The sequence below is a fragment of the Bacillus sp. FSL K6-3459 genome (genome assembly GCF_038003305.1).
Taxonomy (GTDB): domain Bacteria; phylum Bacillota; class Bacilli; order Bacillales; family Bacillaceae; genus Bacillus; species Bacillus pumilus_O.
The window spans coordinates 1,787,817-1,845,487 of sequence record NZ_JBBOOW010000001.1; the positions used below are offsets into that span (position 1 = coordinate 1,787,817).

General features: G+C 42.3%; 50 protein-coding genes (2 of these 50 cut by a window edge). 9 read left to right on the top strand and 41 right to left on the bottom strand.

Annotated features, from left to right (window positions below):
- The 5 genes from MHI35_RS08930 to MHI35_RS08950 all read right to left on the bottom strand — a co-directional run.
- On the bottom strand, positions 1-489 hold the 5' portion of the coding sequence (locus tag MHI35_RS08930) for an alpha/beta hydrolase (protein WP_335349381.1). It extends 438 nt beyond the left edge of the window; only the first 489 of its 927 coding nucleotides appear in the window; its start codon is at positions 487-489; the stop codon falls past the left edge of the window.
- Positions 490-519: 30 nt separating this feature from the next.
- The gene (locus MHI35_RS08935; protein ID WP_012010139.1) at positions 520-918 is read right to left on the bottom strand and encodes a MerR family transcriptional regulator; all 399 of its coding nucleotides are present in this window, start codon (positions 916-918) and stop codon (positions 520-522) included.
- 226 nt (positions 919-1,144) lie between these two features.
- On the bottom strand, positions 1,145-2,620 hold the full coding sequence (locus MHI35_RS08940) for a glycoside hydrolase family 1 protein (RefSeq protein ID WP_144522619.1): 1,476 nt from the start codon (positions 2,618-2,620) through the stop codon (positions 1,145-1,147).
- Positions 2,621-2,634: 14 nt separating this feature from the next.
- Positions 2,635-4,527 (bottom strand): beta-glucoside-specific PTS transporter subunit IIABC, encoded by a 1,893-nt coding sequence (locus MHI35_RS08945; protein WP_211063973.1) that lies wholly within the window; start codon positions 4,525-4,527, stop codon positions 2,635-2,637.
- A 119-nt stretch (positions 4,528-4,646) separates the two neighbouring features.
- Positions 4,647-5,489: a PRD domain-containing protein gene (locus tag MHI35_RS08950; RefSeq protein WP_012010142.1), complete on the bottom strand. Its 843-nt coding sequence runs from the start codon at positions 5,487-5,489 to the stop codon at positions 4,647-4,649.
- A 364-nt stretch (positions 5,490-5,853) separates the two neighbouring features.
- On the opposite strand from MHI35_RS08950, the gene MHI35_RS08955 reads away from it, so the two are divergent.
- Positions 5,854-6,162 carry a DUF4870 domain-containing protein gene (locus MHI35_RS08955; RefSeq protein ID WP_058015632.1) on the top strand — a complete coding sequence of 103 codons (309 nt, stop codon included), beginning with the start codon at positions 5,854-5,856 and terminating at the stop codon, positions 6,160-6,162.
- A gap of 53 nt (positions 6,163-6,215) precedes the next feature.
- On the opposite strand, the gene MHI35_RS08960 is transcribed toward MHI35_RS08955, so the two are convergent.
- The 17 genes from MHI35_RS08960 to MHI35_RS09040 all read right to left on the bottom strand — a co-directional run bounded on the left by MHI35_RS08960 (position 6,216) and on the right by MHI35_RS09040 (position 26,679).
- The gene (locus tag MHI35_RS08960; RefSeq protein WP_335349382.1) at positions 6,216-7,619 is read right to left on the bottom strand and encodes a sensor histidine kinase; all 1,404 of its coding nucleotides are present in this window, start codon (positions 7,617-7,619) and stop codon (positions 6,216-6,218) included.
- Between the two features lie 2 nt (positions 7,620-7,621).
- Entirely contained in the window at positions 7,622-8,329 is a 708-nt protein-coding gene (locus MHI35_RS08965) for a response regulator transcription factor (RefSeq protein WP_335349383.1), read from the bottom strand.
- Between the two features lie 130 nt (positions 8,330-8,459).
- Positions 8,460-9,728, bottom strand: coding sequence for a glucuronoxylanase (locus MHI35_RS08970; RefSeq protein WP_144471091.1), 1,269 nt, complete (start codon positions 9,726-9,728; stop codon positions 8,460-8,462).
- Positions 9,729-9,759: 31 nt separating this feature from the next.
- Positions 9,760-11,283, bottom strand: a complete 1,524-nt coding sequence (locus MHI35_RS08975; protein WP_211064025.1) for a glycoside hydrolase family 43 protein — start codon at positions 11,281-11,283, stop codon at positions 9,760-9,762.
- A 234-nt stretch (positions 11,284-11,517) separates the two neighbouring features.
- A complete protein-coding gene (locus MHI35_RS08980) occupies positions 11,518-12,978 on the bottom strand; it encodes a CoA-acylating methylmalonate-semialdehyde dehydrogenase (protein WP_144522614.1) in 1,461 nt (486 codons plus the stop codon).
- 336 nt (positions 12,979-13,314) lie between these two features.
- Positions 13,315-14,655 carry an alpha-glucosidase/alpha-galactosidase gene (locus tag MHI35_RS08985; RefSeq protein ID WP_211063970.1) on the bottom strand — a complete coding sequence of 447 codons (1,341 nt, stop codon included), beginning with the start codon at positions 14,653-14,655 and terminating at the stop codon, positions 13,315-13,317.
- A 33-nt stretch (positions 14,656-14,688) separates the two neighbouring features.
- Positions 14,689-15,519, bottom strand: a complete 831-nt coding sequence (locus tag MHI35_RS08990) for a carbohydrate ABC transporter permease (RefSeq protein ID WP_144522612.1) — start codon at positions 15,517-15,519, stop codon at positions 14,689-14,691.
- Positions 15,519-16,451 (bottom strand): carbohydrate ABC transporter permease, encoded by a 933-nt coding sequence (locus MHI35_RS08995; protein WP_335349384.1) that lies wholly within the window; start codon positions 16,449-16,451, stop codon positions 15,519-15,521. Before MHI35_RS08995 ends, MHI35_RS08990 begins: the two co-directional genes overlap by 1 nt.
- A 30-nt stretch (positions 16,452-16,481) precedes the next feature.
- On the bottom strand, positions 16,482-17,738 hold the full coding sequence (locus MHI35_RS09000; protein WP_335349385.1) for an ABC transporter substrate-binding protein: 1,257 nt from the start codon (positions 17,736-17,738) through the stop codon (positions 16,482-16,484).
- 218 nt (positions 17,739-17,956) lie between these two features.
- Positions 17,957-18,997, bottom strand: coding sequence for a LacI family DNA-binding transcriptional regulator (locus MHI35_RS09005; RefSeq protein ID WP_335349386.1), 1,041 nt, complete (start codon positions 18,995-18,997; stop codon positions 17,957-17,959).
- Between the two features lie 182 nt (positions 18,998-19,179).
- On the bottom strand, positions 19,180-19,872 hold the full coding sequence (gene alsE / locus MHI35_RS09010; protein ID WP_340991848.1) for a D-allulose 6-phosphate 3-epimerase: 693 nt from the start codon (positions 19,870-19,872) through the stop codon (positions 19,180-19,182).
- A 17-nt stretch (positions 19,873-19,889) separates the two neighbouring features.
- Entirely contained in the window at positions 19,890-21,152 is a 1,263-nt protein-coding gene (locus tag MHI35_RS09015) for a PTS ascorbate transporter subunit IIC (protein WP_335349388.1), read from the bottom strand.
- A gap of 26 nt (positions 21,153-21,178) precedes the next feature.
- Positions 21,179-21,445: a PTS sugar transporter subunit IIB gene (locus tag MHI35_RS09020; RefSeq protein ID WP_144522606.1), complete on the bottom strand. Its 267-nt coding sequence runs from the start codon at positions 21,443-21,445 to the stop codon at positions 21,179-21,181.
- Between the two features lie 15 nt (positions 21,446-21,460).
- A complete protein-coding gene (locus MHI35_RS09025) occupies positions 21,461-23,533 on the bottom strand; it encodes a BglG family transcription antiterminator (RefSeq protein ID WP_335349395.1) in 2,073 nt (690 codons plus the stop codon).
- Positions 23,534-24,071: 538 nt separating this feature from the next.
- The gene (locus MHI35_RS09030; RefSeq protein ID WP_144522604.1) at positions 24,072-24,353 is read right to left on the bottom strand and encodes a hypothetical protein; all 282 of its coding nucleotides are present in this window, start codon (positions 24,351-24,353) and stop codon (positions 24,072-24,074) included.
- 5 nt (positions 24,354-24,358) lie between these two features.
- On the bottom strand, positions 24,359-26,047 hold the full coding sequence (locus tag MHI35_RS09035; protein ID WP_249407429.1) for a ribonuclease YeeF family protein: 1,689 nt from the start codon (positions 26,045-26,047) through the stop codon (positions 24,359-24,361).
- A 212-nt stretch (positions 26,048-26,259) separates the two neighbouring features.
- Positions 26,260-26,679 carry a MarR family winged helix-turn-helix transcriptional regulator gene (locus MHI35_RS09040; RefSeq protein WP_249407436.1) on the bottom strand — a complete coding sequence of 140 codons (420 nt, stop codon included), beginning with the start codon at positions 26,677-26,679 and terminating at the stop codon, positions 26,260-26,262.
- 169 nt (positions 26,680-26,848) lie between these two features.
- On the opposite strand from MHI35_RS09040, the gene MHI35_RS09045 reads away from it, so the two are divergent.
- The gene (locus MHI35_RS09045) at positions 26,849-28,369 is read left to right on the top strand and encodes an MDR family MFS transporter (protein WP_211063962.1); all 1,521 of its coding nucleotides are present in this window, start codon (positions 26,849-26,851) and stop codon (positions 28,367-28,369) included.
- Positions 28,370-28,407: 38 nt separating this feature from the next.
- On the opposite strand, the gene MHI35_RS09050 is transcribed toward MHI35_RS09045, so the two are convergent.
- The 5 genes from MHI35_RS09050 to MHI35_RS09070 form a co-directional block, all read right to left on the bottom strand.
- On the bottom strand, positions 28,408-29,277 hold the full coding sequence (locus MHI35_RS09050; protein ID WP_144471058.1) for a class II fructose-bisphosphate aldolase: 870 nt from the start codon (positions 29,275-29,277) through the stop codon (positions 28,408-28,410).
- Positions 29,278-29,279: 2 nt separating this feature from the next.
- The gene (locus MHI35_RS09055) at positions 29,280-29,738 is read right to left on the bottom strand and encodes a PTS sugar transporter subunit IIA (RefSeq protein ID WP_012010167.1); all 459 of its coding nucleotides are present in this window, start codon (positions 29,736-29,738) and stop codon (positions 29,280-29,282) included.
- A 15-nt stretch (positions 29,739-29,753) separates the two neighbouring features.
- Positions 29,754-31,169, bottom strand: a complete 1,416-nt coding sequence (locus tag MHI35_RS09060; protein WP_144523385.1) for a PTS fructose transporter subunit IIC — start codon at positions 31,167-31,169, stop codon at positions 29,754-29,756.
- Between the two features lie 12 nt (positions 31,170-31,181).
- The gene (pfkB, locus tag MHI35_RS09065; protein ID WP_211063961.1) at positions 31,182-32,096 is read right to left on the bottom strand and encodes a 1-phosphofructokinase; all 915 of its coding nucleotides are present in this window, start codon (positions 32,094-32,096) and stop codon (positions 31,182-31,184) included.
- Between the two features lie 130 nt (positions 32,097-32,226).
- Positions 32,227-33,003, bottom strand: a complete 777-nt coding sequence (locus tag MHI35_RS09070) for a MurR/RpiR family transcriptional regulator (protein ID WP_012010170.1) — start codon at positions 33,001-33,003, stop codon at positions 32,227-32,229.
- Between the two features lie 159 nt (positions 33,004-33,162).
- Here MHI35_RS09070 and MHI35_RS09075 point away from each other — a divergent pair, with 159 nt between their 5' ends.
- On the top strand, positions 33,163-34,569 hold the full coding sequence (locus MHI35_RS09075; protein ID WP_211064023.1) for a phospholipase D-like domain-containing protein: 1,407 nt from the start codon (positions 33,163-33,165) through the stop codon (positions 34,567-34,569).
- A 10-nt stretch (positions 34,570-34,579) separates the two neighbouring features.
- Here MHI35_RS09075 and MHI35_RS09080 read toward each other — a convergent pair whose 3' ends face one another.
- From MHI35_RS09080 to MHI35_RS09090, 3 genes are read right to left on the bottom strand one after another with little or no spacing between them, the layout of a single operon-like run.
- On the bottom strand, positions 34,580-35,065 hold the full coding sequence (locus MHI35_RS09080; RefSeq protein ID WP_144523383.1) for a DMT family transporter: 486 nt from the start codon (positions 35,063-35,065) through the stop codon (positions 34,580-34,582).
- Between the two features lie 21 nt (positions 35,066-35,086).
- Positions 35,087-35,767 carry a Crp/Fnr family transcriptional regulator gene (locus MHI35_RS09085; RefSeq protein ID WP_144523382.1) on the bottom strand — a complete coding sequence of 227 codons (681 nt, stop codon included), beginning with the start codon at positions 35,765-35,767 and terminating at the stop codon, positions 35,087-35,089.
- 13 nt (positions 35,768-35,780) lie between these two features.
- On the bottom strand, positions 35,781-36,206 hold the full coding sequence (locus MHI35_RS09090; protein WP_012010174.1) for a DMT family transporter: 426 nt from the start codon (positions 36,204-36,206) through the stop codon (positions 35,781-35,783).
- A 211-nt stretch (positions 36,207-36,417) separates the two neighbouring features.
- On the opposite strand from MHI35_RS09090, the gene MHI35_RS09095 reads away from it, so the two are divergent.
- The 3 genes from MHI35_RS09095 (at position 36,418) to cysI (ending at position 41,632) form a co-directional block, all read left to right on the top strand.
- Positions 36,418-37,845, top strand: a complete 1,428-nt coding sequence (locus tag MHI35_RS09095) for an aldehyde dehydrogenase family protein (RefSeq protein WP_144523380.1) — start codon at positions 36,418-36,420, stop codon at positions 37,843-37,845.
- Between the two features lie 211 nt (positions 37,846-38,056).
- Positions 38,057-39,877, top strand: a complete 1,821-nt coding sequence (locus tag MHI35_RS09100) for an assimilatory sulfite reductase (NADPH) flavoprotein subunit (protein WP_211063960.1) — start codon at positions 38,057-38,059, stop codon at positions 39,875-39,877.
- Between the two features lie 36 nt (positions 39,878-39,913).
- Positions 39,914-41,632 carry an assimilatory sulfite reductase (NADPH) hemoprotein subunit gene (gene cysI / locus MHI35_RS09105; protein ID WP_211063959.1) on the top strand — a complete coding sequence of 573 codons (1,719 nt, stop codon included), beginning with the start codon at positions 39,914-39,916 and terminating at the stop codon, positions 41,630-41,632.
- 29 nt (positions 41,633-41,661) lie between these two features.
- Here cysI and MHI35_RS09110 read toward each other — a convergent pair whose 3' ends face one another.
- From MHI35_RS09110 to MHI35_RS09155, 10 genes are all read right to left on the bottom strand, one after another.
- Positions 41,662-43,596, bottom strand: coding sequence for an AMP-binding protein (locus MHI35_RS09110; protein ID WP_211063958.1), 1,935 nt, complete (start codon positions 43,594-43,596; stop codon positions 41,662-41,664).
- 14 nt (positions 43,597-43,610) lie between these two features.
- Entirely contained in the window at positions 43,611-45,134 is a 1,524-nt protein-coding gene (locus MHI35_RS09115) for an acyl-CoA carboxylase subunit beta (RefSeq protein ID WP_211063957.1), read from the bottom strand.
- 18 nt (positions 45,135-45,152) lie between these two features.
- Positions 45,153-45,935 (bottom strand): enoyl-CoA hydratase, encoded by a 783-nt coding sequence (locus MHI35_RS09120; RefSeq protein ID WP_211063956.1) that lies wholly within the window; start codon positions 45,933-45,935, stop codon positions 45,153-45,155.
- 14 nt (positions 45,936-45,949) lie between these two features.
- Positions 45,950-46,858 (bottom strand): hydroxymethylglutaryl-CoA lyase, encoded by a 909-nt coding sequence (locus MHI35_RS09125; protein WP_217016991.1) that lies wholly within the window; start codon positions 46,856-46,858, stop codon positions 45,950-45,952.
- Positions 46,859-46,871: 13 nt separating this feature from the next.
- Positions 46,872-47,087 (bottom strand): acetyl-CoA carboxylase biotin carboxyl carrier protein subunit, encoded by a 216-nt coding sequence (locus tag MHI35_RS09130; protein ID WP_144456487.1) that lies wholly within the window; start codon positions 47,085-47,087, stop codon positions 46,872-46,874.
- Positions 47,084-48,433: an acetyl-CoA carboxylase biotin carboxylase subunit gene (locus tag MHI35_RS09135; RefSeq protein WP_211063954.1), complete on the bottom strand. Its 1,350-nt coding sequence runs from the start codon at positions 48,431-48,433 to the stop codon at positions 47,084-47,086. Before MHI35_RS09135 ends, MHI35_RS09130 begins: the two co-directional genes overlap by 4 nt.
- Before the next feature lie 8 nt (positions 48,434-48,441).
- Positions 48,442-50,079, bottom strand: a complete 1,638-nt coding sequence (locus tag MHI35_RS09140; RefSeq protein WP_144523372.1) for an AMP-binding protein — start codon at positions 50,077-50,079, stop codon at positions 48,442-48,444.
- Positions 50,080-50,121: 42 nt separating this feature from the next.
- Positions 50,122-51,264 carry an acyl-CoA dehydrogenase family protein gene (locus MHI35_RS09145; protein ID WP_211063953.1) on the bottom strand — a complete coding sequence of 381 codons (1,143 nt, stop codon included), beginning with the start codon at positions 51,262-51,264 and terminating at the stop codon, positions 50,122-50,124.
- A gap of 142 nt (positions 51,265-51,406) precedes the next feature.
- Positions 51,407-52,945 (bottom strand): glycoside hydrolase family 10 protein, encoded by a 1,539-nt coding sequence (locus MHI35_RS09150; protein ID WP_211063952.1) that lies wholly within the window; start codon positions 52,943-52,945, stop codon positions 51,407-51,409.
- A gap of 24 nt (positions 52,946-52,969) precedes the next feature.
- On the bottom strand, positions 52,970-53,776 hold the full coding sequence (locus MHI35_RS09155) for a tyrosine-protein phosphatase (protein ID WP_211063951.1): 807 nt from the start codon (positions 53,774-53,776) through the stop codon (positions 52,970-52,972).
- Positions 53,777-53,897: 121 nt separating this feature from the next.
- On the opposite strand from MHI35_RS09155, the gene MHI35_RS09160 reads away from it, so the two are divergent.
- Positions 53,898-54,665, top strand: a complete 768-nt coding sequence (locus tag MHI35_RS09160; RefSeq protein ID WP_211063950.1) for a DeoR/GlpR family DNA-binding transcription regulator — start codon at positions 53,898-53,900, stop codon at positions 54,663-54,665.
- A gap of 17 nt (positions 54,666-54,682) precedes the next feature.
- On the opposite strand, the gene MHI35_RS09165 is transcribed toward MHI35_RS09160, so the two are convergent.
- Positions 54,683-55,261 carry a branched-chain amino acid aminotransferase gene (locus tag MHI35_RS09165; RefSeq protein WP_211063949.1) on the bottom strand — a complete coding sequence of 193 codons (579 nt, stop codon included), beginning with the start codon at positions 55,259-55,261 and terminating at the stop codon, positions 54,683-54,685.
- Positions 55,262-55,386: 125 nt separating this feature from the next.
- Here MHI35_RS09165 and MHI35_RS09170 point away from each other — a divergent pair, with 125 nt between their 5' ends.
- Together MHI35_RS09170 and glcD are read left to right on the top strand one after the other, a co-directional pair.
- Positions 55,387-56,520, top strand: coding sequence for a CdaR family transcriptional regulator (locus MHI35_RS09170; RefSeq protein WP_335349389.1), 1,134 nt, complete (start codon positions 55,387-55,389; stop codon positions 56,518-56,520).
- A 77-nt stretch (positions 56,521-56,597) separates the two neighbouring features.
- Positions 56,598-57,671, top strand: the 5' portion of a protein-coding gene (gene glcD / locus MHI35_RS09175; protein WP_211063947.1) for a glycolate oxidase subunit GlcD. It continues 336 nt past the right edge of the window; the window shows 1,074 of its 1,410 coding nt (coding positions 1-1,074); the start codon lies at positions 56,598-56,600; the stop codon falls past the right edge of the window.

Below are 57,671 nucleotides of genomic sequence, written 5' to 3' on the forward strand. Positions count from 1 at the left end.
ACCAGCTGAATCTCCCATGATCGTCAATTGATTGGCACTTCCGGCGGTTTTCAGAAGGTCTTTATATAGGTTGAGAATTTTCGGATACGTATCCTTGTAGCTATAATGAGGCACTTTTGGGTAGATAGGAGCGACCACTTTCGCACCGAGTGATTGCCCCATTTTATCCATGAACCACCAATGGACATTTAAAGGCTGATTTGTCCACGCGCCACCATGCAGATAGAGAATGACTTTTTGATTTTGTGATGCTTGTTCATTCAATGTGAACACTTGCATTCCTTCGAATGTCTGCTCTTGTACCTCACTGATTAACTTCACATCATCCCCAATGGCATAAGGCTGCGTATTTTCAATTCCTTTTTGCTCAAGAAATTTTTTTGTATGTTCGATACTAGAAAAACTCTCTTTATTACTTTGCGAAGCGAATAATGTTTCAAATTGAATACTTTCTTTAGAACGCTCACCATGATAAATTTCTACACTCATTTTTTTCTCTCCTAACACTCAATATGATGATTAATCATCCTGATTTGGTACACGAAATGATTCCAGGTAGACGTGTACTTTTGTTTCAGGGGTTTTTAATAAGTTAGATAAAAGGTCTTGAATGAGACGAAGGCTTTTAATTTTCTTTTCAATTTCTTCATGTTTAAGATGGACAATTTCCCTTAGGGTATCAAGGTCTATGTCTTGACTTAGCATGTTCATAATTTCAGCTATTTCCTTTAATGAATAACCCAGCGTTTTTGCATCTTTGATCAATTGAATCTTCACAACATAGTCTTCTGTATAGAATCTGTAACCGTTTGAACGTCGTCTTGGAGCAGGCAATATGTTGTGCTCTTCATAGTAACGAATTGCGGCAGGACTTACTCCTGTTTTTTTGGCAAGTTCTCCTCTAGTCATCAACTCCATCGTTACTCCTTTTTTATTTTTTTGTCTTACTATATGTACATTATAAAGGTTGAACTATACTTCAAGGTCAAGGTGAAACATTTTTTGGCCAGCTTTTGCTATCAGATTAGTGGGGCGAAAAGATCCATAGTGCTAGATATGACATGCTTTTCGTTAAACAAATAAAACACCATCGCGCCCGTCAAATAAAGGCGGGCGCAATGATGTTTTCATCATTCATTCTAGATTATGATAAATCTTCTCCATTTGTTGCAATCACATTTTTGTACCAGTAGAAGGAATCTTTTCGATAACGATCCAATGTACCATTCCCTCTATCGTCTTGATCTACATAGATCAAACCATAGCGTTTACTCATTTGAGATGTTCCGCAGCTAATTAAGTCAATGCAACCCCAAGGCGTATACCCCATTAAGTCGACACCTTCTTTGACTGCTTCTTTCATCTGTTCAATATGTTGTTTTAAATAATCAATTCGATAATCGTCGTGTATTTCTCCGTCTGATGTCAATGTATCTCTTGCCCCAAGTCCGTTTTCACAAACAAATAAAGGTTTTTGGTATCTGTCATACAGTTTAATTAATGAAATGCGCAGACCCATCGGATCAATTGGCCAATCCCATTGTGATAACTCCAAATGCTCATTTTTGATTGGACTATCAAATGTACCCGCTAGCTCGGCCGCATCTTCTCGCGCTTCTGCTACGTGGGACATATAATAGCTGATCGCCACAAAATCAACGATGCCCTCTTTCAAAATTTCTTCATCTTGCTCTTCAATATCGAGTTTTATATCGTTGTCAGCAAAATATTTCACCATGTATGTTGGATATTCACCTCTAGCTTGAACATCCGGATAGAACATATTCAATTGGTTCGATTTTACCGCTTGCAGCTGGTCCTCTGGCTTCGTTGTTTTTGCATAGGCTTCAATTTGGTTAATCATACAGCCAATTTGGACATTTGGAATGATTTCTTTTGCAGCCTTCACTGTGAGAGCACTAGCGATAAATTGGTGATGTGATGCTTGATACGCAGCCTGTAATTTATGGTCTACTAGGTCCTCTAAAATTCCAGCACCAGTGTAAAGGCTGTTGAGGTTCATATTCATTTCATTGAATGTAATCCAATACTTCACTTTATCTTTATATCTTTCTAAAATGGCGCGGGCATATTTTTCAAACAACGGGACAAGCTCTCTACTCATCCAGCCATTATATTTCTCTGTTAAAGTAATCGGCATTTCATAGTGAGACATCGTGACTAATGGTTCAATTCCATATTTCGCACATTCATCAAATACTTTATCGTAAAAAGCCAATCCTTCTTCGTTTGGCTTGTCTTCTAAACCAGTTGGAAAGATTCTTGCCCATGAAATAGACAAGCGAAACACTTTAAAGCCCATCTCTGCAAATAGTGCAATATCCTCTTCATATCGATGGTAAAAATCGATTCCGCGTCTTTTTGGGAAATCAAATTCATCAGGTTGTTCCTTGTATCTTTTTAATTCAGCTGAACTAACATCGAAAGTAAAGTTGTTCACTTTTCCTTTTTCATAAGGATCTTTATATGCAGCAAAGTCTGATGTCGACAGGCCCTTGCCACCTTCTAAGTATGCGCCCTCTATTTGATTGGCTGCAGTTGCGCCACCCCATAAGAAATTATCTGAAAATCCTTTTTTTAATTCTTTCATTTCAATCATCCCTTCTCTTTATATTAGTGAATAAGCATTAAGAGCTTATTTTGACCTGCGGTGACATGAGCGTCACCTGTATGAATCACATCAAGGTATTGCGTAGAATTTGTGACGATAATAGGTGTCACTACATCTAAATGGTTTGATTGAATTCCTTCTATATCAAACGATAATAAATGATCCCCGGTTTTGATCTCATCGCCCTCTTTTACGAGTACATCAAAGAATTGGCCGTTTAGGCTGACGGTATCAATCCCCACGTGAATCAATAATTCAATCCCATCATCTGAAACGAGTCCGATGGCATGTTTAGTAGGCGTAACAGTCACTACTTTTCCTGAGAACGGTGCTTGTACCACCCCCTTATCAGGCAAAATTGCGACTCCCTTTCCCATCATTTCACTTGAGAACACGGAATCATTCACTTCAGATAAAGGAATGACCTTTCCGCTCATAGGTGCTTGAACTTCGAATGGGCTTGTTTGCTTAGTTAATTGTTGATTCTCTGTACCCGCAGCGTGATTTGGATTTTCTGCTGCTTGCTCGTTAACGGCTGTAACAGACTCCTTAAATCCAAGGAAAATGGTGACGAGAAGTGACACGATGAAGCTCAATGCGATTCCAATCAGAGCTAGCTGGAAATTATTCGTCCCTTTCATCATGTAAGTGGGCAGTGAGGTGATGCCTGGAATCGAAAAGGCTGTCGTTTTAACTGAAAATAAACCGTAAAAACATCCACCAACTGCGCCGCCTATTAATGAAGCATAAAAAGGTTTTTTTAGTCTAAGCGTGACTCCATAAATGGCTGGCTCTGTGATACCGAAGAAACTAGGAAGCAATGTTGAAAGCGCTAAAGACCTTGTTTCTACCCGTTTGGTACGGATAATGACACCTAACACAGCGCCTGCTTGTGCCATATTCGCAATGAAATTCATCGGAAGCAGCATGATATCGTAACCCAGTTTTTCAAAGCTGGCTAACGTGCTTGGGAAAAATGCGTAATGCATCCCAGTTAACACAATGAGTGGCATCAATCCTCCCATTAATAAACCGGCAACCGGACCAGCGAAATTGAACAAAGAAGTGAAAAAGATTTCTAAATACTGCCCGGAAACGTTTCCAATAGGAGCGATAAAAGCCAGTGTAAGAGGAGCCGTGATCATCAGGCTCAATACTGGAGTAAATACGATGCTTAAGGATTTTGGGATCACTTTTGTTATCCACTTATCGACAAAACTTAGTAATAGCACACCTAAAATAATTGGTAATACAGAAGATGTGTAATTATTTAATGGAATACTTAACCCTAAAAAACTTAGCGGATCTGCTCCTTTTGCTGCACCTTCGATCATCGCTGGATATAGTAAAATTCCTGCTAATGCGAGCGCAAGAGATTCTCGCGTTTTAAACTTCTTCGCTGCCGAATAAGCAATGAGGAAAGGTAAAAAGTAAAACACAGCATTTGAAAAGATTTGAAGTACTTGATAAGTAGAGCTTGTCTCCGTCAACCAACCTAAGCTAACAAACAGTGCCATGATTCCTTTGATCAATCCACTACCAACAATCGCTGGTAAAATAGGTGTGAAAATCCCGCTGATTACATCAAATACGATTTCGATTGGATTCATCTTTGACGTGTTTTTAACAGGAGTAGAATCATTGCTACTATGACCGACTAGATGATCGATTTCCTCATAGACCTCTGCTACCTTTGCTCCAATAATGACTTGAAATTGTCCACTTTGGAATTGTGCACCTAAGACACCATCTAATGTTTTCAACTCATCCACTTTTACCTTGCTTTCATTATTGAGATTAAATCTTAGCCTTGTGATACAATGCCAACTTTGAGATATATTTTCGGTTCCACCGATTAATTTCACAATTTCTTGAGCCAATTCTTTGTTTTCCATGTCTTCACCCCTTCATTTTCACAAAAAAAACCTAAACAAAATCCACCATTAGAAAAGATCATTCTTCTTCATGGAGATTTGTTTAGGTTAATGCTTTTTCATAACACGCCTAAAAGAAATCATTTATTTTTTTGGTGTTCCTTTGTAATTCTTTCAATATGGATGACTAAAAAAACAAGCTCGTCTTCTGTCACATTCCAATTGAATTCTCGTTTTAACATTTCTTTGATAATCAATCCGCAGGCATAACTCTTCATATAACGATCCTGTATTAATTCTTTTAACGAGTCATCCATCTGCTGTGGTGGTTGATTGGTTTCCTGCCTGACAATAAAATATCTCAAATGTGTGATAAACCTCGAATAATTAATGGATGATTTATCTAATATCATCTCGAAAATATTTTGAATGATTTTGACGATTTCTTTCGTGAGGTGAGTCATCTTAATGGTGTCTCCCATAGACTGACCATCTATTTGAGCATTTACAAAATGCAGGGCAATGAGTGAAGCTTCAGTATCTTCAAAAGAAATGCCCATCATCTTTTGAATAATTGTCAGTGCTTTTTTCCCGATTTGATATTCTTGAAAATAGAGATGTGGAATCTCCCACACAATGGGATTTTCATACGCTATTTTTTCTTCGTGCCTTTGAATAGCAAAGGTAAGATGATCGGATAGCGAAAAGAGCACGCTGGAACCTAACTTCTTATTCAACATCTCTTCGCCCACGCGAATGATTTTTTCAGTTAATAAAAGGATATCAGTTGGGATAGCGGTAAGTTGAGATTCTAATGGAGACGTCTGATCAGAATAAAATGTCTTACTGATAGCGCTCTCATCAAGTGTATCACCTTTCTTCTTTTTAAAACCTATTCCTGTTCCAAACACAACAACTTCATTTTGAGCCTCTGTTAGAGCTAATACGATATTATTATTTAAAACTTTAACGACGGTGAACATCCTCATCCCACCTTACCTAAAATGCTAAAAAAAGCATAAAAAAACACCAAAATCTCAGCAAACAACGTACAAATGTACAAACTGTTTACCTGACTTGGTGGTGCCTGATCATATCAGTAACACTCCTGCATCGGTTACGTCTTTATTTTAAACAGAGGAATGATCAAAGTCAACTATTTTTTCTGGAGAAATAGATTGAAATACCTATAATGATTTTATCTTGCATGGATCATTCTACATTTAAGGTTGTTGTAAGGTTCGGATTAATACAAGTTAAGGTTGAGGTTGTACAATGGGTTTGTAAGGAAGTGAGGGATGAGTCAAATGGTCCTCTCTTCTAAATCCATCATAGAGGTGAAAAGTTTTGAGAGAAAATAAAATCTTGTCTTCATTATGTTACTTCAGTATCTTTTTTGCACCGTTTCTGTTTCCGATTATCGTTTACTTCTTAGGAAAGGATGAAGTGAAATATCATGCGAAGAAGTCACTATGGACGCATGTTATTCCTTATTTGATTTTCGGTATTGGAATTGCCGGATCAGGTTTACTTGGCATGAACGATATCAGTCATGCTGGTCCGTTCTTAATTGCTACGTATGCTGTGACATTCCTTGTGGCGATCTACTTCTTCATTTGGAACATTGTGAAAGGTATTAAAGTGTTTTCAGAATAATAGATGGAAAAAACGGTTCTGTCATTGAGCAGAACCGTTTTTTGTATGTCTCTTTATGCGGGTAACTGGATATCAATCGTTGTCCCTTCTCCAATGATACTTTGTATCGTCATATCTCCGCCGTGTTTTTGGATGATATCTTTTGCAATCGCCATTCCAAGACCAGAGCCAGCATGTGTCCCTCCTGTATTCGTCCCTCTATAGTAGCGGTCAAACACTTTTTCTAGCTCTGCTTCTTCAATTCCTTTGCCGTTGTCTTGAATTGTGATGTGGGTATGGTCTTTTTGTTCAAGCTGTACAATGATTTTCACATCTGCATCATTGTGGACAAGGGCATTTAATATGAGATTGGTGACCGCTCTTCGTATGAGGATCGTATCAATATTCAGTATCAGCTTGTCTACATTCGTTTGCAGCTCAATGGTCTGATTAGCATATCTCGAATCATTGAGGATATCAATTAACGTTTCACGCAGCAACGGCACAATGTTCACTAGCTCTTTATGCAGCAACACGTCGTTATTTTTCAATCTTGTTGTTAAATTTAGATCCTCCATCACATCTTTAATGTACAGTGATTTATTCTCAATGATGTCAGCGTAATGTCTGATATCTTGTTCTGAAAGAGGATAATTTGGATCTTTTATGATTTCTGCATAGCCTTGAATAGAGGATAATGGTGTTTTAATATCATGAGAAATATGGCTGATCCACTCTTCTCGCATTTGCTCTAATTTGTCTTTTTCCTTTTGACTTGAAGCGAGCTGCTCTGATAAGTGATTGACATTATAGAATACATCTTTATAGATTCCCTTCGTTGGCAGCTTCGTCGTATAATCTCCGTTTGCAAGTCGCTGGATGCCATAAATGGCACGGCCGAGCGGTTTGATGAGCTGCCGGCTGAATAAGTATCCAATGAATAAGGCAATAATGGCATCAATCGATAATAAAATCATCGTCCCGATATTGAATTGCGATATTAAGTCTTTCGTATCAAAAGAAAATAAATATTTTCCGATGGAAGGGTCCTTAAATCCGATAAAGTAGCTGTATTCTTTGCCCTTTCCGTTTTTCCCCCCAGCATAAATAGTCGACATCAATTGCTTATCTTTATATTTATGTAAGTTCACGATTTCTATAGGTGTGTATTTACTCTTTAAACCTTTAGGTGCTTGTGCATGATAGACGTCTTGTCCATTTTCGTCTAATATTTGAATCCATGCATTTTGTTGTTTTAAGGCTTGTTGTCCTTCTTTACTCACAGTAATATCTTGATTAAACAAGGTGATGTATTGTTCAAATGTTCTTGTGAAGGTTTCCGGCGTATTTTCTTCGTTTTGCTGGCTGCTTGCTTGTAGTACAAGCCAAATCATGAATCCAAATAAGTTAATAAAGACTGTGATAATGGTCACGATAATGACAGAGACCATATATCTGCCTGTTAATCGCCATTTCATCTTTACGCATCCTTTACAACAAATTTATAGCCAAGTCCTTTGACCGTCACGAGAAATTCTGGTGTAGATGGGGAATGTTCTATTTTTTCCCGAAGTCTTCTTATATGTACCATCACTGTATTATCAGAACCGAAGAAATCCTCTCCCCAAACCGTTTGATAAAGCGTTTCTTTACTGATCACGCGATTCGGATGCTGCAAAAAATAGGTCATCAACATAAGTTCTTTCGGAGTGAGCTCAATCGTCGCTCCATTTTTCATCAGTTCAGCTTGCTGCTCGTTTAATTCAAAAGGTCCTTTTTTAATGATCGGGTCAGCTTGAGAAGGCTGTAAGTATGATGACCGTCTTAGCTGAGCTTTTACCCGGTAGGCGACTTCTTTTGGGCTGAACGGTTTTGTAATGTAATCATCGCCGCCAATGGCAAGTCCTACAATTTTGTCTGATTCCTCTCCCTTTGCTGATAAAAAGATAATCGGAACAGTCGAGACGTCTCTGATTTGTTTGCAAATATCGTAGCCTTCACCGTCTGGCAGCATAATATCCAGTATGACGAGATCGGGTTGTTCTTGATGGAATTGCGAGAGTCCATCACGGGCAGTTGAAGCTGTTATCACCCGGTCAATGCCTTCTCTTGTTAAAACGGTATGGATTAATTCCAAGATTTCTTTTTCGTCATCTATAATCAAGACTTTGCTTTGAAGTTTTGGCATTATGATCACTCTCCTGAAGTCATTGTTATTATTATACCCAAAGTGTAGACGTCGTGAAAAATCAACTTTCTATTTACACAGAAAAAAAGCCAATTTTCTTTTTTAATGAGAAAATTGGCTTTAAGCGTTTTTAGCGTTTGACCACAAACGTTGTCACACTTTGAGCAGGGAGATGTGCCCAAAATTGATTTCCTGATATGTTTAAGTCAGTTCCGGGCTGAAGGTTACTGTTACTGCTTGTGACCCACCTTGACGCTTTCGAAGCAGTTCCATTTTGCATAACAAAGTGTTGATTGACTCCTGCATTGTTTTTGTTAATCGCGACAATGACGACCTGGTTGTTTCCTTTATAGGCTGACACGAAAACATTCGGTTCAGGGCTTTTCGTTGCATCAACTCTAACGAACCCTGGACGCACAAACTTGGAGAAATGCGCCATGTTGTATCCACGCTTGCTAATCATTCCATCTTCTTTCATAGGACCGTATGATCTCCTGATGTACCACCACACATACGCCTGAAAGTCCCCTTCCACCATTGAATGGTGAATATGCTCTGATACCCCTAATGCCTCAGGCCAGCGGTCCGCAGAATTGTTATCGCTATTCGGGTAGTAGACCTCTGTCATCCACAGCTCTTTTCCACCTCCTTTTTGTTTGAAAAGAGGATACGGAAGCTGGCTGATTTGGGTTCCGTACAGATGGGCACCGAGAATGTCCATATTTCTAAGCGCCTGCGAATCGTTTAAGATAGGATCTGAAATATTCTTAAGGTATTGAAAAGATTCTGGTGCAATCACACGTGCATTAATGGAGCCGGCATTTTCTCTCATGAATCGCAGGATTTCCTGAGGTGTCCACCATGTCCATTCATGTGCATAATCAGGCTCGTTTTGTACAGAAATGGCATAGAGATTGACGCCATTATTTTTCATGTATGTCACAAAATCATTCAAATGCTGAGCGTATGCGGCGTATTGATTGTATCTTAGCCGCTTTGCAGACGCACCATTACGGTTGAAAGTCTCCACCATATGGCTTGGAGGATTCCAAGGCGAAGCGATCACCAAAGCGCCGTGCTCTATCGCTCGTTTAGCGGTGGCGACTTCTCTGTGCCAATTATTTCTGTTCTCGTCTACATAAATCCGTAAAATGGAGAATCCTAACTGATTCTGCCCATTACCAAATGCGGTTTCTCTTTGAGGTCCGGTCAAATCACCAATCCAAGCTGGGTGGTTCATTCCGCCAAAGCCGCGGATCACTTGTCTTTCCGCGTTGACATTAATATTCGCATCACTTGCCGCTGACACCTCAGTTACCCCAGGCCCTATGAACATGACAGACAACATAGTGAAGCAGACCAATAAAGTGCAAATTGGTTTTTTGATTATGGACATCAAATTTTCCCACTCTCCCATCAAGTAGTTTTGTTTATCTTTGAGTAAACTGCCAGGAATCAAATTGGAATAGGTTGGCACCATTTCCTTTGAAGACAAAAAATACGTTGTGTACTCCCGTTGCCCCGTTTACTGCTGTTTCTATTTCTCGCCAGTTTCCGCCTGAGGAAGGGACATTGAGTGTTCCTACAATTCTGCCGTCTGGACTGCCAAGACGTACTTCAATTTGTCCGCCTGAGGCTGCTGCTACATTGGCTTTAAAGGTTCTGGCACCCCTCGAGCCGAAATCGACATTACTGACAGCCACCCAATCGCCATTTTGAATGTTTGTGACATGCTGGTTATTGACTGGCCCACCAGGTGCTGAGGAAGCCTCTGTTAAAATGCGTCCATTCCAAGCGAATGTTTCAGCTTCTACCCGTTGATATGGATTGAGGTTAGAAAGCTGTTTAACGCCTTCAAAATTGGCTGCGACCTCTCGAAGGGAGCCGTCAGCATTATGGACAAGCTTATTAATGTGGGGAGATCTGTAGCCTTTCCCTGCTCCGTATAAGGCAGAGCTCACCGTTTGCGTGTGATACACGACATACCATTCGTTTTTAAAATTGAACACCGCATGATGGTTGTTACCGCCGCCACCGAAAAAAGAACCCGGATTTTTCAAGAAGTGTCCTTTATACGTAAAGGGACCCATAGGACTTGAGCTCGTCATATAACCGATCTCGCCTGGCGGTTTATCTCCTGGGTGAGAGCCGCCAAAATTGATGCAATAAGAATAGTAATAGGTACCGTTATACTTATGCATCCCTGAATCTTCAAACATAAAAGGAGCATCAATGGTTGATGCACTGCCGACCACACTTGTCATGTCAGGCCCTAGTTTTAGAACTCTTGCTGTTTTAGGATTGGCCCATTGTCCCTGCGTTGGATTTGAACCGCCTGGAACGCCTCCGCCGGCATATAGATAACCAGTCCCGTCATCATCTACAAATACGGCTGGATCAAACAGCCATACAACACCAGACATCCCTGGTGTATTTGGCGTGACGAGCGCTTTTCCGATAGGATCTTTCCAAGGACCAATCGGGCTGTCCGCTGTCAGGACGCCAATCCCTCCACCGCTATTAGCAAAATAAAGGAAAAATTTATCCTTCCCATTGATCTTCTTCACCGCAGCCGCTGGAGCCCAAGAAGCGCCTGCCCATTTGGCAATCCCTTTCCCGCCATTAGCCCCATTGGCACCTGCTACTGGAATCGCTCCGTGATCTGTCCAGTTCACCATATCTGCCGAAGAGATGACAAAGACCCTATTCAAATTCGCAAAAGAATTGTCCTTAATCGTTCCATTGCTGTGATATTCATAGTCATCACTCGACATATAAATGTACACTCTGCCGTTATAGGTGAGCGCAAACGGATCTGCCCCCAGGTGATGGTCTATGAGCGGATTTGCATTTCCTACTCGTTTTGCAATGGGGGTACTTGCTGCACTCGCATCATATACGGGTATACAGCTTAGTACCAAAGCTAGAATTAAAAAACCTAAACCGCACTTCATCCTCTTTCTCATCGCATCATTTTCCTCCTGTTTTCATCTTCCTAATATTGGGGTTTACGCCCAATTTCAAATTATGTTGATAGACGCTGATGAAGAATGAATACAAAGGATGATTTCTTGAGGGGAATCGTTGCTAAAACAACCATGTAAACCCTTACTTTTTGACTAGGAGACAACAAAAAAATGCAGTTCTCCTTTTGGAACTGCATTTTCCTAGCTTATTTATGATGCTCATCACATATAACGAGCGGTAACCATTTTCTTTCTAGTGTAAAACTCCACTCCGTCTGTTCCATTGGCATGCAAATCCCCGTAGAAAGAATCCTTCCAGCCGGAAAACGGGAAAAATGCCATTGGTGCGGGAACACCGATATTGACGCCGAGCATCCCTGCTTCGATATTTTCGCGAAATTCTCTGATGCTTGATGCACTGTCTGTGTAAAGGCAGGCACCGTTCGCAAATTTAGATTGATTGGACAGGTCGATCGCTTCCGTCAGTGAAGAGACACGAACAATTGATAAGACTGGGGCGAAAATCTCGTCCTGCCAAATTTTCATTTGATTTGTCACATGGTCAAAGATCGTTGGTCCAACGAAATACCCTTTTCCATTTGTTTCGTGATCTTTCCTGCCATCTCGAATGAGACTTGCGCCTTCTTCAATCCCTGACTGAATGTATTGAAGCGTTCGCTCCTTATGTTCTTCTCGAATGACTGGACCAAGAAAGACCTCTTCATTTATTCCGTTTCCAATGACGAGCTCGTTCGATTCATCCACTAATTTTTGAATGAGCTCATCTGCCACGTCTTCTTCCACTGCGACAACGGCCGCGGCCATGCAGCGTTCTCCTGCTGATCCAAAGGCAGCACCAATGATTTGTTTCGTTGCCGCATCTAAATCTGCATCTTTGAGGACAATGGAGTGATTTTTTGCTCCTGCAAGTGCTTGGACACGTTTGCCATACTCTGTGCCCTTTTTATAGACGTATTCTGCAACTGGTTGAGAGCCGACAAATGAAATGGCTTTGACCTTTTGGTGTTCAAGCAGACCGTTGACGACATCGTGAGCCCCATTGACAATGTTGAGAACCCCTTTTGGAAGACCTGCTTCTTCAAATAATTCGGCTAATCGTGCGGCAAGAATCGGCGTGCGCTCTGAAGGTTTTAAAACAAACGTATTTCCGCAGGCAATGGCAAGTGGGAACATCCAGCAAGGAACCATCATCGGAAAGTTAAATGGTGTAATTCCGCCGATGACGCCAATTGGATAGCGGTACATGCCAGATTCGAGTCCAGATGCGATATCTGGTAATTGTTTTCCCATCATTAAGGTTGGTGCACCAGCGGCAAATTCAACACATTCAATCCCGCGCTGTACTTCTCCTTTTGCTTCAGTGATGCTTTTTCCGTTTTCCATCGTTACGAGTTCAGCCAGCTCATCCCATTTTTCAACGAGTAACTGTTGGTATTTAAATAAAATGCGTGCACGGCGGGGAACGGGAGTTTTCGACCAAGTGGAAAATGCTTCTTGTGCTGCCTGTACCGCATGTTCGACATCTTTTTTTGTTGAAAGCGGCACTTCTGCGATGATCTCGCCAGTAGCTGGGTTATATACTGCCTCTGTTTGACTAGTTTCTGCCTCAATCCATTGTCCGCCAATATAATTTTTCAACATTTGTACATCTGTTTTGGTCATGTTCCCTCTCTCCTTTTTATGAAAAAATTGTTATGCTTATAGGATGTGTTTGGTTGTCATTGTCTCATCTAACGGGCGTCCATCTGTATACACTCTTTGTCAAATATTATTGTCGTTTTGGTTTACGTTGTGATAAAAGCTTGCTCTAACGTGTGAAAGGCTGACGCCCATCCATTGGTTTGTGAGAAATGATTCCAGAATGTGATTCATTCATGGTGTATTTTTGATTAACTTTTGATTAACTTTAGAAAAATCATAATATTAAAAACGCTTTCAGTCAATCCTCTTTTTGCAGCATAAAAAAACTGATGCGCGTGGCATCAGGTAGAGGTTGGTTTATTTCTGTAAGTTGGTTGATGCGGCATATTGATTGGGTTCTGCAAAATGCGGAAGCATCTCTCCATGTGCTTCAATGAGCTCATCGCATAATTTGATGATGTCATCAATCGATAGCTCAGCGCTTGTGTGTGGATCAAGTAATGCCGCTTGATAAATGTGCTCTTTTTTGCCGCTGATTGCTGCTTCGATGGTCATGAGCTGTGAGCTGATATTGGTCCGGTTCAGTCCAGCCAATTGTTCAGGGATCTCTCCAACATAGCAAGGCAAGATCCCGCTCCGATCTGCAACACACGGTACTTCGACACATGCTTTTTCAGGCAGGTTGGAAATGAGGCCTCCTGTGTTCAGCACATTCCCGCCAAATTTAAAGGGAACGTTCGTTTCAATCGCTTCAATGATACGAGAACCATATTCTTTTGAGCGAGTATGTGTGATCTGTGTATTGCCCACAAGATTATGCTTCATGGTATTCCAGTTGTTGATTTGTTCTTCGCAGCGTCTCGGGTATTCATCAAGCGGAATGTTAAATTGACCGATCAATTCTGGGTACCGCGATTTGATAAAATAAGGGTGGTATTCGGCATTATGCTCTGAGGACTCTGTGACATAGTAGCCGAATTTATCCATCAGCTCAAAACGTACCATATCATGATGCCGTGATTTTTGCTTTTCTTTCGCTCTTCTTTTGATGTCTGGGTACAAATCTTTTCCGTCTCGTTTCACTTCTAATAACCACGCCATATGATTGATGCCAGCAATTTTTTCTTCAATTCCTTCATGGTCCATTTCAAGTGATTCAAATAGATCCTTTGTACACACCTGCACGCTATGACAAAGACCCACCGTTTGAACCTGTGTGTAGCGTAGCATTGCGCCTGTCAGTGTGGCCATTGGATTTGTGTAATTTAACAATAAAGCATTTGGGCAAACCTCTTCCATCTCCTTTGCAAAAGCAAGCATCACAGGAATTGTTCGAAGGAAGCGAAAGATGCCGCCAATGCCAACTGTATCCGCAATCGTTTGTCTTAACCCATATTTTTTCGGAATCTCAAAATCAATCAATGTGCTTGGCCGGTAGCCTCCAACCTGGATGGCATTGATCACATATTTTGCATCTTTTAAGGCTTCTTTTCGGTTGTGATAGGACGTAATGGTCACATGTGAACCATAGTTCTCTTTTAACTGGTGGAGCATCGTTTCTGATTCTTTCAGCCGCTTATGGTCGATATCATATAAAGCAAATTCGAAACCGCTTAGTGCAGGGACGAACAAACAATCTCCTAATATATTTTTAGCAAAGACGGTACTCCCTGCACCGATAAATGTAATTTTAGACATAGACGACTCTCCTTTTTGCATCCATATATTGAACTACCCTTTGACAGAGCCTTGTGAAAGCCCTGCAATAAAATATTTTTGTAACAGTAAAAACATTGTCACCATTGGCAGCATCGCAATGAGCGCAGCGGCACCAACGAGCTGTAGCTGATGCTGATTTTGACCAAAAAAATGGGATAAGGCGACTGTGAGTGTATGCATCTCCTTATCTTGCAAAAAGAAGATGGCAAATTGATAGTCGTTCCAAATATACACACAGGCAATGATTAAAACAGAAGCCGTAATAGGTTTCAGAAGCGGAAAAACGACGGTGAAAAAAACCCTAAGTGTCCCCGCCCCATCAATACGGGCTGCTTCTTCAAGCTCCTTTGGAATGGTCGACCGGATAAAGCCTGCGTATAAGAAAATCGTTAGCGGCAAAAAAGCAGCGACATTATTTAAAATAGCGATTTGATAGGTGTTCATCATCCCGATTTGAACGACCATTTTATAGAGCGGGACAAGGGCTGTGAGTGGTGGAATGACCATAATGGCGATGAATAAAACATACACTGCTTTATTTAGCTTTGTGCTTCTCCTTGCGAGCGGATAGGCTGCAAGGGAGCCAAGAAAGATGAGGCATACAGCAGAGCTGAACGTAATGATCACGGTATTCAAAAAGGACTGACCAAGCTGTGCCTCTGTCCATGCCGTGCGAAAGTTTTCAAGATGAAGCGCTTTTGGAAACAGCCATTTTGAACTGAAATCTCCTATTCCCTTTAATGATGTCGTCAGTAAGATATAAAATGGAATGAGGTGAAGTACTGTCACCAAAAGAGCGAGAAAGGTGTACCATCTCTTCTTATGTTTAAAGGAATTTTCCATCACATCTCGGTCTCCTTTCGTTTGAAATACAACAGAGCTGTGACACTAATGATAAGAATGATGACCGCCATGAAGACCCCTTGTGTTGCTGCATACCCTGCATCTTGACGTTTGAAGTACAGATCATACATAAAGGTCGACATCGATTGTGAGGAATCTCCCGGTCCGCCGCCAGTAAGCGCCACAATCACATCAAAGAGCTTGAGCCCGCCAATGACATTTAGCACAACATTAATGGTGATAGACGGTAGAAGGAGAGGCAATGTAATTCGCCTAAATTGCTGGAGGCTGGATGCGCCGTCTAATTGTGCCGCTTCATAATAATCCTTAGGAATGCTTTGCAGTCCCGCTAAATAAATGATCATCGCAATCCCGACGAATTGATAGGTGTTGACGAGCACAATGATCCAAGTGTTTAATTGCGGATTGCCAAGCGCATTCATTTGATCAAATCCAAAAAGCGTCACCACATCGTTTAAGGCACCCCCTTGGTAAGCAAACACGAAATACCAAATATAGCCCATCGCAATCGGACTAATCATGACAGGTAAATAGATGACTGTTCTTGTGATCGCTCTCATCTTTAAGCTTTGATTTAATAAAAGAGCATATCCAAGTCCAATGATATTTTGTAAGATGGTGCTCCCGATTCCGTATAGAAGCGTATTTTTGACAACAAGCCATGTCGTTGGGTCCTGAACCAGGCGCTTATATTGATCAAGCCCAATCCATTCATAAGTTTGTGAGAATCCATTCCAATTCGTAAAAGAAAGCTGAATGCCGTTCAAAAACGGATAAATGATAAAGGTACTGACAATGAGAACAGCTGGCAAGTACATCCACCAAAGGGATGAATTCTGGCTTTTTTTCATTTTCTGCTTTGGTAAAGGGGAGAATGCGGCTGGCTGCTCTGCTTTTGTGATGTCATTCATTGGTTTCACTCCTGTTTCAGCATGAGCCTGCTATTGTTTTTTCAGACGCTTATATTCCTCTTCCATCTTCTTCGATAATTGTTCTGGTGTGATGGAGCCTGCTAATAATTCTTGCCCCGTTGTTGCCATGACCGCCCACATTCCGCTTGGTAAGTATTTTCGATCGAAATACGGTTCAATCTTCACCTGTTCGTATTGATCGTAAAACGTAGAGTAATCGTTTTTCGCTTTTACTTGTTTTAAGGCTGCTTCAGATGAGGTACCTTCTGCGATTTTTTTCGCATTTTCAGGTTTTGCGAGAAAAACGATGAATTGTTTTGCTTCTTTTAAATGTTTGGAGTTTTTCCAGGCAGCGACTGTAAACCGTTCTCCTCCAATCCAGCTTTGCTTATCTCCTTCATGAATAGATGGAACTGGCATTGTGCCTACTTTGACTGATGGATTGAGTTCAGACGCTTCAGGTCCTAAAGAACCTCCGACAAAGGTGAAGGCTATCTTGTTTTGTGCCATTAGTTCAGGTGCTTGAGTGAGTTTTGCTGTGAGGACATCTTTGTTTAAAAGGTCTTGATCCTTCAGATCTTTCATGAACTGTGCAAGTGGTGTATAGAGAGACCAATCAAATGATCCGTTCTCAAGTTCTTTTCCGTAGCGATGATTTGGACCCGTGATCAATAAAGGTGTGGCGAGTTCATCAAAGACTTGGGCGATATTTGAGTTGTCTCCTCCTGGTATCCAGAGCGGCACAACCTCTCCTTTGCTCTTTTCCTTAACGGTCAGCAAAGCCGATTTGAATTCATCAAGTGTTCTAGGTACCTCAATGTCATAGTCCTTTAATAAATTGGCATTAAAGCTAAGCCCGTCTTTTGCTTGATTCAGCGGATACGCGTATACTTTGCCATCTTGGTCCTTTAAAATTTGATCGAGTGAAGGGTCAAGTTGTTTCACCCAATCCATCTCTTTTAAATCAGCGACATACTCGCTATAGCGGAGTTTGGCCCAGCCATGTGTGTCAAACAGATCTGGCATATCATTTGCCCCCATTTTGACACGGATCGTATCTTCATAGCTGTTGCCTGGGAAGTTGGCATCGATTCGAAGATGTGGATGCTCTTTTTCAAATGCACGAATCACTTCTTCAAACGCTTTTCTTTCCCCGCTATTGCTCATCGTCGAAAAGAGCGTCAGGGTGACCTTTCCGTTTGCTTCGGACGTACCGTTATTGCCACAAGCAGACAAAAGAATGGTCAAGACAAAGACCGCAGTCAGCAGCATGATTTTTTTATTCATGATTTCCTCCTTTTGATCACTGAAAATTCAGACGATAATCGGTAGAATTCATGCAGTTGCTGAAACAAAAGAAGTCTATTATACTGGAATTCTATTCTTTTCAAAGAGATAAGAGAGCATACCGGTAGGCTGCCTTGTTCTTCGCATGATCTGGCCATCGTGCGAAGCAGCTTGCTTTCTGCTTTTTTGTCTCTTTTTTGTTTGCTGAAATCGCGGGTTCACCCCCTTTCATGGACGAGACATGTGCTGCCCCGTTCGATGAGTTTTGTTGGCACGACGACTTTTAGAGGAAGCTTTCTGCCGTTTATTCTCTCAAGCAAAAGCTTCAGACCAACTTCCCCCATTTCTTCTGTATATACTTTGACGGTTGTAAGTGGCGGACTTGAAAATGAAGCCGCTTCAATGTCATTAAACCCAACGATGGATACGTCTGAAGGTACACGTAGACCGGCTTCGTTGAGCGCGCGCATTGCACCGATCGCCATTGAATCACTTCCGATAAAAAAGGCTTGTGGCAGGTTTCCTTTTTTAATGGCATGCTGCATGAGCGTATAGCCTTCTTGCATGGAGTATTCCCCGATATGGATGTCATCCAGATGAAGACCACCTGCTTCTTGCATTCTTTTCATAAACGTCGTTTGTCTTTCGTCCTCAATCACAGCATTCCCTTCGAAATAATGCTCTCGCTCCTTTCCGCCAATATAGCCTAGATGTGAATAACCAAGCGATTGCAAATGGCGAATTGCTCGATCTGCCGCTCTGACAAAATCAACATGTACACAATCATACAAATCCTCATCCGCATAATGATTGATAAAAACAATGTGTTCCATTCGATTTGTCATTTTTTCAACCGTATCAGGACTGATTCGGCCAATGACGATTAAACCATCAATATCCTTTAACATCGCCTCTTGATCCATGCTTCTCAGGCGAAAGGTATGGAGGGTGGACAGCCCTTGTTTGGCATATTCTTTTTCAATTCCTTTTCGAATCGATGAAAAAAAGGGATCATTTAATTCTTCGTCAATGGATTGAGCGACAACGATACCGATGATTGGGGATTCAGGTGGGCTTTTTTCCTCTGCTTGATCGGCTTTTCTTGCTCTCACTGGGGTATAGTTTAACTTCTTTGCAATGTCGAGGATGTTTTGTCTTGTTGCGTGAGAAACGGCAAGGGTTTGATCGCCATTTAACACACGGGATACAGTAGAAACGGACACTTTTGCATCATGAGCAATATCTTTGAGTGTGGTCATAGGCAAACTCCTCTTGGTTTTTGACTAAATATTTACTAAAGATATTTGAAGGATACCATGTTGGGGAAACGCTTTCAAGTGTGAATTCTTGATTTTTCCCTTTGTTTTTTGAGTGTATTTTGGTTAGAAGTGATGTTTTAGTAAATTTGCGTAAAAAAAGAGGATTGTTTCATCCTCTTTTACTAATGTGATTCAATTGAGGCTGTTTCTTTTGAAAACAATTGCTTCATTGTCTCCCAAGCCGTATCGAGTTGCTGGTGAAGTCCGAATAAACCTGAGTTGCCGATAATATAGATCTCGTTTCCAGCCTCAGCAAGCTGCCGGAACGTGTTCTCATTACAGGAGCCGTCTACTTCAATTGAAAATGAATATCCTTTCTTCTCTTTTACCTCTTTCACCTGTTTAATTTTCTGTAGCATTTCTTTAATAAAAGGCTGCCCAGCAAAGCCTGGATCAATCGTCATGATCGTCACTCGGTCTATTAAATGTAGATAGGAATCTAACACTGCAATTGGTGTTGCGGGATTTAAGACAAAGCCAACCTCGCAGTCTCTTTGATGGATATGCCGAATGATCCTAAAAACGTCTCTTTGCACGACCTCTGGGTGTAAGCAGACCATGCTTGCGCCTGCATCAATGCAGGCATCGATTAAAAATTCTTGAGGGGATTCAGCCATAAGATGCACATCAATTGGTTTGTCTGTCAGTTTTCGGAGCTGTTCTATGAAATAGGGTGATAAGGTGATATTTTTCACATAATGAGCATCCATGACATCGACATGATATCGATCTGCTCTTGTGTTGAGAATATGAATATGTTCGCGGAAGTGCGTTAAATCCATGCACATTAGTGACGGTGAAAAAATGGCTGACATTCTCAGAATCCTCCTTTTTACAGTTGAAATACAAACTTGATCAATCCAATCAAGATTCCGATGATACCAAAGTCTGTATCTCCAAACGTTGTCCCTTCAAAACCAAGGGTTCCTAACACAGGCAATAAACAAGCAGGTAAAAAGGAAAGGAGCAACCCATTCACAAATGCCCCAGCGATAGCACCTCTCACCCCTCCTGTTGCATTGCCATACACTCCTGCTGTAGCGCCGCAAAAAAAGTGCGGGACAAGACCAGGAACAATGACAGTTAAACCAAATAATGGTAATAGAAAAATGGATACGATGCCGCCTGCAAAGCTGCATAAAAAACCGATAATGACTGCATTTGGAGCAAATGGAAAAACGGTTGGAGCGTCAAGGGCCGGTTTTGCCCCTTTCACAAAACGATCGGCAATCCCTTTGAAAGCAGGTACGATTTCACCGATTGCCATCCGCACCCCGGCTAAAATAATGTACACACCAGCAGCAAAGGTAATCGCCTGAATGAGAATGAAGACAGCGAAGTTTGTGCCACCACTCATTTGTTCTATCAAAGAAATTCCAGCAAACGGTGCAATTGCAAAGAAGAGCAAAGCCATCGTGATTGAAATGGCCACAGATGTATCTCGTAGAAAACCGAGTGATTTAGGCACTTGAATGGTTTCTGTTGATCTTTCTGGACGACCGATCCATTTTCCGATCATTCCCGCTGTAAAATAACCGAAGGTACTGAAGTGTCCAAGCGCTAGATCATCGCTTCCAGTGACTTTCCTTGTGAATGGTTGAAGAATAGCGGGTGCAATGACCATTGCAGTCCCTAATATGATTGAACCGGCGGTGACAAGAACCGATCCCTCCATTCCAGCTGTCGAGAGAACGACTGCGAGCATTGCAGCCATATACAAGGTATGGTGTCCTGTTAAAAAAACGTATTTAAAGGGCGTGAATTTTGCCAATAGCAAATTGACCAGCATGCCAAAAATCATAATGAGAGCTGTCTGTGTCCCGAATTCTTTTTGAGCAATGGCTGCCATGGCATCTGTATTTGGCACAACCCCTTGAATGTGAAATGCTGCTTCAAACATTTTTCGGAAAACTCCAAGTGAATCAGACACGACTGTGGCACCCGCTCCTAATATGACAAAACCCATGGTTGTTTTTAAGGTGCCTGACACAGTATCTGCGGTTGATTTTTTCTGCAAAAGTAAACCGACCAGCGCAAACAAACCAATGAGAATGGCCGGTGTACCCAATATATCGTTCATGATCAGTTCTATCATGATGTGAATCCCCCTTTTTTCGTAGCTTATATGTGTTTGCGCAGGACGTCTTTAATGGCTTCCTGGTCTAACAAGTTATTTAATCCAGCCACCTTTCTTATACCGTCATCCAGCTGATCGATAATGTCAGTGGCTCCGATATATAGATCAGCCAGTTCATTTTTACTTGTGCTGAGATCAGTATGATCCACTTCAGCTACAAGCCCTAACTCTTCTAATGCTTTCTTGACATTCATTTCTACAATAAAGCTGCTTCCTAATCCGTTTCCGCACACAACAAGAATTTTTTTCATTCTCTTTTTCCTCCTTTATCGTTGTGAAAATTGATCAACTAGTTTTTGCACCGTCTCTAATTCCTTTGCTTCAACCAGTTGTTTCCTCCGTTTTTCATCACTTAACAGCATGGTCAGTTGTTTGAGTGCTTTCAGGTGAGTGATACTGTCAATGGCTGCTAGCACAATGATGAGACGAACCTGTTTTTTTTCATCCTTAGAGAAAAAAACAGGTTGTTCGAATGTCATGAGTGACATGCTTAATTCGTTGACGCCGTCCTCTGGTCTGGCATGTGGAATGGCTACCTGTGGTGCAATGACAATATAAGGCCCATTTTGATCAACGGATTGAATCATGGCCTCTATATAACTTTTCTGAATGGCGTTTTGATCGAGTAAAGGCTGCGCTGCTTTTGTGATGGCTTCTTGCCACGTTTCTGCTGTTTGCTGGAGATCAATCGTGTTTTCTGTTAATAAATCATTTAACACTGGTTTCCACCCTTTCTGATGGGATACATATGCGGGATGAAGTAGCTCTTTCAGATCTCGAAGCAGTGCTTCTTCATTTTTTACGATGGTATGCTGTTGAATGATGTTGAATAAAGCGTTCACATTTTTCTCATCAAACCTGGTTTCTGCACCTTCTCCATATTGAAGTAAGGTTTTTTTCTCATAGGAAGTAAGGATGGGATGAACGAGATGAACTGGCTTTCCTTTAAACGAAATAGGTGTTGTTGACACAACAAAGTCGACATCAATTGATGACATTTCTTCATATGAGCGCTTTGATAATAGATCACGCACTTCGATATAACCGATTAATTCGATAAGCTGTGTTTTCAACATGTGACTTGTGCCAATTCCTTCCCCGCAAACAATGTATACAGAACGACGCACAATTGGCGAAATCCCTTCTCTTCTCATCCAACCACCAAAATGCATCGCTACGTAAGCCATTTCATGCTCACTTATCTTGGAGCAGGTCGCCTTTTCTAAATGGCATACGACCTTTTGAGTGATGTCAAACACCTCTGGCTGTGTTTTTTTAATAGATTCTGTTAATTCATTGTTGATATCAATGTGATAGATGAGTCTGTAATAGGCAGGGATGAGATGCATGGTTAAGTTTTGCTCCAAGGCTTCGTAATCTTGAAAGGAGATACATGCATACCGCTGAAAATCAAAAATCATTTGTCTGGCAATGGTGCGAATGAGATGCTCCTCTGGATTTTGACTTGATGGAAGCTTTTGTTTCTTGGCGCTGAGCCATAGCGTGCTAAGAAAATAGATTTCATCATCATGAACTTGAAGACCCGTTTCTTTTTGAATTCGTGCCATAAACCGAATCGCCGCCAAGCATTCATCAGTTTCCTGTAATGTACGCTTTTCTTCATTTGAAAGGTGTATAGCACGTCCTAGCTTTATCCGTTTAAAGTAGAAAAAAAGATCCAAAGACAGCTGATCCAGCATGTCATCTGCAAACTCGAGCTTAAGCTCTTGTTCTGACTGCTCGAGGAGATGTTTTAACCTGTTATATGAAATGGGCCCCTCTAACCAAAAAGATGAAAACGCTTTTTCGTTTTTTATCATGGTGCGAATTGAATGAATATAAGGTTTCAGAGCCAATCGGATCGCTCTTTCTTCTCCTGAAATCAAATAGCCACAGGCTGCCTGATAGTGAAGCGTGAGCTGCTGCTTTGACAGTGCTTCTTTTAGCTGTTTCATATCTTCAAGCAATGTATTTCTGCTCACTTTGGTGAGCTTCATCAAATCATCTATTTTTAGATATTTCTCACTGCATGCAATGGATAAGAGCAGGATCGCTCTTCTTTCCTTTACACATGGTTCGTAATCGTGACCGACAAGAATCGTGTCAGCTTTTTGAATAATGACTTCTTTTTCATGTGGGTGTAAGTAGTAGCCAAGTTGATCTTTTCGCTGAACGCCACTAAGCTGATGCGTTTCCAGCCAGCTATTCATGCGTTTGATTTCAGAGTAGACGGTTCGAGTAGAGACATTCAGTCGATTCTGTAAATCTTCAATTGATAAATAAGATGTCGTGTGAATCAGCATTGATAGTAAAGTCGTGCCTCTTTTGGTTAAGTGCAGTTGGAATTCCTCCCTTCTTCTCTTTGGTTATAAGTCTAATCAACTCACATGCGTGAAAGAAGCCCAAATGTTTTCAGCACGTGCTGTGCAGGTTTTTGGGTGTTCTTTTGTTATAAGAAAAAGCACACTCGCTTGAGTGTGCTTTGAGATTTGTATCCAAAGAATCCTTTATGTAAAGAAAACTTTTGTAGTGAGGTCATTAATATACTGGAATATTTTCAAATGCACCTTTTTGATCTTTCACAATGATCTTGGCATTCTTGATTTACGCATACTGGACTTAATTCCGGTAAAAAAACGAACACTGATTAATATGCATTCAGGATCAAATCATCAAGGGTTCGCAGGTTCTTCCTTCTGGACAAAAATATTTCGTTTGTTTTGCTTGTCTCTATCATACGATGATCCACTTAGGAAAAAAGGTCCCCTTTTTATCCCCCTTTTTGTCGGTTTTTTCTCGGTTAGGAGTCCAATAAACACCAAAACCTTGAAAGGCAATAGCCCATCAAGGTTTTTTTATTATCTATAATTCTGTATATCATCTCCACCGCCAGCTAATTTCCCTATCAGGATAAACTGCAGGTATATATATCCCCCTTCTTTTATTTTCATCATCAATAATGTACCAATTGTTATCATCTAACCATTCTTCGTTATAATTCGTTTCTACAAAATCATTTTCCTCATCAACAAGTGCTGCGAAAAAATCATTAAATTTGTCAATATTATTTGAAGGAGTAATCTCACCATTAACCCACATACCATCAACATTAATATCGCGTATATCTCCTAAAAACTCGTTTAGAAAGTATAATTTCACAATTCTCACTCCTTAGGTGAAACCTTAATATATTGGCTTGGAACTTCCCCTTTAATCAAATACTCATTATCCCTTTTAGTCCAATTAATCGCTCTTTTCTTCCAAAAATCAGAAGAAACAATATCTCTTTCAATCAACTTTTGAATTTGTTTTGGAGAAAGTATAACAACATTTTTTAGCTTTCCAGACTGTATATCTTTCCTTAAAGCTGATATATTTAGTTCAATTGCATTTTCCCCATAATTTCCAATAACATTTTTGTTATTTGTAAAACTAGTATAAGGGCTATTAGATTTAGCTCCTTTTCTATAACCTCCAAGTATATGCTCTGTAACAGTCACTTCTCGTCCTTTATATAAACCCTCTTTACTAGCTGGTACTAAATCACCTGAACTTGATATATGAGGTTTACCAATTCCATTTGGTCTAGTTGGAGAGTGTAGTAAACTATCCCCCCTATATAAATTACCTTTGTTGGTTAAAGAAGCATCATCTATACCCTTAATCCCCATCTTCCCATGAAACCCCTTCGCCCCAAACGGCAAAAGCATTCCCAGCGCCGCTTTCATACTCGATTCCTGCTGTTCTTTCGAAATCTTATTTCCAAACATATCACGCCCCGTAATCGCTTCGCTAAAGCCATTGGTGGCGGTGAGGCCATATAAGCCTTTTTGCGATGTTTTTAAGGCGTCAAAGGATTTTTGTGATGTCTTGTAAATGTCGACTGCCCTGATTGCAGCTGATGTGGCTTGAGTGGTTTTATAGACAGCTTTTCCGCCTTTGAAAATGCGCCCTGCCCAGCCGACGATTGGGATGTAGCCTGCGGCTGCCATGCCGCCTGCCGCGACTCGCTGTCCTGCGGTGAGTTCCTCGCCTGTGATTGGATCAACGCCTGTTGCGGCACGTTTTGCATCGTTCACGCCGGTCAGTTCATTCACGATGTTTCCACCATAATCGAGGGCTTTTTCATACCAAGGGCGGTTGGCGAGCGCTTCTTGTTCCTTCGCAATCTTTCGGGCTTCTTCTTGTTCTTTCTTGATTTTCAGATATTCAGAAGTTTGCCTCTCAATATCGCTTTTTGCCTTGTAAATTTCACTATTTTGATACGCTTTCTTGTCAAAATTCATTGGAGAAATCGCTTTTCCGTCATTTGTGGCATTCATCATTTCTGAGTACAATGCCATTGTAGCTTGCTGCTCCGTTTCTGACAAAGCATATTCATCTTTTAAATTTTGATCAAGCTCTCTTAGGTCTTTGACCGTCTTTTTTCGTTCATCTTCCGCATCTGCAATTTTTTCATCAAAGGTTTGACTATCAAATACTTCTAGAGAAATGAGGTCGTCGATGTCTTGGAAAATGGTTTTAAGCGCCTTTTTTTGATCCTTCACAATGCTTTTGGCATTTTTGATGCCCATATGTACAGCGTTGTCTAAAAAGTGTTCTTCTACAAAGGTGTCGCCGCCAAAGTTTGTATCATCTAGTGTCCCAGAAACACCCTCATGAAAGGCTTTTTGCTTATCGATGAAGTTGATAAACATGTCTACATTTCCAGCGAGCTCTTTGTAGAAGCTTTTAATGTTATCGGCACCTTTCCCAGTGAAGTCATCACCGAGGTTGGCAACACCTTGTAATGCCTTTTTTAAATCGACCATTTGTTCACGGAGTTCTTGGTAGTGTTTTGCCCTTGCGTCCAAGGCACTTGTTAGTGCTTTTGCATCAAGTATCTTGCCCAGAAGAATTCACTCCTTCCTATCATTGACAAGGTCAATTTTACCAACACAAAGTTTGTCATTAAATAGGAATATAGATACAGATACAAAAACAGTACTTAATATGTAAATGATCAGAATCAAATCCTCGCCATTTTATTTTTCAAAGAAAAGCACACCTTTAACATTGTGCTCTCTTAAAACTTAGACTTAAGCAATTGCAGCTCTTGGTCCATAATATCTGCCGCTTCGGTAATAAATTGAATGATTAAGTCTAATTCTTCTCGTTTGTATTCGTTTGTGAGCTGTTTAGTCGAAGCCGATAAAGATTGAAAGAGTTCTTTTACTTGTGATTTCCCTGCCGTTAATGGAACGATGATGACTCTTCGTTTGTCTTTTGGGTCCTTTTCTCTTTTGGCGTATCCCGCTTTTTCAAGGCGGTCAATAAGAGCTGTGACCGCACCTGAGCTAAGACCTGTTTTTTCACTTAATTCTCCTGCTGTGAGAGGGCCGAGTTCGTTTAACAAATCGGCTGATTTCAGGTCTGTTGGGAAAAGGCCAAGCGATTGTGCGGCCGCTTGGTGGAATAAAACCGTTCGTGTGGCGAGGCGTCTCATTGTATGGATGATCAGGTTTGCTTTGTCTTCTGCGTCGTTCTTTATTGACAACTTGTTCTCCTCCCTTTAAAATAAATTATCTTGATCATCAAGATAAATGTTTTCTTCCTTTATATTTAAGTTGATCATAGCAAAAATAAGAAGAGAACGTAAGCAGGGGGTAAATGAAATGAATCATGTGGATAATGGTAAGGCATCCACTCGCTTTGTTGTCATCGGTTTGCTGTTAGGAATTTTCATGGCAGCGATGGATAATACCATTGTTGCAACAGCGATGGGAAGCATCGTAGCAGATTTGGGCAGTTTTGATAAATTTGCTTGGGTGACGGCTTCTTATATGGTGGCGGTAATGGCTGGAATGCCGATTTACGGAAAGCTTTCTGATATGTATGGTCGAAAGCGTTTTTTTCTGTTTGGACTTATTTTCTTTTTAATTGGATCTGCGCTGTGCGGTATCGCACAAACGATGGATCAACTCATTATTTACCGAGCCATTCAAGGGCTTGGAGGCGGTGCCCTTCTTCCAATCGCGTTTACAATCATCTTTGATATCTTCCCGCCTGAAAAGCGCGGAAAAATGTCCGGTATGTTTGGTGCAGTGTTTGGTTTATCGAGTGTACTAGGACCACTTTTAGGAGCTATTATCACAGATTCGATCGGTTGGCACTGGGTTTTCTATATTAACGTACCAATCGGTATTGTTAGTGTGTTCTTGATTGCTAGATACTACCAGGAATCGCTGGAACACCGCAAGCAAAAAATTGACTGGTCAGGTGCTATCACACTTGTTGTGGCGGTTGTGAGCTTGATGTTCGCTCTTGAGCTTGGCGGTAAATCTTATGCGTGGGATTCAGTGCAAATCCTCACACTTTTTGCTGTGTTTGTTGTGTTCGGTACCATCTTCTTTATTGTTGAGCGTAAAGCGGAGGAACCGATTATTTCATTTTGGATGTTTAAAAATCGTTTATTTGCGACATCTCAAATTTTGGCGTTCTTATATGGCGGAACATTTATTATTCTTGCCGTCTTCATTCCTATTTTCGTTCAGGCGGTGTACGGAGAATCTGCGACAAGTGCAGGATTCATTTTAACGCCGATGATGATTGGGTCTGTCATTGGCAGTATGATTGGTGGAACGATGCAGACGAAAGTGCCTTTCAGACGTCTTATGGCGATCTCTGTTATCTCATTTTTCGCGGGAATGCTGCTGCTTGCCAATATGTCACCTGATACAGCTAGACTTTGGCTCACAATCTTTATGATGATATCAGGCTTTGGTGTCGGCTTCAGCTTCTCCCTTCTGCCGTCAGCTTCAATGAATGATCTTGCCCCTCGTTACCGAGGCAGTGCAAACTCGACCAATTCATTTATGAGATCACTTGGGATGACACTTGGTGTCACGATTTTTGGGACGATTCAAACCAATGTCCTATCGAATCGCTTAGCAGATGCCTTTAGCGGAATGAAAGGAGCCTCTTCTCAAATAGGCGATCCACAAGCCATTTTCCAAGAAGGTGCCCGTTCACAAATTCCGTCTGATATTTTAAATAAAGTCATCGATGCGATGTCACAAAGTATTACGTACGTATTTTTGATTGCGTTATTCCCAATTGTCCTTGCAGCGATTACGGTCCTGTTTATGGGGAATGCACGGGTACGCACATCGAATGAAATGAAAGAAAACGAATAATGTGAAAAAGCAGAGCTTAAGCGCTCTGCTTTTTTGTTTCACTGATAGAGAGGATGGGCTTTGCCCTCACTGCCAACGATACGTATTTTCGATGTCACCATATCTTTTGCTGCTTGTTTTGCTTTTTGTAAATACATCCGTGGATCTAAGCTTTCGGGCTCATTTGAGAAATGGTCACGGATGGCTTCAGAGTACGCATTTTTTAATTCAGTTGAGACATTGACCTTTGCCATACCAAGAGCCACACATCGTTTGACGTCTTCATCCGGAACAGCAGAACCGCCGTGCAGCACAAGGGGAACATCGACAAGCGATGCAATTTGTTCAATACGGTCAAAGTCAATATCCGGTACCCCTTTATAAATGCCGTGTGCCGTACCAATTGCAGGCGCTAAAGTTGGTACACCAGTTTCTTCTACAAATTGACGGCATTCTGATGGAACGGCTTTTTCAGCATCTTTTTCATCGACAACGATATCATCTTCGACACCGCCTACCTTGCCTAATTCTGCTTCAACATTCACCCCTACTTTTAATGCGAGGTCCACCACTTCTTTTGTGCGGCGAACATTTTCTTCATATGAATGCATCGATGCATCGATCATCACAGATGTATATCCCGCTCGAATACAGGTGAGAATCACATCAAAGTCCGTACAGTGATCGAGGTGCAGACCGATTGGAATTTGATATTGATCAGCCGCAGCCTTGACTGTATCTGCAATCGCTTTTGCTCCAAGAGATTGAACGGTTCCAACCGTTGTTTGCAATATGACAGGCGATTTTAATTCTGCGGCCGTTTCGAGCACCCAATAAATACTGTCAAAGGAATGTACGTTGAATGCAACGATTCCGTATTTTTCTTTTTTCGCAGTCTCAAGCATTGGTGTTGTTGATAGTAAAGGCATGATCAAACATCCTCTCTCGTTAAAATATCTGTTTCTAAAACAGTCAGCATGTCTTCATTTGTTCTTGTTTCTAGCAGCTTTTGTCGTTTCGCTTCATCCATTAATCCTCGAGAAAGGGCAGAAAGAGCCTTTAGATGAGTGGTCCCTGCTTCACTTTTGGGGATCAGTAAGGATAAGAAGAAAAAGCAAGGCTTCCCATCAAAAGCGTCCCATTCAATACCTGTTTCCGTGCGTACGATCACGAGTGCTGGTTTTGTGATGGCGTCTGTTTGTGTATGCGGAATCGCAAATCCATCTTGAAATCCAGTTGTGCTTAGTGCTTCTCTTTCAGCTAAGCCTTTTTTAACATCCTCTGGTGATGTACAAATACCTGCTTTGTAAGCAATGTCAGCAATGGCTGCGAAAACGCCAGCCTGTGATGACGCGGTTTCATGAAGATTCATATAAATATGTTCCATCATTTCTCTTCCTCCCTATTAAACTGTGGGTTTGTCTATTTTTTTACGATAAAGTCCGTATAGAATGGCACCTACAAGTGATCCGATCAATATGGATAGGACCCACTGGAATGCGCCTGTGACGACTGGAAGGACAAGGAATCCGCCATGCGGAGCTGGAACCTGTACGCCAAAGAGATACGTCAATATAGCAGAGATAGCGGAACCAAACATGATAATTGGCAGAACAACAACCGGGTTTTTGGCCGCAAATGGGATGGCCCCTTCTGTTATATGTGTCGCTCCTAGAATATAGTTGATCGCCCCTGCATTTCGTTCTTGCGGTGTGAAATGTTTTCGGAAAATCGTTGTGGCAATCGCAATGATAAGCGGCGGTGTGATACATGCTGCTGACACACCTGCCATGAAGTAAAGGTTACCTTCTGCAAGTAAAGCCGTTCCTGTGACATAAGCTGCTTTGTTAAAAGGTCCTCCCATATCAAATCCACACATCGCTCCAACAATTAAACCTAAGAGCAGCGGATTCGTGGATTGAACTGCTGAAAGAAAATCCATTAATGAATTATTTAAGCCTGTGATTGGAACTAATAGAGGTGTCATCACAGCCCCAATTAAGAAAATACCAATGACAGGATAGATGAAGATTGATTTTAATCCATCAAGTGAAGCAGGTAATTTTTGAAGCAGGAATTGAAGGAGTACGATGATATATCCTGCTGCAAAACCTGCGATAATACCACCTAAGAATCCAGCGCCTCCATCGTTTGCAAGCAAGCCGCCGATAAATCCGACCACCATCCCTGGGCGTTTGGCGATTGAATCAGCGATAAATGCTGCTAAAATAGGCACCATTAAGCTAAAGCCGAGTCCGCCAATGTTTTTCAAGTAGGCAGCAAACGGATGATACGTTTCATGCTGAGGATCAGCTGAGTAAATACCGAATAGAAAAGATAAAGCAATTAAGACCCCGCCCCCAACAACAAATGGAAGCATGTGTGATACACCGTTCATTAAATGTTTGTAGATGGTGTGTATCCACTTATTCGACGACTTTTGTTGAGATGGTGAAGGTGCAGATGTTTTTTCTGTTCCAGAAGCTCTTCCTTTCACTTGATGAACGGGCGCTTCTCCATTGATAATGCCTTGGATCAATTCATTTGGCGTGCGGATTCCCTTCGCTACAGGCACTTCAATCAGTGGTTTGCCGTGAAAACGATCTGTATTCACATCTTTGTCAGCTGCGACAATGACCCCGTCTGCCTCCAGAATGTCTTGATCAGTTAAAGCGTTTTCAATTCCTACTTGACCGTGCGTTTCAACTTTGATGTCGACCCCTAGTTGCTCAGCAGCTATTTTTAATGCCTCAGCTGCCATAAACGTGTGTGCAATGCCTGTTGGACAGCCAGTTGCAGCGACAATTTTTTTGCGGCTCATGTCTATTCCCCCTTATATCTTGTCAATGTGTACTTGATCAATTAATGAATGAATGTCATGTAAATCACTTAAGCCTTTAGAAAATGCAGTAGATGCGCCTGTTGCAATGCCGTAACGTAAGCATTCGTCAGGTGTATGACCTTCAAGCTGTTTACTAAGAAAGGCTGCGAGCATTGCATCTCCAGAGCAAGCTGTGTTTACCACAGTGCCTGTTGGCGCGTTTCCTTTTAAGACGGCGTCTTTCGTAATGAACAAAGCCCCTTCTCCCCCGCGGGAAATCAGCACTTGCTCTGCACCCATCTCAATAAGCTTTTCTCCTGATTGAATGAGTTCTTTTTCTGACAAAGGATGTGTTTTGCCAAAAAAAGCAGCAATTTCTTCTTCATTCGGTTTTAATAAATACGGCTTGTATTGAAGTGTCTCAAGAACTGCCGAGGAGCTTGTGTCTAAAATAAACTTGACGTTGTTCTGATGACAAATAGCTGCTACTTCTGAAAAAATGCTGGCTGGTACGCCCTTTGGCAGGCTGCCTGACATGATGAGTATATCCCCCTGCGGGATGGCCGCTATTTTTTCACGAAAGGCGTGAAGTGCTTTTTCTTCAATCGCAGGTCCTTGGTTTACGAGCTTGTATTCTTCTGTCGTATTAATAAAAACATTAATGCGTGTAATTCCTTCAACTGAGATAAAATCGGTTTGAATGGAAAGGTCCTTTAAGGATTGTTCAATATAAGAGCCTGAAAATCCAGCAATAAATCCTAATGCAGTGCTGGTGAATCCATATTTCTTTAGCATAATGGAGACATTGACTCCCTTGCCATTTGGCTGATAATCTTCATCTTCCGTGCGGTTGACCGCATTTGCCTTCATTTCTTTCAATGCAATATATAGGTCAATAGCAGGATTTAAGGTGCAGGTATATATCAATTGGTTTCACCTTCTTTCTTTTCTCTAAAGAAAGTATCTCATACGCTGGAGTGAAAATGTTTTCAGATTGTGTAAAGGTTTTCATGATAAAAAGCCTTCCAGATCAAAGTCTCGAAGGCTTTTTTATCGGTTATTTCATTCGAATCACGTAGGCATCTAGTAAAATGCGGGCGATGACATGAAGAGACAGGCGCGATCTGACCTCATAATCTGGAAAGAAAGATTGTTCGCCTTTATATCCGACTAGAGTCATATCTGATATTTTGCTTAATGTAGAATCTATTCTTGTTGTGACGGTAATGGTCGTGACTTGCTTCATGCTAAGATTTTGACACGCTTCAACGAGCTCTGCTGTTTCGCCATTTAATGAAACAAAAATCGCAAGTTCGTTTTTATCGATGTCTCTCGATTTCAGCCGAATAATATTTGGGTCGTCGTGCACTTCGCATGTTTTTCCGATGAGCTGTAATTTAATGGTCATTTCTTTGGCAATCATTTCTGAGAAGCCTCTACCGAAAATATAAATTTTCTCGGCATTATGTATTTTTTGAACGGCATCTTCAATTTGCCCAATACTTTGCAGCTGGATCGTTTTTAAAACCTCTTCTTCATTTTTCCGAATCGCTAGTTTAATGTCTTCATCAATGTTTTTGAGCTGATCGCTTGCATCCGTCATTTTCTTTTCTTGTTTCAATCGATATTTAAAGGATGTATAGCCGTTGTAGCCGATTTTTTTCATCAGTCTGACAATTGTGGCTGTCGACACATTCGCCCTTTCACTCAATGTGACGATGGATAAGGTGGAGATATCCTCTAAATGCTGGTGAATATAGTGGAGTAAATAACGTTCTGTTTCACTTAATGTTTGATACACTTCGCTTGGAATGTTAAATAGTGGTTCATTCAATTCGATTCCCCCTTACTCATTTCATACTATAATTAATTACCCAATAAAAACAAGCTGATTCTTTTGTCATATATTTTGTTAGTAAGCCAAAATGAGTGAAATTTGAATTTTGACATACACTAAGGAAAAGTTGTGTCTGTGTGAAAGGAGCTGATCATGATGCTTCATCTTTTGTTTTATCTCATTTTTCTTTATGTCGTCTATGTATTTTTGACCGCATTTGTTTTGTTTTATTTACCGGTTCAAAAAACATGCAAAGAACATTGCATTTATAAAGCCTCTTCTATCTCAGGAGACGATCAGGGGACAAATCAAGTGATGCTTCTTGACGACGGGTTTGAATCTGGTCAGGTGAGGATCCAAATGATACGTGAGGCAAAGAAGATCATCCGACTCAGTTACTACTCCATTCAAAAGGGAAAAACAGCTGAATGGATACTAGGTGCTTTAATTGAAGCAGCTGATCGAGGTGTGAAAGTGCAGCTGATGTTAGATGGCATCTGTCACAGTTTGCGCGGGCCGCTAAAGCATTTGCGCTATGCGGTAGCAAATCACCCTAATATGGCGATTCGTTTTTATGAGCCCTTTCGTTTGTTCAAGCCATGGACGTGGCATAATCGGTTACACGATAAACTGATACTAGCAGATGGCCGAATGGCTGTGATGGGCGGAAGAAATATTGGTGATAAATACTTTGCAGATCAGCCGCCGAAAGACTTTGCTTTTGACCGTGATGTGCTGCTCTATAACGCGAAAAAGGGAAAAGTGTTAGATGAAATAGAGCAATATTTCGTTTATTTATGGAATCATGATTTTACGAAAAGAACAAAAGACGTGTTTTCCAAGGCAAAAGCGAAAAAAGGGTTAAAGCTAAGAAAACAGTTGCTCAGATCATACCAAGAAGCCGTGCGCACGAAAGAACCTTTTGTGATGTCCTCCTTTAATTGGGCAGCAGATACCACTTCTGTGAAACAGATTGCTTTTTTTACAAATCCTGTGGAACGCTTTAATAAGCGGCCACTTGTGCTGAAAAAACTGAACGATCTTGCGCACCGGGCAAAGCGTTCTGTGCTCATACAGACACCCTATGTCATTCCAACACGCCCAATGAAAGCCGGACTCACCCCCTTACCTAGTAAGATCCAGACGACAGTGGTGACGAATTCTCTTACGGCGACGCCAAATCCATTAGCCTTTGCCGGATATTTAAGTACCAAAAAGGAATTGATAAAAACAGGCATTCATTTGTATGAATACGAAGGTCCCTATTCCATTCATGCGAAATCAATGGTGATTGATGATTATTTGAGTATTATTGGGACATATAACTTAGATGCCAGGTCTAGTTTTTTAAATACTGAGTCAATTTTGGTCATTGACAGTGCCCCGTTTGCGTTATCACTTACACAAGCAATTGAACGAAAAATTGCCTATAGTTATCTCGTTGCTAAAGATCGAACTGTCTACCAGACGAACGCTTATGGACAGAAAAAAAAGCCTTTGATGAAAAGGCTCCTGTTAAATGGATTATCCGCGATAACGGTTTTATGGCGGCGATTGATATAAAGTAGGGCAGCTACTCTTGTGGCAGCCCTTTTTCTTGCGATTGATCTGTTTCTGCAGACTCCAATTTGGTCAATTTAAACACCAAGATGCCAGCCACAATCACCATAACACCTAAAAGTTTTGTCAAAGAAAATTCTACTTTTTCTAAGCCAAGCCAGCCAAGCGAATCAAACAAAAGCGCGCAGCCAAGCTGTGACGTGAGGACAATCGAGATGCCATAAGTCGGTCCTAAACGTTTAATACCCTGAACAAGACAAATGACCACACCTACCCCAATGGCCCCACTGATCCAGTACCAAGTCTCCATATGTCTTAAACGAAACATGCCAGTTCCCTCTAGTAAGAGACCCATCAGGAGTGAAGCGATAAAGCCCATGCCAAGAACGAGGGTTGTAGTTGACCAAGAGCCTGTCTGCTCGTTGACCTTACTATTAAAAATGGTTTGTAAGCTGACGAGTGCGCCAGCCGTGATGGCTAATACTATTCCTATGATCATATATAAATCCCTTCATTTCTTCTATTCATAAATGTTGTGCTCTGCTATTTCTAGGAGCCCTTTACGATCAGAAATCGTAATCTTTCCTCTCTGCCTTTCTATCAATCCTTTTTCACAGAATTGCTGAATGACTCGGTTAATATGACGGTAGCTTGTACCGATTAAGCTTGCCGCATCTGTGAGACGAAGAGCGCTTGCGCTGTGATCATCTGTGACAACAGATAATAAGTAGCTTGCAAGCCTGACCTCCACAGGATATAACAGATGGAAACTCAAATCGTTTGATTTTGTATAAAATTTGTTTGTGATCCCTTTTAGCAGAAAGGTTAACACGCGCGCGTCATCCTTCGCATGGCGCATGAGCGCTTGATGAGAAACCCTTAACATATGTACTTCTGTGACCGCTTCGACTGTATTGACCATGTCAGTCTGCTGAACGTATTCAATATCTCCAATCGCTTCAAGGGGATGTTTAAAGCTAAGGATAAAGGTTTTCCCTTCTTTTGTTGTTGTGAAAATCTTTAATTTTCCTTTCACTAACAAGTGCAGGTACTCCCTCTTATCCCCTTTTGAACAAACGAGTTCCCCTTGCTCATAGCGCCACAAACTTACGTGTGATATGAGCTTTTGATGAAAGACACTTTCTAATTGATGTGCCTTCATATAAGAGGCAAAAAGAGATTCATCATGAAGCTCCTCCATCTGATGCCCTCCTTTATAGTTTTAAAATGATCACCCCTGTAACCATCAATAAAATTCCAGCATAATGAGGCCATTTCATTTTCTTCTTCTGTACACCAAACCATCCTTTTGCATCGATTGCAAAGGTAAAAGCAAGCTGTGCAATCAATAACGCTGCGATAGTGAGTGTCACACCGATGATTTGAATCGCAGTGACTTCATTAAAAATAATAATCGCTGCAAATGCGCCGCCTATTAAATAAAGTGGCTGCACCTTTCGATATTCCCTGAAGTGTCCGTCTCGTACGATGAGTAAAATGACGAGCGAGATGATAAAGCCGGTTAGCTGCGTGATGGTGGCTGCCTGCCATGTGCCGATATCCTGGCTGATTCTTGCGTTGGCTACGCCTTGTAGTGTAATACAAGCGCCTCCTAATAAAGCGAAAATAACACCTTTCATTCGTTCAAAAGCTCCTTCTTTTTTCAGTCTATTACCATTAAATGATACATGCCCGCCGGTTGAAAAGGACATATGTCCCACTTTGGGTATTATATCAAAAACTTTTTCTTTTGCAGTTTGTTCGTTTTAGATTTTTCACAGTGGGTACAGTTTTATATCAGCTGAAAACAGAATATTGAATGAATCACATACAAAAAGGAGACATGTCAGAATGAGAAATCAAGAGAAACATTTTATTAACGGAGAATGGGTTGCATCAACTGGAAACGAAACGACAGAGGTCATCAACCCTGCAACAGAAGAGGTTATTGGCACGATTAGTTTAGGAACAAAAGAGGATTTAGATAAGGCAGTGAAAGCAGCTCGTGCCGCCTTCCCTTCTTTCTCAAAAACATCTCGAAATGAACGAGTAAAAATGCTGGAAAACATTGTGCGCGGCTATGAAAAACGCAAAGATGAACTTGTAGAAGTGATGACACAAGAGCTCGGTGCACCGCTAAAAGTATCAGAAGAAGTTCATTATAAAATGGGCTATGAACATTTTTCTAAAGCGGCGGAAGCACTTAAATCATATACATTTACCGAGGATCGCGGCGGACATACCATTATAAAAGAAGCGATTGGCGTCAGTGGGTTGATTACACCGTGGAACTTCCCGACGAACCAGACATCCCTTAAAATCGCAGGTGCCATTGCGGCAGGCTCAACAGTTGTCTTAAAGCCAGCGGAAATTACACCGTTTGCTGCAATGATTCTTGCAGAAATTATTGATGAAGCTGGTGTACCGAAAGGCGTCTTCAACTTAGTAAACGGAACGGGAGACGTGATTGGAGACGGCATTAGCTCACATCCTGATATTGACTTTGTTTCATTTACTGGATCAGGTGCTGTTGGCTCTAAAATTATGGAAAACGCAGCGGACAATGTGAAGAAAGTCGCTCTTGAGCTTGGCGGGAAATCCCCTCTTATCGTCTTAGATGATGCAGATGTGGATGTGGCAGCTGAAACTGCCATTCAGCATATTGCGATGAATACAGGTCAAGTGTGTTCTGCAGCTACACGTGTGCTGATTCCAGAATCAATGAAAGATCAGTTTGAAAAAGCGCTACTGAACGCCCTACCGAAGTTTACAGTTGGTGATCCGAGAGAAGATCATGCTACAGGCCCGCTTGTTTCTAAAAAGCAGTGGGATACCGTGCAATCTTATATTGAAAAAGGAATCGAAGAAGGTGCAACCCTTCTTGCTGGGGGAACTGGAAAGCCAGACGGAATCGATAAAGGATATTTCGCCAAGCATACCATTTTCACCAATGTGAAAAATGACATGACCATTGCACAAGAAGAAATCTTTGGCCCAGTCATGAGTGTCATCGCGTATCACAATCTTGATCATGCCCTTGAGATCGCCAATGATACAGTGTATGGTCTTGCGGGGTATGTTGTGGGAAAAGATGAAAAAACATTAAAATATGTCGCTGAACATATTCGCGCTGGCCAAATCACCATTAACAATGCCGAAACAGATTACTTTGCCCCATTTGGCGGCTTTAAGCAATCAGGTATCGGAAGAGAATGGGGAGACTTCGGTATCGAGGAATATTTAGAAGTGAAAGCTGTGATGGGACTTCCAACGGCGTAAACAGGTAGATCAAAGGAAAACGGATGATTGTTTTCCTTTTTTTATGCCTTCTCCCCTATTCGCATATGTTTGTCATTAGAAATCTTAATCATGACAATCAACATTATATATTTTACTTAATGGCAAACTTTCGGTAAAGTTCAAATTGAACCTATATATATAATTCCTATCGAATTAATCTATGTTTATATTCCTTGTGAGGTGGATATCGTTGCAACTTCATGTATTGAACAGTCCTTTTAGTCAGCAGCAGGCAGACTTGCTCAATCAGCTGCTTCCGACTTTAACAGATCAACAAAAAATTTGGCTTACCGGTTATTTATCAGCACAAGCAGCTCTAGCCGGATCAGAAACAGCTACTCAAGCCCCTTCTCCTTCTGCCGCAGCACCTGCGCAGCCTGTCAGTAAAGATGTGACCGTCCTTTTTGGCTCACAAACAGGTAATTCTGAAGGATTAGCGAAAAGGGCAGCACAGCATCTTGAGGAGAAAGGTTTTCAAGTGACGCTCTCTTCTATGTCAGATTTTAAACCGAATAATCTGAAAAAAATACACAATTTACTGATGATCGTCAGCACACATGGCGAGGGAGATCCGCCTGACAATGCTCTTTCTTTCCATGAATATGTCCATGGTAGACGTGCGCCAAAGCTCGATCATTTAAGCTTTTCTGTTCTATCGCTTGGCGACAGCTCCTACGAATTCTTCTGTCAGACTGGAAAAGAATTTGATGAGCGCTTCAAAGAACTTGGCGGAACGCGCCTGACAGATCGAGTGGATTGTGACCTTGATTATGATGAGCCGTTTTCTGAATGGCTTCAAGGGGTAGCGTCGTCACTTAGCGTAGGTGAAGCCGCAGCATTCACGCAAGAAACAGCGGCAGCAAACAGCGAAACAACAATCTCTGAATACTCAAGAACGAATCCTTTTTATGCGGAAGTGCTTGAAAATATCAACCTAAATGGTCGTGGCTCTAACAAAGAAACCCGTCATTTGGAGCTTTCACTTGAAGGGTCAGGACTTGTTTATGAACCGGGTGACAGTCTTGGAATTTATCCAACAAATGACCCTACGCTTGTTGATGAACTGATCACGACATGCGGATGGAATGCAGACGAAGCCGTAACCGTTCATAAAAACGGTGACACTTTGCCTTTAAAAGAAGCACTTACCTCACATTTTGAGATTACAGTATTAACAAAACCCCTTCTTCAAAAGTTGGCGGACTTGACGAAAAATGAAGCCCTCCATTCCCTTTTAAAAGAAGGAAATGAAGAAAAGTTAAAAGCGTATATAGCAGGAAGAGATTTAGTCGATGCTGCGCGGGATTTCGGTCCTTTTGAAGGAACAGCCGCAGACTTCACTGCGATTTTAAGAAAAATCCCTGCCCGCCTTTATTCGATTGCAAGCAGTCTGAAAGCGAATGAAGAAGAAGTTCACTTGACGATCGGTGCTGTGAGATATGATGCGCACGGGAGAGAACGTCAAGGTGTCTGCTCCATTTTATGTGCAGAGCGCTTAGAACCAGGTGATACACTGCCTGTTTATATTCAGCACAATCAAAACTTTAAGCTTCCTGAAAACCCTGATACACCGATCATTATGGTGGGACCAGGCACAGGCATTGCCCCTTTCCGTTCGTTTATGCAGGAACGAGAAGAAATCGGTGCAAGCGGAAAGTCGTGGTTATTCTTCGGTGATCAGCACTTTGTGACGGACTTCTTATATCAAACCGAATGGCAAAAGTGGTTAAAAGATGGCGTCTTAACGAAAATGGATGTGGCTTTTTCAAGAGATTCAGAGGAAAAAGTATATGTTCAGCATCAAATGAAGAAGCAAAGTAAAGAATTATTCGAATGGCTAGAGCAAGGTGCCTCTGTATATGTTTGCGGAGATGAAAAGCATATGGCGCATGATGTTCATCATACTCTTCTATCGATCATTCAAGAAGAAGGTGCGATGAGCAAAGAAAAAGCAGAAAGCTATCTAGCCAACTTGCAGCAGCAAAAACGCTATCAGCGCGACGTATATTAATGGACTTAATGCTTGAAAGAAAGGAGCTTTTCTTACATGGTGAAGACAGCATTAACAGCGCCGGAAGGACCTCCGAGCGACGTTGAAGAAATCAAAGAAAAAAGTGATTATTTACGGGGTACGTTAAAAGAAGTAATGCTTGATCCGATTTCAGCGGGAATTCCTGATGATGACAACCGCCTAATGAAGCATCACGGCAGCTATTTACAGGATGATCGGGACCTCAGAAATGAACGGCAGAAACAAAAACTTGAGCCAGCCTATCAATTTATGCTGCGCGTACGCCTGCCTGGTGGAATCGCCACATCTAAGCAGTGGCTTGTGATGGATGAGCTTGCTCACAAATACGGAAACGGAACGTTAAAGCTGACTACTCGTGAAACCTTTCAGCTTCATGGTATTTTAAAATGGAATATGAAAAAAACCATTCAAGACATTCATTCTACTATGCTTGATACAATTGCTGCTTGCGGCGACGTGAACCGGAATGTCATGTGTACATCAAACCCCTATCAATCAGAAGTGCACCATGATGTATACGAGCTGGCGAAAAAATTAAGTAATGACTTGCTCCCACAAACAAGAGCGTATCATGAAATTTGGCTTGATGAGGAGAAGGTTGCGGCAACGCCTGATACGGAAGTTGAACCGATGTATGGCCCGCTTTATTTACCAAGGAAATTCAAAATTGGTGTGGCGGTCCCTCCTGCTAACGATATTGATGTCTTTTCGCAGGATTTAGGCTTCATTGCGATCATTGAAAATGAGCAATTGATCGGCTTTAATGTCGCCATTGGCGGTGGCATGGGTATGACTCATGGTGATACAGCGACCTATCCTCAGCTTGCAAAAGTGATTGGCTTTTGTACACCAGAACAGGTTGTAGAGATTGCAAAACATGTGATTACCATTCAGCGTGACTACGGAAATCGTTCCGTGCGAAAAAATGCCCGCTTTAAATATACGGTAGACCGCCTTGGTCTTGAGAATGTAAAAGAAGAGCTGGAGCGCCGCCTCGGGTTTGCCCTTTTAGACGCAAGAGATTATCACTTTGATCATAACGGTGACCGCTATGGTTGGGTAAAAGGCATCAATGGCAGATGGCATTATACGATGTTTGTAGAAGGCGGACGTATCACAGATTATGATGATTATCCGCTGATGACAGGCATTCGTGAAATTGCAAAGATTCATTCAGGTGACTTCCGCTTAACAGCGAATCAAAATTTGATCATTGGAAATGTCACTTCTCATAAAAAGAAACAAATCGAGCAGCTCATTCAGGAGTTCGGCTTATCAGATGGTCAGCAGCACTCTGCGCTCCGACGCAGCTCAATGGCCTGTGTTTCTCTTCCAACATGCGGCTTAGCAATGGCAGAAGCAGAACGCTACCTTCCGCGCTTGATTGACAAAATTGAAGAGATTGTCGAAGAAAACGGCTTAAGTGATAAAGAAATCACGATTCGTATGACTGGTTGTCCAAATGGATGTGCCCGTCATGCGCTAGGTGAAATTGGTTTTATCGGGAAATCACCTGGCAAATACAACATGTATCTTGGCGCTGCGTTTGATGGCAGCAGACTAAGTAAGCTGTACCGTGAAAATGTTGGTGAGGAAGAGATTTTAAACGAGCTTGGCTCTTTACTCCCCCGCTATGCAAAAGAACGAGAAGAAAAAGAACATTTCGGTGATTTTGTCGTTCGAGCAGGGATTGTCAAAGAAACAACAGATGGCACGAACTTTCATGTGCAATAGGAAAAGACAGGACTCTCTCCTGTCTTTTTCTATTGATTCTGTTTCCGGTTCAAATACTCACAAATACTTTCGTACACATGAGGATTGTCTAAAGAAGAAAGATCTGGTGAAGGCTGCTGTTCATAAGCTCCTTTTAATAAACGCCGGACGATTTTTCCGTTTCTTGTTTTCGGTAAAGCTGAAATCAGATGAATGTCCTTTGGCGTGAGCGCTTTTCCCGCATATGAACCAACATGAGTTTTGAGTTCTTGAATCAATTTTGATTCGTCACAAGACTGCGGGCTGGTCACGATGAAGCACACGAGTGCCTCCCCTTTCACCTCATCCTTGACCCCAATCACTGCTGCCTCGTGTACTGCTGGATGCCCAACAAGAATGGATTCTATTTCTGCTGGACCGACACGTTTTCCTGCTGTATTAATGACATCATCCGATCTGCCAGTGATATGAAACGTGCCATCATCTGATTGCACCACCCAATCACCATGCGTCCATACCCCATCAAATCGTTTGAAATACGTGTCTTCATAACGTTCAGGATCTTTCCAAAACCCACATGTCATGCCGACCCAAGGCTTTTTCACAACGAGCTCCCCTACTTCATTTATGACGCTCTCACCTGCTTCATTATATACATCAGCTGCCATTCCTAAGATTGCCGCATTAAAAAGGACTGGCTTAATTGGGCGAAGCAGTGTACTACCTACAATTCCGCCAGAGACTTCTGTTCCTCCCGAATAGTTTAGAATTGGAATATGCTTATGGCCAATTTTGTCAAAAAGCCATTGCCATGGTGCTTCATTCCACGGCTCACCTGTAGATATGATGGCTTTGACATGGGGTAGCTTTATACTTGCAAGATCTTGCTGCATCGCGGATCGAACAAACGTAGGTGAAAGCCCAAAGTGGGTGACCTTTTGCTCGTGAATGAATGACCAGAGGTGTTGATCATCTGGATAATCGGGTGCGCCGTCATATAAAACAATCGCAGCTCCATTGATCAAGCCGCCAAAGACGAGAAATGGCCCCATCATCCAGCCCATGTCTGTGAGCCAAAACAAGCGGTCTCCTTTTGCAACGTCCATACAAAGACCGGCATCAAAAGCCGCTTTTACAGGGAAGCCTGCGTGTGTATGAACAGCTCCTTTTGGCGTACCCGTTGTTCCAGAAGTGTATAAGATCATGAGAGGCTCTTCATTTGAGAGATAGGTCGTTTCACACATCGGGTCTTCTGTTAACAAATCATTGAGCCTGATATCCCCTTCATATTCAGTTTCAGAGAAGGTGTGTACGATGACGGTTTTGACGGTTGAGGTTTTCTCTATCGCTTCTGCCGCACATTCTCGCATATTGATCTTCTTTCCGCGGCGCGTCATGCCTGAGCCAGTGACGACAATAGCAGCACCTGACGCACGAATACGCACCGCAAGAGGCTCGCTTCCATAGCCGGAGAAGACAGGACTAAAGATAACACCAATTTTTGCAAAGGCTAGCATGACAGCAACCGTTTCAGGAAGCATCGGCATATAAATGACGGCCACATCTCCTTTTTGAAGCCCATTCTTCAAAAAGCCAGCAGCAAGGCGATTTACTTTTTCCTGAAGATCGAGAAACGTCCATCTCCTCTCTTCTCCCATCTCGTTTTTCCAAATCACGGCTGGCTGATGCTGCGCTTCTTCGTTCTTTGCCCATTTGTCCACGGCCGTTTCGGTTATGTTGAGTTGGCCGCCTTTATACCACTTCGGCCACATGAATGAATCTTGACCTAATGCAGCTTCATATGGAACCTTCCACTTGATACCGACCGCCTTTTCAGCTTCTCTCCAAAACCAATCGGTACGCTCGATACTAGCTTTGTAGAATGTATCATAAGTAGAAAAACCAAGTGAGTGCATCCATTTGTAAAGACGTGTCTGTTTGGTCATCTGCTCTTCCGGTTTCCATACTGGTTTCAGGTTCATCATGAGGATGTCCCCCTTTAGACCGGATAGACCGGATGTTTTCGTCTTGTAAATGTCATCTCTTTTGAGGAATAGGCATGGAATCGGTGACAAAGCTCATTTCGCAAATGGTCAAACGGGATGACGCCGTCGACAATCATTTCAGAGGCAAGTTCATATATATTCATATCTTCTTGATATTCCTTGCGCTTCTCTTGGATAAATGCAGCTCTCTCTTCAGCAGGCAATTCGGCGATCTTATTTGCATAGACAGCATTTACAGCCGCTTCTGGTCCCATGACAGCAATTTGTGCCGATGGAAGAGCGAGACAGCAGTCTGGTTCAAACGCTGGTCCTGCCATTGCATATAAACCTGCACCGTAAGCTTTCCGCACAATGACCGATATTTTCGGAACGGTCGCCTCTGACATAGCGGAGATCATTTTCGCCCCATGTCTAATAATACCAGCTTGTTCCACTTTTGTTCCGATCATAAATCCCGGTATATCCGCAAGGAAAAGGAGCGGGATATGAAAGGCGTCACAAAGCTGAATAAACTTAGCGGCTTTATCAGCTGAGTCATGGAACAGCACTCCGCCTTTTACCCTCGGCTGGTTGGCAATCAGACCGACGGGCTGCCCGTTCATTCGGCCAAAGCCTGTGATCAGCTCTGCGGCAAACAGTTTTTTGATTTCAAAAAATGACCCTTCATCAATGAGTAAATCAATGAGCTGATACATATCGAAAGGGGTATTTTGCCCTTTAGGAATAAGTCCTTGGATGGTCATCTCAGATGCTTTAGGTGCTTTTGCGACTGCCGGTTTTGGTTTTTCTGTATAATTGGCAGGCATGTAGGTTAAATAGTCGCGAGCGATTTGAATGGCTTCTTCTTCTGTTTTGGCTAAAATATCACCACATCCTGATATGCTGCAATGCATGTTTGCGCCGCCCATTTCTTCAAGTGTTACTTTTTCTCCAATCACCATTTCGGCCATTCTCGGAGAGCCTAAATACATCGAGGCATTCCCTTCGACCATCACAACGATGTCACAAAAAGCAGGAATGTAAGCACCTCCTGCCGCAGAAGGACCAAATAGTAAACAAACTTGCGGGATACGTCCAGACAACTTCACCTGGTTATAAAAAATGCGTCCCGCTCCCCTTCTGCCTGGAAACATCGCAATTTGATCAGTGATTCTTGCACCCGCAGAGTCAACTAAATACAGCATCGGGCAGTTGAGCTTTTCTGCTGTTTCTTGGATTCTGATGATTTTTTCGACCGTTTTGACGCCCCACGATCCAGCTTTGACAGTAGAATCATTTGCCATAACGCATACGGTTTGCCCATTCATCCGTCCCGTCCCTGTGACAACACCATCTGCTGGTAAATGCTCATCTTTACACTCGGCAAACATGGCATCCTCAATGAACGAATCCTGATCTAATAGCAACTGGAGCCGGTCGCGGACGAACAATTTTCCTTTTTCTTTGTTTTTTTGATGATATCGCTCGGCCCCTCCTTTGACAATTCGCTGTTTTTTCACTTCAAATTTTTCGATCATGCCCATTCCCCTTTCTTGCTAGTTGCCCCTGTATTGAGGCGCTCGTTTTTCTTGAAAAGCTTGAAGGCCTTCCCTTCGATCTTCTGTATCAATGAGCCGTAAATAGGCTTCGTATTCCTTCATCAAACCTGTACGCAGATCGTGATCAAGGCTCATTTGAATCGCTCGTTTCGCTTCTTTTAAAGCAATTGGACCGTTTTTTGAAATTTGTTTTGCGAGAGAAATGGCGTCATTCATTAGGGAATCTGCTAATGAGAGGTGCTCAACCAGTCCAATTTGAATGGCTTCTTCAGCTTGTAATGAAGCACCTGTGAAAATGAGCTCTTTTGCTTTACCGAGTCCGACGAGGCGCGGGAGACGCTGCGTTCCTCCTGCTCCTGGTATGATAGCTAGTCCAGTTTCTGGAAGGCCGAGTCTTGCTCCGGCTCGTGCAATGCGAATATCACAAGCCAGTGCGAGCTCAAGTCCTCCGCCGAGTGCGTGTCCATTTATGACGGCAATGACAGGTACAGGGAGGGATTCAATCTCCGTAAAGGTTTGCTGAATTGACAGAACTGCCTCTTTTACTTCTTCTTCTGTCATTAATCGTCGCTCTTTTAAATCAGCACCTGCGCAAAAAATGTTAGAACCAGCTCCTGTCAAGAGCAGGCAGCGGATGCTTTCATCGTGTTTGATTTCTTGAATGAGCTGATTGATCTCCTCAAGCATCGCAGCAGATAGGGCATTCGCTTGTTCTGGTCTGTTTAAGGTTATGATCCCAATCTGTTCCTCTTGTATCGTAAAATTGACCAGTGAAGTCATGTCACATTCATCCTTTATGAAGTAGTATGAGAGTGAAAAGCACGTAAACAATGACTAGGCAGGGTGCGGTCTACTTTTGTTTCGATCCATTCTGCCGCTTTTATCAATGCTGGAAAATCGATATTGGTGTCGATTCCTAATTTTTGAAGCATATGCACGACATCTTCTGTCGCGACATTTCCACTAGAACCAGGCGCATATGGGCAGCCACCTAGCCCGCCGCTAGAGGCGTCAAATATGGTAATTCCTGCTTTTAATGCTGTATAAATATTGGCAAGCCCCATCCCTTTCGTATCGTGAAAATGAAGAGCGATTTTATCAGCAGGAAAGCGTTCAAGTAAAATGTCTAAGCGCCTTTCTACTTGAAGGGGGTGGGCTTCTCCAATGGTGTCACCGAGTGATATTTCATCAATGCCATAAGAAAGTAGTATATCCGTTAACCGCAACACTTGATCCATCGGCACTTGATGTTCATATGGGCAGCCAAACACGGTGGAAATATATGCGCGTGTGTGTTTTCCTGCAGCTTTTAAATCAGCTGTCATTTGTTTGATGACAGGAAGGGTTTCTTGGATGGATTGATTCATGTTCTTTTTGTTATGCGTTTCACTCGAAGAGATAAACATAGCGCCTGTATCAAGATTTGCTTCAAAAAAGTGAGCTAACCCTTTTTCGTTAGGTATAAGTGCAGCATAGGTGATGTCGCCTTTTTTGTGTAAGGATTGGGCTAGTTCTTTGGCGTCTTTTAAAGATGGGACCCATTTAGGATGAACAAATGAGGTGACTTCAATATAAGGAAGCCGGGCTGCTGTGAGTAGTTCAATCCACTTTTGTTTCTCGCGTGTGTCTAGCCAAGTGGATTCATTTTGCAACCCGTCCCGCGGACCGACCTCCCTAATAAGTACACGCTTTGGTAATGCCATCTCGCTTTCCCCCCTATTCTGTCAGCTCTAAAAGAACCTCCCCTTCATCGACAAATTCCCCCTCTGCTTTATACACTTTGCTAATAAAACCCGCCTCTTCTGCCACTATAGGAATCTCCATTTTCATTGATTCCAAGATAGCGACCTCCTGCCCTTTTTGCACTTCATCGCCTTGTTTCACAAGAAGCTTCCATAAGTTTCCCGCCATTTGTATCGTGACCGTTTTCATGAACGGTTTCCCTCCCTTTTTTTCATAAGAAAATCGGTTGTGATGCTGCCATGTAAGAAAGCAGATGATCCAGCCATTTCTTTTAAAAGCGGTAAGTTGGATTTGATCCCTTCTATTTCATATGCTTGTAACGCTGCTTTTAATCGTTCTATTGCAAGTTTTCGTGTATCACCGTAAACGACCATCTTCGCAATCATTGGATCGTAATATGGGGTAATGACGCTTCCGTTTGTCACACTTGATTCATGGCGGATATAGGGAGCTTCTGGCATAGATAGCCGAGTGATTGTTCCTGGTGACGGATAAAAGGTGACGGGATCCTCCGCATAAATTCTGACCTCAATGGCATGCCCGATTTGATGAATGTCCTCCTGATTGAAGGAAAGCGGCTCTGATGCAGCGATTTTCAGCTGCTCTTCGACAAGATCAATTCCTGTAATTTCTTCTGTGATAGGGTGTTCTACTTGTAATCTCGTGTTCATCTCAAGAAAGTAAAAGTGTTGGTTTTGATCGACTAAACATTCAATTGTCCCTGCATTTTCATAGCCGATGGCTTTGGCTGCTTTCACCGCCATTTGTCCCATCTCTTGTCGTACGGATTCATCGAGACAGGCAGCTGGTGCTTCTTCGATGATTTTCTGGTGTCTTCTTTGGAGTGAACAGTCGCGCTCAAATAAGTGAACCCCGTGGCCGAATGAATCAAAAAGGACTTGAATTTCAATGTGCCGCGCATCTTCAATGACCTTTTCCATATAAAGCGTCCCGTCGTTAAAAAAACTTTGCGCTCTTTTTTGATTTCCTTCAAAAGCTTTACGCAGCTCCTCATCATTTCGGACAAGCTGCATGCCGATACCTCCGCCTCCACTTGATGCCTTGAGCATGATCGGGTAACCGAGTGACTGCGCTTTACTGACTCCTTCTTCTGCGTCATAAAGAGGTGCTGAAACGCCCGGCACAATGGGGATTCCCGCTTGATCCATCGTTTTTCTTGCTTCAATTTTATTGCCCATGCACTGAATGACCTGGGCAGATGGACCAATAAAAGCGATTCCTTCGCTGCGGCATCGCTTAGCAAAGGCTGCATTTTCTGATAAAAGGCCATAGCCAGGATGGATGGCATCTGTATTTGTCTGCTTGGCAATCTCGATGATCACTTCCATGTTTAAATAGCTTTCAGATACTTTTGCGCCTCCAATGAGATAGGCGCTGTCTGCTTCTTGCACATGAAGCGCATGCTGATCTGCCTCTGAATAAACAGCCACAGTGTTGATCCCGAGCCTTTTACAAGTCCGAATGATTCGACGAGCAATTTCGCCTCGATTGGCAATCAGTACTTTTTTGAACATCGCTGCCCTCACTCCTTTATTAAATCAAGCGCTTGTTTTTTCAGACGAAATTTTTGAATCTTCCCTGAGGCGGTCATTGGATACTCATCTGTGATGAAAAAATATTTCGGAATTTTGTAGCGTGCCATTTGTGATTGACAGTAGCTTGTTAATGTCTCAATCGTCACAGTGTGACCTTGTTTGAGCCGAATGAATGCGGCGGCTTCTTCTCCGTAAGTCTCGTCAGGAATACCGACGACCTGTGCATCAAGAATGGCTGGATGCGTGTAAAGAACGTCTTCAATCTCTTTTGGGTAAACATTTTCCCCGCCTCTAATAATCATATCTTTCAGCCGTCCGGTGATTTTCACATAGCCATCCTCATCCATCTCCGCTAAATCTCCTGTATGCAGCCACCCGTCCTCATCAATGACTTCATTTGTGGCTTCTTCATTTTTATAGTAGCCTTTCATCACGTGATAGCCTCTCGTACATAGCTCGCCTTGTTCTCCTCTTGGTACTTCATCTGGGGTACCTGGCGCGGTGATTTTCACTTCGATGTGAGGAAGCGCCCGGCCGGCCGTTTGAACGCGCCTTTCAAATGAATCATCCGTTCTTGTTTGGGTAATGACAGGAGAGCTTTCTGTCTGGCCGTAAGCAATCGTGAGCTCCTTCAGACCCATTTGTTCAATGACGGCTTTCATTACATGGGATGGACAGAGAGATCCTGCCATAATGCCAGTGCGTAATGTGGACAGATCGTACTTGTGGAAATTCGGGTGATCCAGCTCTGCGATGAACATTGTCGGGACGCCGTGAAGAACTGTGCACTTCTCTTTTTCCACTGTTTGAAGGACGCGCTCTGGGTGGAAAGATTCAATTGGAATGATCGTGCCACCTTTTGTGAGACAAGCCAGTACGCCAAGAACAGACCCAAAACAATGAAAAAACGGCACAGGGATACACATGCGGTCATCACGTGTGAGCTTCATGCAATCTCCGATTTGACTAGCATTGCAGACGATGTTTGTATGGCTGAGCATGACACCTTTTGGGTAGCCGGTGGTCCCTGACGTATACTGCATGTTAATGACGTCATCAGGCGTCAGCTCCTCCATTCGTTTCTCCCATTCATCATTCTCCGTTCTTTTGGCAGCAGCTTGAATACTGTCCCAGCTCCGCATGCCCTTTGGCGTGTGCTCACCAATATAGACGACGCTTTTTAAATATGGAAAAGCTGTTGAAGTGATATCGTCCTGGTGAGCTGTTTGAAGCTCTGGGATGAGGTCTTCAAGCATCCTGACATATGATGTCTCTTTAAACCCGTCAACGATAAATAGCATGCTGCTATCAGAGTGCTTTAGTAAGTATGCAAGTTCTTGTGATTGAAAGTTCGTATTTACGGTGACAAGAACAGCTCCAATAGAAGCACAGGCGAATTGCAGTATGAGCCATTCAGGTACATTAGGTGCCATGATGGCGATATGGTCGCCTTTTTGAACACCTAATGCCATAAGACCTTTCCCTGTTTCCTTGACCTCTCTAAAAAACGCTTCGTATGAATAACGTAATGAACGTTCTGGATACACAATGGCTTCATGTGCTGGGTGCTGCTCCTTTTTCTCTTTTAGTAGGGAGCCGATCGTTTGCGGATGAATCGACATCATGATTTTCCTCCTTCATCGATGGTAAGCGTTTTCATTATAGAATTAAGCTAACAATTGTCTTGCAATGACTAAACGCTGAATTTCAGAGGTGCCTTCTCCGATTTCCATGAGCTTGGCATCTCTCACAAGCCGCTCTACCCCGCACTCTTTCATATAGCCTGTTCCTCCGTGAATTTGGACAGCATCGAGGCTTGCTTTTGTCGCCATTTCTGAAGCGAAAAGTTTTGCGTAAGCAGCTTCTTTAGTAAATGGCTTGCCATGATCTTTCAGCCAGGCCGCTTTCCACACCATTTGTCTAGCGAGTTCTATTTGCATCGCCATATCTGCCAGCTTAAACTGAATGGCTTGAAAGGAAGAAAGGGTCTGCCCAAATTGCTTTCTTTCCTTTGCATAGGAGAGAGACGCATCTAGTGCAGCTTGCGCGATGCCAACAGATAAAGCAGCGATCGAAATTCGCCCCCCGTCTAAAGTGTATAAAAATTGCTTGAAGCCTTTGTTTGGATCACCTAATATATGATGTGCTGGTACACGTACGTTGTCTAAAATGATTTCAGCCGTATCTGAACCGCGCACCCCCATTTTGTCGTATGGATTTGTAATGGTCAGTCCTTTTTGCCCTTTTTCTACAATGAAGGCGGAGATGATCGGGCGGCCGTGCTCATCGTGATCCGATACGGCGGTAACGATAATCGTTCTGGCAAAATTGGCGTTTGTGATCCAGCATTTCTCCCCGCTGATCACATATTCTTGTCCGTCTCTGACTGCTTTTGTTTTTGTCCCTTTTGCATCTGATCCTGCATTTGGCTCCGTTAATCCGAAGGAACCGAGTGCTGTTCCAGATGCCAGCGGAACGAGGTGGTCCATTTTTTGTTCCTCTGTACCGAAGTAATAAAGGGGGCTTGCACCTAAGGAAACGGCTGCGGCATAGCTAAGACCTGTACTCGCACACTGTTTTCCGATTTCTTCTACAGCGAGTGCATATGAGATTGTATCTCCCCCTGAGCCTCCGTATTTCTCTGGAAATGGAATACCCATCAAGCCGAGCTCTCCCATTTTTTGAAAAGTTTGGGCTGGGAATATAGCTTGTTCATCAATGGTTTGAGCGAGTGGTGCAATTTCTGCTTTAGCAAATTCTTTGACCATCTGGCGGATCATTTGTTGTTCTTTCGTTAATTCAAAATCCATCTTTTTTCCCCCTTTGGCTCTTTTCTATCATATTTATTAATCAAGTAGCTGCTTCATGCCAAGCTTAGATGAATTCAGAAAATTAAAACAAAAATAATAGAAAAAAGCATGAACGAAGAATCTCCTCATTCATGCTTTTTCATTATCTCACTCTTTTTGTAGAAGGCTTGCTTTCGTGATGAAGACGATTGAGAGCTGTTACTTTGTAAGTATCACTCTTATTTTGGTGAACTGAAAGATCTTTGACAGATGTTAGCGTACCGGTTTCTTTTCTAACAGTTTGAAGCAATTCGTATGTTCCTTTTGCCGTCAATCGGTAGACTGCATAATAGGATGCGGTAGACCTCGGATCATTTTTGATCTGTAAAGCCATACCATCTGCTGTCTTTTTAATAGATTGAATGATTGGTTTTTTTGGCGCTTTCTGATGAAGCCAAGGCATTTCTGGAATGAGAGCCGGTTTCCGGTAGGCGTCTTCTATCAATCGATTTTTGACATTCAAAGGGTTACGGTTGATATCTTTTAGGCTAAAGTGCATGCTTCCCTGAACGAGAGGCGACTGCCTGTTCAGCTGGATCTGCCGAAAGTATTCATCAGGATCAGACCAAGCAGGATCACTGTTTTGATTGATTTTATACGTCGCCTGACCAATGTACAGATGAACAGGCTCTCCCTTCACTTCATTTGACCACCATTTCGTGAGCACGTCATAGGCGGCTGCCTGAAAACCGATGCTCCAGTAAATTTGCGGGGTGACATAATCGATATCATGCTGCTGAATCCACTCTCTTGTATCAGCATACAAATCATCGTAATTGGTCATCCCTGCTGTCGTATTTGAACCAGTCGGATCATCCTTTATATTGCGCCAGACGCCAAATGGGCTAATGCCAAATTTCACATACGGCTTTACTTTCTTCACGGTGTCGTTGATTTGCTTGACCAATTGGTTCACATTATTTCTTCGCCAATCTTCTATATGCGTGAATGCCTTTTTTCCATATGTTTCATACGTTTCTTGATCTGGGAACGGCACACCAGCTATTTTATTCGGGTAAAAATAATCATCCATATGCACTGCATCAACATCGTAGTTTTTCACGACTTCTTCTATACCGCCGACAATAAATTCCTGTGCTTTAGGAATGCCAGGATTGTAATAAAGCTGATTCCCGTACGCAATGGTCCAATCAGGATGTTTTTTTGCCGGATGATCGGCTGACAAACGGCTCAGGTCGGTATGATTCATTGTGATGCGATACGGGTTAAACCAAGCGTGAAATTCGAGGCCGCGTTTATGAGCTTCTTCGATCATGAATTCAAGAGGGTTATACCCGGGATCTTTCCCTTGCGTGCCGGTCAAATATTCAGACCACGGACCGAATTTCGAAGGGTAAAAGGCATCTGCTGTTGGCTTAATTTGCATGATCACGGCATTCATATTCATCGCTTTGATCTCATCTAACAAATGAATATACTCTTCTTTCTGCTCTTTGACAGGCAGTCCTTTCTTTGATGGCCAATCTAAATTATAAACTGATGCGATCCATACCGCGCGCATCTCTCTTGTGCTTTCAAGCTTCCCTTTTGTGATTGGACGAGCTAGACTGCTAGATGGAATCAATAACAATACAAACATCAAAGTTAGTGTTAGACACGTCATACTGATCTTTTTCACCATTTTTTGCATCACCTCATCATCAGTTTATTCCGCTTTTTGAGATCGAATGCCAGCAGATGGTGTTAGCAGGATGTTTTTCATTTCCTTGAGCTGGGCTTCAGGTATGTCGCAAGCATCGATTAAATACCTTTCTGCACTCCCGTATGTCTCCATCATCTCGTTTAGCACATCTTCCAGATAATCCTGCTGCACGCCGAGAAGCGGCTGAATTTGCTTTTTTGACACCCGGTATAAACTCATCATGCGGACAAATCGCTGCTGCCTTCTGACAAGCATTTTCACCCCTTCATTAGAGCGCATGTATTCACTTAAAACGGCAGATACCGGTACACCTGCTGCTAATTGAATGAGGGCAGATGAAAAGCCTGTCCGGTCCTTACCGCTTGTGCAGTGAACCATCAGCGGGTAATTGCTTTTATCTGAAAGCAGTGAGAACAGCTGCCGAATTTCTTCTTTACGCTCTGTGAGCATGCTTTGATATAAATCTTTCATAATCGGTGTGAAAGTGAAAGATTTCCCTTCTGCTACTAGCATACGGAACATGATCCATTTGCTTGGCATCTTACTGTCAGGGTGCATGGGAATATGGACGATTTTGTCATGTTCTTTGATTTTTGGCGGATGTGATTTTCGTTCTGAGGCTGTACGGAGATCACAAACGGTTTGAACACGAAGGGTTGAAAACGTCTCGATATCTTGTTTTGTCAGACGGGATAAGTCTGCGGATCGATAAATCATCCCCTCTCTGATCACCATTTCATCTGTTGTGTGAAGTCCGCCTACTTCTCTAAAATTCGCAAGCTTCGAAAATGGGTTGTTTGATTGATTCATAGAAGTGAAAGTCCTTTCCGTTACGTTCTTTCTCTATCATACGCTTTTATTGAGATGGGGAAAAGAGAAGCCATTTGGTATAATGGAAAAAGCACATTCGGTTGGATTGGAGATATGTAGCATGATCAAAACAAAACGGATTCAGCAAATCAAAGAGTATGTGTTTGACCGAGAATCTGCCTCACTAGATGAGCTTGTGGCGCATTTCGGCGTTTCAAAAAACACGATACGCCGAGATGTACAAGCATTGGTGGAGTCCGGCGTGTTCAAAAAAGTATATGGCGGAGTGGCTGTGAATCATTCAACGTTAGTGGTCTATCAGGAGCGAAAGACTCGTCAGCTCAGTAAAAAGCAATTGATTGGTCAAACAGCAGCTGCTTTTGTGGAGAATGGGGATATGATATTTGTAGATTCTGGTACGACAACACTTGAGATGCTCCCCTATTTGACTGAGAAACAGGTGACAGTTGTGACCAATAACGTAGATTTCATCACACAGGCAATGCCTTATGAAAATATGACCATCTTTTCTACCGGCGGAATGCTCGAGAGAAAAACGAATTCTTTCGTTGGCTATCAAAGTGTAGAGCGTTTGAAAGCTTACAATGTCAATAAAGCCTTTATCGCATCAACTGGTTTATCGATTGACCACGGAGTCACGAATTCATCCCCGCTTGAAACGGATATTAAAAAGACAATTGTTGAAAAAAGTGCAAAAACATTTTTATTAGTGGATGATAGTAAATTTAATCATTACGCTTTGACCACATTTTGTCATTTGCAAGATCTTGATGTCGTTGTGACGAATAAACAGCCAAGTGAAGACTATCTTCAATATGGAAAAGAGCATGATGTACAGTTTGCCACGCCTTTATCAGTAAATGAATAGATTACAAAAACAACGGCTCAGGAAGTTGAGCCGTTGTTTGATTCATTCATTTCAAGCTGCATGATCAGACGGAATAAAAAGCGGTACACGGCTGAGACGACTTCAATGAAAGGCATCTCTTCATGGATGTCCTCAAGCTCAAGAAGCTGTAAATTCACATCAAACAAGCCATCTTGTCCATTAAATTGAAGCTGTGCACCATTTAATGGAGCCAGAATGTCCTTTAGAATGCCCGTGTCTTTTTTAGGACGTTTGAAACCGAATAACACCGTATACGTTTGGAATACTTCATCCCATTCAATGGCTAACCCATCGACTCTTACCACATCAAACCACTTTGATTCGATATAAATGAATTCTTTTTGATGTTGTTTTACATATGTAAGTGGTGTGTTGAGAAATGAGGCGCCTTCTGATTGAATCATGTCCTCAGTTTCTTTGCCTACACGCTCTATATATACATCGCTAAAGCGTGCCTCTTCCTTTATTCTTGCACCTTCTAAATGCCAATTGTTGCGCTCCGCTTCGTCATATTCAAAGTCTGTCAGCGCTTGTCCTTCTTTCAATAGATCTTGTAAGCGATTTTGTAGCGACATAGCGATGTCTCCTTTCTTCTCCTTCATGTGCGTGTCTTATTTTAGCATAACTCATGAAAAGAAAGATATGACTCCGCATATGATGGTATGATAGTGTCAAAAGATACATCTCGGAGGGGTACGTTTTGCTCACAATGACACTGGCAGAAAAAATTGTAGACGAGGTTAAAAAGGTGCTGACTGAGGAAATCATCATTGCACAAACAAATGGCACCATCATAGCGGCAACAGATCCAGCGCGCATTGGCCAATTTCATGAAGGAGCATATTTGACATCCTTTGAAGGACAAAAACGAATCCTCACAAAGGATGATGAGCAGCGAATGAAAGGGGTCAAAGCTGGCATCAATCTGCCTATTTATTTTAAGCAAGAGGTCATTGGTGTGATTGGGATGACAGGAAATCCTATCCATGTCTCTCCATTTGGCGAAATATTACGAAAAATGACGGAATTGCTCATACAAGAACATGAATTTTTCCTAGAAACGGAAACCGATGAACGGCAACTTGAAGCGTTCGTGTTCGATTGGCTTCACCTGCCAGAGGCAGCCGTCGATCTCACTGAAAAAGCAGCGCGGCTGCAGCTTGATATTAATATGCAACGTGTAGTCGTCCTTATTGATTGTCATGATGAATCGTTTATGAAGCAGGATCAATATAAAAAAGTGAAGGAAATGCTGCATCTCACCCATCAGGAAATGATCGTCCGCTGGGGGCATGCCCGCTTTTTGCTCATGCTGCAAACTTCAGCAAATGATCGTGATACTTTGCAGCATCGTCTTTTTCATATCCATGCTACGCTCACAGCACGTTCCACGTCAAAGGTTTTGATAGGTGCGGGGAAACCTGCAGCTGGACGAATGATGAAGCAATCATTTCATCAAGCCTTTCGCGCGTTGAAAATGACGAATGCGGATACACCGATTGTATTTGATGAAGATTTAACACTTGAGCTTTTTATAGAAGAAGTGAGTCAGGAAACTAAAGAAGTGTTCCTTGATCGAACAATTGTCCCACTTCTCCCCTATCCTGAGCTAGTGAAAACATTGCGTGTACTCATGACGTCGGATTGCTCATTGAAATATACCGCGGAAGCGATGCACGTACATATCAATACACTGCATTACAGGCTAAAACGTATCCAAGATTTAACCACACTTGATCCAAAACGCATGCAAGATGCGATGCTCTTTTATTTAGCCTTGATGCTATTAGATCATCATCCAAATAATCGAAGCAAGCAGTCTGATATTTTGTAGAATCGTCCATAGGCATGAGGCGGTTCTTTTTTTATACTGAAAGAAACGGTATGTCTAACCAATAGGAGTGAATGCGCATGTTAAATTCTGAATTTTTAAATCAATTAAAAAAGATTGTCGGTGCGTCTCATGTACAAGACAGCAAAGCTGATCGGCTTGCCTACTCTTATGATGCAACGCCTAATTTTCAGCACATGCCAGATGTTATCATAAGCCCGCGTACAGCTGAGGACATCCAGCAAATTGTTCGGCTCTGCGCCTCATATCAGGTGCCGATTGTGCCAAGAGGGTCCGGAACGAACCTTTGTGCAGGAACCTGTCCTACACAAGGTGGACTTGTAATGTTGTTTACAAGGATGAACCAATTCATCGAAATAGATGAAGAAAACTTGACCGCAACGGTCCAGCCTGGCTTGATCACTCAGGAACTCATTCGCGAAGTAGAGGCAAGAGGCCTTTTCTATCCACCAGATCCAAGCTCGATGAAAATTTCGACGTTAGGCGGCAATATTAATGAAAATTCAGGTGGACTTCGGGGGTTAAAATATGGCGTGACGAGAGATTATGTACTTGGACTTGAAGTGGTTCTGCCAAACGGCGACATCATTAAAACGGGCGGTAAGCTCGCAAAAGACGTGGCCGGGTATGATATGACCCGTTTATTTGTTGGATCAGAAGGAACGCTCGGAATCGTTACTGAAGCTACGCTAAAGCTTTTGCCGCTTCCAGAAACTAAACAAACGATGCTTTGCTTATATGAAAGCCTTGAGGAAGCAGCTGCATCAGTTTCGGCGATTATTGCAGAACGTATCATCCCCGCCACATTAGAATTTATGGATCAACCGACACTAGAAGTCGTTGAAGACTTTGCCCAAATTGGCCTCCCTACTGACGTTCAAGCGGTGCTATTAATCGAACAGGACGGCAATCCGGAGGCTGTTTCCCGTGATATGCAAAACATCGCAAAGGTCTGTCAGCAGCACGGTGCAAAAGAAGTGAATATTGCACATTCTGAAGAAGAAGCAAGTGCCCTTTTAACAGCAAGACGAGCCGCTTTATCTGCTCTCGCCCGTTTAAGCCCTACGACTATTTTAGAAGATGCCACAGTCCCCCGTTCTGAAATTGCGAACATGGTAAGGGCGATCGAAGAC

Excerpts from the sequence above, each read along its gene's own strand:
- MHI35_RS08935 (WP_012010139.1), bottom strand. The coding sequence starts at position 918 with ATGGAGTTGATGACTAGAGGAGAACTTGCCAAAAAAACAGGAGTAAGT.
- MHI35_RS08940 (WP_144522619.1), bottom strand. The coding sequence starts at position 2,620 with ATGATTGAAATGAAAGAATTAAAAAAAGGATTTTCAGATAATTTCTTA.
- MHI35_RS08945 (WP_211063973.1), bottom strand. The coding sequence starts at position 4,527 with ATGGAAAACAAAGAATTGGCTCAAGAAATTGTGAAATTAATCGGTGGA.
- MHI35_RS08950 (WP_012010142.1), bottom strand. The coding sequence starts at position 5,489 with ATGTTCACCGTCGTTAAAGTTTTAAATAATAATATCGTATTAGCTCTA.
- MHI35_RS08960 (WP_335349382.1), bottom strand. The coding sequence starts at position 7,619 with ATGAAATGGCGATTAACAGGCAGATATATGGTCTCTGTCATTATCGTG.
- MHI35_RS08965 (WP_335349383.1), bottom strand. The coding sequence starts at position 8,329 with ATGCCAAAACTTCAAAGCAAAGTCTTGATTATAGATGACGAAAAAGAA.
- MHI35_RS08975 (WP_211064025.1), bottom strand. The coding sequence starts at position 11,283 with ATGAAGTGCGGTTTAGGTTTTTTAATTCTAGCTTTGGTACTAAGCTGT.
- MHI35_RS08980 (WP_144522614.1), bottom strand. The coding sequence starts at position 12,978 with ATGACCAAAACAGATGTACAAATGTTGAAAAATTATATTGGCGGACAA.
- MHI35_RS08985 (WP_211063970.1), bottom strand. The coding sequence starts at position 14,655 with ATGTCTAAAATTACATTTATCGGTGCAGGGAGTACCGTCTTTGCTAAA.
- MHI35_RS08990 (WP_144522612.1), bottom strand. The coding sequence starts at position 15,519 with ATGGAAAATTCCTTTAAACATAAGAAGAGATGGTACACCTTTCTCGCT.
- MHI35_RS08995 (WP_335349384.1), bottom strand. The coding sequence starts at position 16,451 with ATGAATGACATCACAAAAGCAGAGCAGCCAGCCGCATTCTCCCCTTTA.
- MHI35_RS09000 (WP_335349385.1), bottom strand. The coding sequence starts at position 17,738 with ATGAATAAAAAAATCATGCTGCTGACTGCGGTCTTTGTCTTGACCATT.
- MHI35_RS09005 (WP_335349386.1), bottom strand. The coding sequence starts at position 18,997 with ATGACCACACTCAAAGATATTGCTCATGATGCAAAAGTGTCCGTTTCT.
- alsE (WP_340991848.1), bottom strand. The coding sequence starts at position 19,872 with ATGTCAGCCATTTTTTCACCGTCACTAATGTGCATGGATTTAACGCAC.
- MHI35_RS09015 (WP_335349388.1), bottom strand. The coding sequence starts at position 21,152 with ATGATAGAACTGATCATGAACGATATATTGGGTACACCGGCCATTCTC.
- MHI35_RS09020 (WP_144522606.1), bottom strand. The coding sequence starts at position 21,445 with ATGAAAAAAATTCTTGTTGTGTGCGGAAACGGATTAGGAAGCAGCTTT.
- MHI35_RS09040 (WP_249407436.1), bottom strand. The coding sequence starts at position 26,679 with ATGAGACGCCTCGCCACACGAACGGTTTTATTCCACCAAGCGGCCGCA.
- MHI35_RS09045 (WP_211063962.1), top strand. The coding sequence starts at position 26,849 with ATGAATCATGTGGATAATGGTAAGGCATCCACTCGCTTTGTTGTCATC.
- MHI35_RS09050 (WP_144471058.1), bottom strand. The coding sequence starts at position 29,277 with ATGCCTTTACTATCAACAACACCAATGCTTGAGACTGCGAAAAAAGAA.
- MHI35_RS09055 (WP_012010167.1), bottom strand. The coding sequence starts at position 29,738 with ATGATGGAACATATTTATATGAATCTTCATGAAACCGCGTCATCACAG.
- MHI35_RS09060 (WP_144523385.1), bottom strand. The coding sequence starts at position 31,169 with ATGAGCCGCAAAAAAATTGTCGCTGCAACTGGCTGTCCAACAGGCATT.
- MHI35_RS09075 (WP_211064023.1), top strand. The coding sequence starts at position 33,163 with ATGCTTCATCTTTTGTTTTATCTCATTTTTCTTTATGTCGTCTATGTA.
- MHI35_RS09080 (WP_144523383.1), bottom strand. The coding sequence starts at position 35,065 with ATGATCATAGGAATAGTATTAGCCATCACGGCTGGCGCACTCGTCAGC.
- MHI35_RS09085 (WP_144523382.1), bottom strand. The coding sequence starts at position 35,767 with ATGGAGGAGCTTCATGATGAATCTCTTTTTGCCTCTTATATGAAGGCA.
- MHI35_RS09090 (WP_012010174.1), bottom strand. The coding sequence starts at position 36,206 with ATGAAAGGTGTTATTTTCGCTTTATTAGGAGGCGCTTGTATTACACTA.
- MHI35_RS09095 (WP_144523380.1), top strand. The coding sequence starts at position 36,418 with ATGAGAAATCAAGAGAAACATTTTATTAACGGAGAATGGGTTGCATCA.
- cysI (WP_211063959.1), top strand. The coding sequence starts at position 39,914 with ATGGTGAAGACAGCATTAACAGCGCCGGAAGGACCTCCGAGCGACGTT.
- MHI35_RS09110 (WP_211063958.1), bottom strand. The coding sequence starts at position 43,596 with ATGATGAACCTGAAACCAGTATGGAAACCGGAAGAGCAGATGACCAAA.
- MHI35_RS09115 (WP_211063957.1), bottom strand. The coding sequence starts at position 45,134 with ATGATCGAAAAATTTGAAGTGAAAAAACAGCGAATTGTCAAAGGAGGG.
- MHI35_RS09120 (WP_211063956.1), bottom strand. The coding sequence starts at position 45,935 with ATGACTTCACTGGTCAATTTTACGATACAAGAGGAACAGATTGGGATC.
- MHI35_RS09125 (WP_217016991.1), bottom strand. The coding sequence starts at position 46,858 with ATGGCATTACCAAAGCGTGTACTTATTAGGGAGGTCGGTCCGCGGGAC.
- MHI35_RS09130 (WP_144456487.1), bottom strand. The coding sequence starts at position 47,087 with ATGAAAACGGTCACGATACAAATGGCGGGAAACTTATGGAAGCTTCTT.
- MHI35_RS09135 (WP_211063954.1), bottom strand. The coding sequence starts at position 48,433 with ATGTTCAAAAAAGTACTGATTGCCAATCGAGGCGAAATTGCTCGTCGA.
- MHI35_RS09140 (WP_144523372.1), bottom strand. The coding sequence starts at position 50,079 with ATGATGTCGATTCATCCGCAAACGATCGGCTCCCTACTAAAAGAGAAA.
- MHI35_RS09145 (WP_211063953.1), bottom strand. The coding sequence starts at position 51,264 with ATGGATTTTGAATTAACGAAAGAACAACAAATGATCCGCCAGATGGTC.
- MHI35_RS09150 (WP_211063952.1), bottom strand. The coding sequence starts at position 52,945 with ATGGTGAAAAAGATCAGTATGACGTGTCTAACACTAACTTTGATGTTT.
- MHI35_RS09155 (WP_211063951.1), bottom strand. The coding sequence starts at position 53,776 with ATGAATCAATCAAACAACCCATTTTCGAAGCTTGCGAATTTTAGAGAA.
- MHI35_RS09160 (WP_211063950.1), top strand. The coding sequence starts at position 53,898 with ATGATCAAAACAAAACGGATTCAGCAAATCAAAGAGTATGTGTTTGAC.
- MHI35_RS09165 (WP_211063949.1), bottom strand. The coding sequence starts at position 55,261 with ATGTCGCTACAAAATCGCTTACAAGATCTATTGAAAGAAGGACAAGCG.